47 protein-coding genes are annotated in these 52,250 nt (G+C 71.6%); 22 read left to right on the forward strand and 25 right to left on the reverse strand.

Annotation, left to right across the window (positions count from 1 at the left end):
- Positions 1–199: 199 nt before the first annotated feature.
- A complete protein-coding gene (locus tag AB0G04_RS41825; protein ID WP_360995536.1) occupies positions 200–1,099 on the reverse strand; it encodes an ATP-binding cassette domain-containing protein in 900 nt (299 codons plus the stop codon).
- A 131-nt stretch (positions 1,100–1,230) separates the two neighbouring features.
- On the opposite strand from AB0G04_RS41825, the gene AB0G04_RS41830 reads away from it, so the two are divergent.
- Positions 1,231–2,475 (forward strand): histidine kinase, encoded by a 1,245-nt coding sequence (locus AB0G04_RS41830; RefSeq protein WP_360995538.1) that lies wholly within the window; start codon positions 1,231–1,233, stop codon positions 2,473–2,475.
- Positions 2,472–3,125: a response regulator transcription factor gene (locus AB0G04_RS41835; RefSeq protein ID WP_360995541.1), complete on the forward strand. Its 654-nt coding sequence runs from the start codon at positions 2,472–2,474 to the stop codon at positions 3,123–3,125. The genes AB0G04_RS41830 and AB0G04_RS41835 overlap by 4 nt, the downstream gene beginning before the upstream one ends.
- 214 nt (positions 3,126–3,339) lie before the next feature.
- Here the strand turns inward: AB0G04_RS41835 and AB0G04_RS41840 are convergent, their stop codons facing one another.
- Together AB0G04_RS41840 and AB0G04_RS41845 are read right to left on the reverse strand one after the other, a co-directional pair.
- Positions 3,340–4,368, reverse strand: a complete 1,029-nt coding sequence (locus AB0G04_RS41840) for a S66 peptidase family protein (protein WP_360995543.1) — start codon at positions 4,366–4,368, stop codon at positions 3,340–3,342.
- 104 nt (positions 4,369–4,472) lie between these two features.
- On the reverse strand, positions 4,473–4,739 hold the full coding sequence (locus tag AB0G04_RS41845; protein ID WP_360995546.1) for a hypothetical protein: 267 nt from the start codon (positions 4,737–4,739) through the stop codon (positions 4,473–4,475).
- 179 nt (positions 4,740–4,918) lie between these two features.
- Between AB0G04_RS41845 and AB0G04_RS41850 the strand changes: the two genes are divergently transcribed.
- Positions 4,919–7,255, forward strand: a complete 2,337-nt coding sequence (locus tag AB0G04_RS41850; RefSeq protein ID WP_360995548.1) for an amino acid permease — start codon at positions 4,919–4,921, stop codon at positions 7,253–7,255.
- A gap of 538 nt (positions 7,256–7,793) precedes the next feature.
- Here the strand turns inward: AB0G04_RS41850 and AB0G04_RS41855 are convergent.
- Together AB0G04_RS41855 and AB0G04_RS41860 are read right to left on the reverse strand one after the other, a co-directional pair.
- Complete coding sequence (locus AB0G04_RS41855; protein ID WP_360995551.1) at positions 7,794–8,810, reverse strand: TerC family protein; 1,017 nt, start codon at positions 8,808–8,810, stop codon at positions 7,794–7,796.
- 47 nt (positions 8,811–8,857) lie between these two features.
- Positions 8,858–9,625: a class III extradiol ring-cleavage dioxygenase gene (locus tag AB0G04_RS41860; protein WP_360995553.1), complete on the reverse strand. Its 768-nt coding sequence runs from the start codon at positions 9,623–9,625 to the stop codon at positions 8,858–8,860.
- 252 nt (positions 9,626–9,877) lie between these two features.
- Between AB0G04_RS41860 and iolB the strand changes: the two genes are divergently transcribed.
- The 3 genes from iolB to AB0G04_RS41875 are packed head-to-tail and all read left to right on the forward strand — an operon-like array spanning position 9,878 to position 13,573.
- Positions 9,878–10,768, forward strand: coding sequence for a 5-deoxy-glucuronate isomerase (gene iolB, locus AB0G04_RS41865; protein WP_360995555.1), 891 nt, complete (start codon positions 9,878–9,880; stop codon positions 10,766–10,768).
- Between the two features lie 19 nt (positions 10,769–10,787).
- Entirely contained in the window at positions 10,788–12,671 is a 1,884-nt protein-coding gene (iolD, locus tag AB0G04_RS41870) for a 3D-(3,5/4)-trihydroxycyclohexane-1,2-dione acylhydrolase (decyclizing) (RefSeq protein WP_360995558.1), read from the forward strand.
- Positions 12,672–12,697: 26 nt separating this feature from the next.
- Positions 12,698–13,573: a serine hydrolase domain-containing protein gene (locus tag AB0G04_RS41875; protein ID WP_360995561.1), complete on the forward strand. Its 876-nt coding sequence runs from the start codon at positions 12,698–12,700 to the stop codon at positions 13,571–13,573.
- Here AB0G04_RS41875 and AB0G04_RS41880 read toward each other — a convergent pair.
- Positions 13,570–15,546, reverse strand: coding sequence for a LysM peptidoglycan-binding domain-containing protein (locus tag AB0G04_RS41880; protein ID WP_360995563.1), 1,977 nt, complete (start codon positions 15,544–15,546; stop codon positions 13,570–13,572). The genes AB0G04_RS41875 and AB0G04_RS41880 overlap by 4 nt on opposite strands.
- Before the next feature lie 207 nt (positions 15,547–15,753).
- On the opposite strand from AB0G04_RS41880, the gene AB0G04_RS41885 reads away from it, so the two are divergent.
- Positions 15,754–16,275, forward strand: coding sequence for a GNAT family N-acetyltransferase (locus AB0G04_RS41885; RefSeq protein WP_360995565.1), 522 nt, complete (start codon positions 15,754–15,756; stop codon positions 16,273–16,275).
- 36 nt (positions 16,276–16,311) lie between these two features.
- Here the strand turns inward: AB0G04_RS41885 and AB0G04_RS41890 are convergent, their stop codons facing one another.
- The 4 genes from AB0G04_RS41890 to AB0G04_RS41905 form a co-directional block, all read right to left on the reverse strand.
- Positions 16,312–17,013 carry a TIGR03089 family protein gene (locus AB0G04_RS41890; protein WP_360995568.1) on the reverse strand — a complete coding sequence of 234 codons (702 nt, stop codon included), beginning with the start codon at positions 17,011–17,013 and terminating at the stop codon, positions 16,312–16,314.
- A 52-nt stretch (positions 17,014–17,065) separates the two neighbouring features.
- Positions 17,066–17,347: a peptidoglycan-binding domain-containing protein gene (locus tag AB0G04_RS41895; RefSeq protein ID WP_360995571.1), complete on the reverse strand. Its 282-nt coding sequence runs from the start codon at positions 17,345–17,347 to the stop codon at positions 17,066–17,068.
- A 214-nt stretch (positions 17,348–17,561) separates the two neighbouring features.
- A complete protein-coding gene (locus tag AB0G04_RS41900) occupies positions 17,562–17,813 on the reverse strand; it encodes a DUF732 domain-containing protein (RefSeq protein ID WP_360995574.1) in 252 nt (83 codons plus the stop codon).
- Between the two features lie 197 nt (positions 17,814–18,010).
- Complete coding sequence (locus AB0G04_RS41905; protein WP_360995576.1) at positions 18,011–18,481, reverse strand: hypothetical protein; 471 nt, start codon at positions 18,479–18,481, stop codon at positions 18,011–18,013.
- A gap of 135 nt (positions 18,482–18,616) precedes the next feature.
- Between AB0G04_RS41905 and AB0G04_RS41910 the strand changes: the two genes are divergently transcribed.
- Positions 18,617–19,477 (forward strand): trypsin-like peptidase domain-containing protein, encoded by an 861-nt coding sequence (locus AB0G04_RS41910; RefSeq protein ID WP_360995578.1) that lies wholly within the window; start codon positions 18,617–18,619, stop codon positions 19,475–19,477.
- Between the two features lie 170 nt (positions 19,478–19,647).
- Positions 19,648–19,998 (forward strand): hypothetical protein, encoded by a 351-nt coding sequence (locus tag AB0G04_RS41915; protein ID WP_360995580.1) that lies wholly within the window; start codon positions 19,648–19,650, stop codon positions 19,996–19,998.
- Positions 19,999–20,008: 10 nt separating this feature from the next.
- Here AB0G04_RS41915 and AB0G04_RS41920 read toward each other — a convergent pair whose 3' ends face one another.
- Entirely contained in the window at positions 20,009–20,284 is a 276-nt protein-coding gene (locus tag AB0G04_RS41920) for a hypothetical protein (RefSeq protein WP_360995582.1), read from the reverse strand.
- A 202-nt stretch (positions 20,285–20,486) separates the two neighbouring features.
- Complete coding sequence (locus tag AB0G04_RS41925) at positions 20,487–20,927, reverse strand: deaminase (RefSeq protein WP_360995584.1); 441 nt, start codon at positions 20,925–20,927, stop codon at positions 20,487–20,489.
- Between the two features lie 106 nt (positions 20,928–21,033).
- Between AB0G04_RS41925 and AB0G04_RS41930 the strand changes: the two genes are divergently transcribed.
- Positions 21,034–21,993, forward strand: a complete 960-nt coding sequence (locus AB0G04_RS41930) for a serine hydrolase domain-containing protein (RefSeq protein ID WP_360995587.1) — start codon at positions 21,034–21,036, stop codon at positions 21,991–21,993.
- On the opposite strand, the gene AB0G04_RS41935 is transcribed toward AB0G04_RS41930, so the two are convergent.
- A complete protein-coding gene (locus AB0G04_RS41935; RefSeq protein ID WP_360995590.1) occupies positions 21,982–22,482 on the reverse strand; it encodes a DUF1990 domain-containing protein in 501 nt (166 codons plus the stop codon). The two genes, AB0G04_RS41930 and AB0G04_RS41935, sit on opposite strands and share 12 nt — an antisense overlap.
- A gap of 171 nt (positions 22,483–22,653) precedes the next feature.
- Between AB0G04_RS41935 and AB0G04_RS41940 the strand changes: the two genes are divergently transcribed.
- Positions 22,654–24,351 carry a serine/threonine-protein kinase gene (locus AB0G04_RS41940; RefSeq protein ID WP_360995593.1) on the forward strand — a complete coding sequence of 566 codons (1,698 nt, stop codon included), beginning with the start codon at positions 22,654–22,656 and terminating at the stop codon, positions 24,349–24,351.
- 20 nt (positions 24,352–24,371) lie between these two features.
- Positions 24,372–24,866, forward strand: coding sequence for a DUF6529 family protein (locus AB0G04_RS41945; protein WP_360995594.1), 495 nt, complete (start codon positions 24,372–24,374; stop codon positions 24,864–24,866).
- Here the strand turns inward: AB0G04_RS41945 and AB0G04_RS41950 are convergent, their stop codons facing one another.
- Genes AB0G04_RS41950 through AB0G04_RS41960 form a run of 3 tightly spaced genes read right to left on the reverse strand, consistent with a single transcriptional unit; the run spans position 24,867 to position 27,190 of the window.
- Complete coding sequence (locus AB0G04_RS41950; RefSeq protein ID WP_360995596.1) at positions 24,867–25,652, reverse strand: cyclase family protein; 786 nt, start codon at positions 25,650–25,652, stop codon at positions 24,867–24,869.
- Between the two features lie 41 nt (positions 25,653–25,693).
- Positions 25,694–26,101, reverse strand: a complete 408-nt coding sequence (locus AB0G04_RS41955; RefSeq protein ID WP_360995599.1) for a hypothetical protein — start codon at positions 26,099–26,101, stop codon at positions 25,694–25,696.
- 48 nt (positions 26,102–26,149) lie between these two features.
- Entirely contained in the window at positions 26,150–27,190 is a 1,041-nt protein-coding gene (locus tag AB0G04_RS41960) for an alpha/beta fold hydrolase (RefSeq protein WP_360995601.1), read from the reverse strand.
- 139 nt (positions 27,191–27,329) lie between these two features.
- On the opposite strand from AB0G04_RS41960, the gene AB0G04_RS41965 reads away from it, so the two are divergent.
- Positions 27,330–27,605 (forward strand): DUF732 domain-containing protein, encoded by a 276-nt coding sequence (locus tag AB0G04_RS41965; RefSeq protein WP_360995604.1) that lies wholly within the window; start codon positions 27,330–27,332, stop codon positions 27,603–27,605.
- 64 nt (positions 27,606–27,669) lie between these two features.
- Positions 27,670–29,043: a hypothetical protein gene (locus AB0G04_RS41970; protein WP_360995606.1), complete on the forward strand. Its 1,374-nt coding sequence runs from the start codon at positions 27,670–27,672 to the stop codon at positions 29,041–29,043.
- A 33-nt stretch (positions 29,044–29,076) separates the two neighbouring features.
- Here the strand turns inward: AB0G04_RS41970 and AB0G04_RS41975 are convergent, their stop codons facing one another.
- Together AB0G04_RS41975 and AB0G04_RS41980 are read right to left on the reverse strand one after the other, a co-directional pair.
- Positions 29,077–29,691, reverse strand: a complete 615-nt coding sequence (locus AB0G04_RS41975; protein WP_360995608.1) for an FMN reductase — start codon at positions 29,689–29,691, stop codon at positions 29,077–29,079.
- Positions 29,688–30,791, reverse strand: coding sequence for an LLM class flavin-dependent oxidoreductase (locus tag AB0G04_RS41980; RefSeq protein WP_360995611.1), 1,104 nt, complete (start codon positions 30,789–30,791; stop codon positions 29,688–29,690). Before AB0G04_RS41980 ends, AB0G04_RS41975 begins: the two co-directional genes overlap by 4 nt.
- 478 nt (positions 30,792–31,269) lie before the next feature.
- Between AB0G04_RS41980 and AB0G04_RS41985 the strand changes: the two genes are divergently transcribed.
- The 6 genes from AB0G04_RS41985 to AB0G04_RS42010 all read left to right on the forward strand — a co-directional run bounded on the left by AB0G04_RS41985 (position 31,270) and on the right by AB0G04_RS42010 (position 37,423).
- Positions 31,270–31,587 carry a hypothetical protein gene (locus tag AB0G04_RS41985; RefSeq protein ID WP_360995614.1) on the forward strand — a complete coding sequence of 106 codons (318 nt, stop codon included), beginning with the start codon at positions 31,270–31,272 and terminating at the stop codon, positions 31,585–31,587.
- 554 nt (positions 31,588–32,141) lie between these two features.
- On the forward strand, positions 32,142–32,738 hold the full coding sequence (locus AB0G04_RS41990) for a GAF domain-containing protein (RefSeq protein ID WP_360995617.1): 597 nt from the start codon (positions 32,142–32,144) through the stop codon (positions 32,736–32,738).
- 68 nt (positions 32,739–32,806) lie between these two features.
- Positions 32,807–33,076: a hypothetical protein gene (locus AB0G04_RS41995; RefSeq protein ID WP_360995620.1), complete on the forward strand. Its 270-nt coding sequence runs from the start codon at positions 32,807–32,809 to the stop codon at positions 33,074–33,076.
- 647 nt (positions 33,077–33,723) lie between these two features.
- On the forward strand, positions 33,724–34,761 hold the full coding sequence (locus tag AB0G04_RS42000) for a hypothetical protein (protein ID WP_360995622.1): 1,038 nt from the start codon (positions 33,724–33,726) through the stop codon (positions 34,759–34,761).
- Between the two features lie 254 nt (positions 34,762–35,015).
- A complete protein-coding gene (locus AB0G04_RS42005) occupies positions 35,016–35,660 on the forward strand; it encodes a methyltransferase domain-containing protein (protein ID WP_360995625.1) in 645 nt (214 codons plus the stop codon).
- 290 nt (positions 35,661–35,950) lie between these two features.
- Complete coding sequence (locus tag AB0G04_RS42010; protein ID WP_360995648.1) at positions 35,951–37,423, forward strand: FAD-dependent oxidoreductase; 1,473 nt, start codon at positions 35,951–35,953, stop codon at positions 37,421–37,423.
- Here AB0G04_RS42010 and AB0G04_RS42015 read toward each other — a convergent pair.
- Genes AB0G04_RS42015 through AB0G04_RS42045 form a run of 7 tightly spaced genes read right to left on the reverse strand, consistent with a single transcriptional unit; the run spans position 37,377 to position 44,121 of the window.
- Positions 37,377–38,054, reverse strand: coding sequence for a TVP38/TMEM64 family protein (locus AB0G04_RS42015; RefSeq protein WP_360995627.1), 678 nt, complete (start codon positions 38,052–38,054; stop codon positions 37,377–37,379). The genes AB0G04_RS42010 and AB0G04_RS42015 overlap by 47 nt on opposite strands.
- Positions 38,051–39,127 carry an ABC transporter ATP-binding protein gene (locus AB0G04_RS42020; RefSeq protein WP_360995629.1) on the reverse strand — a complete coding sequence of 359 codons (1,077 nt, stop codon included), beginning with the start codon at positions 39,125–39,127 and terminating at the stop codon, positions 38,051–38,053. Before AB0G04_RS42020 ends, AB0G04_RS42015 begins: the two co-directional genes overlap by 4 nt.
- Positions 39,124–39,933, reverse strand: a complete 810-nt coding sequence (locus AB0G04_RS42025; RefSeq protein WP_360995631.1) for an ABC transporter permease subunit — start codon at positions 39,931–39,933, stop codon at positions 39,124–39,126. The genes AB0G04_RS42020 and AB0G04_RS42025 overlap by 4 nt, the downstream gene beginning before the upstream one ends.
- Positions 39,930–40,820, reverse strand: coding sequence for an ABC transporter permease subunit (locus AB0G04_RS42030; protein ID WP_360995634.1), 891 nt, complete (start codon positions 40,818–40,820; stop codon positions 39,930–39,932). The genes AB0G04_RS42025 and AB0G04_RS42030 overlap by 4 nt, the downstream gene beginning before the upstream one ends.
- Positions 40,817–42,067 carry an ABC transporter substrate-binding protein gene (locus AB0G04_RS42035; protein WP_360995636.1) on the reverse strand — a complete coding sequence of 417 codons (1,251 nt, stop codon included), beginning with the start codon at positions 42,065–42,067 and terminating at the stop codon, positions 40,817–40,819. The genes AB0G04_RS42030 and AB0G04_RS42035 overlap by 4 nt, the downstream gene beginning before the upstream one ends.
- Before the next feature lie 10 nt (positions 42,068–42,077).
- Positions 42,078–42,701 carry a CDP-alcohol phosphatidyltransferase family protein gene (locus AB0G04_RS42040; protein ID WP_360995639.1) on the reverse strand — a complete coding sequence of 208 codons (624 nt, stop codon included), beginning with the start codon at positions 42,699–42,701 and terminating at the stop codon, positions 42,078–42,080.
- A complete protein-coding gene (locus AB0G04_RS42045; protein WP_360995641.1) occupies positions 42,694–44,121 on the reverse strand; it encodes a hypothetical protein in 1,428 nt (475 codons plus the stop codon). The genes AB0G04_RS42040 and AB0G04_RS42045 overlap by 8 nt, the downstream gene beginning before the upstream one ends.
- Before the next feature lie 737 nt (positions 44,122–44,858).
- Here AB0G04_RS42045 and AB0G04_RS42050 point away from each other — a divergent pair.
- Both AB0G04_RS42050 and AB0G04_RS42055 read left to right on the forward strand, forming a co-directional pair.
- Positions 44,859–46,205 (forward strand): serine hydrolase domain-containing protein, encoded by a 1,347-nt coding sequence (locus tag AB0G04_RS42050; protein ID WP_360995644.1) that lies wholly within the window; start codon positions 44,859–44,861, stop codon positions 46,203–46,205.
- A 93-nt stretch (positions 46,206–46,298) separates the two neighbouring features.
- The coding region (locus AB0G04_RS42055) for an amino acid adenylation domain-containing protein (protein WP_360995646.1) at positions 46,299–52,250 on the forward strand (5,952 nt) is incomplete at its 3' end.

Consider the following 52,250-nt stretch of genomic DNA (forward strand, 5'->3'; position numbering starts at 1 on the left):
CTGGTTCTGTCGGGTCTGCGGCCGGGGGGGGGCCGCGGTCCCGGGCTGGGCCGTGGGTGGGGTCGCGCGGGGGGCGTTCAGCGGTATCCCCCCTCGGAGTCGTTCGGCGGCAGGGCACCCCCCGGGCCCCCGGCGGGCACAAGCGCCCTGGTCATGGCGGTCCGCACCGCAGCCTCAGCGGCCGGACCGGGGATCGCGCTCATCGGGCCGCGGCTTCCGGTGCGGCACTCGCGGTCAGGCGCAGGAACATCTCCTCGAGGCCGCCGGCACCCGCCGGCCGCAACTCCAGGAGCACGACGCCGGCCGCCGCGGCCGCCTGCCCGACCGTCTCCGGATCCGACGGCACCAGGACGCTCCCGTCGGCCGACCGCGTGCCGGTCAGGCCCATCCGCTGCAGGAGGGCGTCGAGCGCCGCGGGGTCGGTGGTCCGCACCATCGTGCCGGCGGCGCCGAGCAGTGCCTCCTTGTCGCCCTGCGTCAGAATCCGCCCGTTGCCGATCACCACGAGCCGGTCGGCGACGACCTCGACCTCCCGGAGCAGGTGCGAGGAGAGCAGGACCGTGCCGCCGCGGTCGGCGAACCCCCGCAGCAGGCCGCGCATCCAGTGGATGCCCTCCGGGTCCAGCCCGTTGGCCGGCTCGTCGAGGATCAGCACCGCGGGGTCACCGATCATCGCGTACGCCAGGCCCAGCCGCTGCCGCATGCCGAGCGAGTACGCCCGCACCCGCCGTTTCGCCGCCGTGCTGTCCAGCCCCACCCGGGCCAGCCGGTCGGGCACCCGGCCGGTGTCCAGCCCCATGGTGATCGCGGCGAGGGCCAGTACCTCCCGCCCGGTCCGCCCGGCATGCTGTGCCGACGCGTCGAGCAGCACTCCCACGTGCCGCCCCGGATTGCCGAGCCGCCGGTACGGCACGCCGCTCACGGTGGCGCGGCCGGAGGTCGGCGGGGTGAGACCGCAGATCATCCGCAACGTGGTGGACTTACCGGCGCCGTTGGGCCCGAGGAAGCCGGTCACCGTACCCGGCTCACAGGTGAACGACACGCCATCGACGGCGCGCTGGGCTCCGTACGCCTTGGTGAGGTTCTCGACCGTAATCATGCACTCAGCGTGAGTGAGAAGTGATGGCCGCCGCGTCGGCCGGGAGTCGATGCCGGCAAACCTTGGTCTATGCCGGAGTAGCGACTTTGGTCGGTATCGGGCGGTGGCCGCCCGCCCGTAAAGTCGATCCCGTGGAAGCGTCGTTGCCGGAGTACCGCTGGTTGTGGCCGTCCGCGCTGGCCGCGGACCCGGCCGGGCCGCTGACCGCGCGCCGCTCGACGCGCGACTGGGTGGTCGACGCGATCTGCTTCCTGCTCGGCATGGGCTGCGTCGTCCTGGTCACCGCGGAGTCGCTCGACGCGGCCTCGCCGACGACTGAGGCCTGGGGCCAGGCCCCGCACTGGTTGATCATCCTCGACGCGGTGGCCAGCGCGGTCGCGGCCGTCGCGCTCTGGTGGCGGCGCCGCTTCCTGGCGGTGCTCGCGCTCTATCTGTTGCTGCTGGCGACGTTCTCCATGGCCAGCGGTGTGACCCTGCTGATCGTCGTGTTCACCGTCGCTGTGCACCGGAGATTCACCGTGCTGGCGGGCTATGTGATCGTCGTCATCGCCGCCAATGCCGTCTTCCCTGCCGCGCGCCCGGAGTCCGGCATGACCTATTGGGAGGCGTTCGGCTGGGGTTCGGCGGTGACGGTGATCGCGGCCCTGTGGGGGATGCTCGTGCGCGGTCGCCGCCAGCTGATCGTCACCTGGCGTGACCGGGCCGAACGGGCCGAGTCCGAGCAGCGGCTGCGCATCGCCCAGGCCCGCGTCCTGGAACGGACCCGGATCGCCCGGGAGATGCACGACGTCCTCGCCCACCGCATCTCGCTGCTCAGCCTGCACGCCGGCGCGCTCGAGTTCCGGCCAGGGGCGCCACCGGAGGAGATCGCCGGGGCCGCGGCGGTCGTGCGATCCAGTGCGCACCAGGCGCTGCAGGACCTGCGGGCGGTGATCGGAGTGCTGCGCACCGGGCAACCGGAGGACGAGCAGACACCGGAGCGACCACAGCCGACGCTGAGTGCGCTGCCCGCGCTGGCCGACGAGTCCCGCTCGGCCGGCATCAAGGTCCGGCTGGAGATCAGCCCGGAACCCGAGACGGTACCGGCCACCACCGGGCGTGCGGCGTACCGGATCATCCAGGAAGGTCTGACGAATGCGCGCAAGCATGCGCCCGGAGCCGCCGTGCGGGTCGCGGTCGGCGGAGCGGCCGGTGACGGCTTGACCATCGAGGTCCGTAACCCGATGCCGGTCTCCATGCCGGCCAGGCCGATCCCCGGCACCGGCATGGGGCTGATCGGCCTCGCGGAGCGCGCCCTGCTGGCCGGAGGACACCTCGAGCACGGCCGGACCGGTGACGAGTTCGTCGTCAGCGCGTGGCTGCCATGGCCGGCATGAGCCCGGTACGGGTGCTCATCGTCGATGACGACGCACTGGTCCGAGCCGGACTTTCCATGATCCTCTCCGGGGACGACGAGGTGAGCGTCGTCGGCCAGGCAACGGACGGATCAGAGGTGCCGGAGGCGGTCTCGAGGCTCCAGCCCGACGTCGTGCTCATGGACATCCGGATGCCCGGCGTCGACGGCCTCGCCGCCACCGAGGCGCTGCGACGCCGGCCCGGTGCGCCCGAGGTGCTGGTACTCACCACCTTCGACGCCGACGAGTTCGTGCTGCGTGCGTTACGGGCCGGAGCCAGCGGTTTCCTGCTCAAGGACACGCCGCCCGGTCAGATCCGGGACGCCGTGCTGCGCGTCGCCCATGGTGAGGCGACCCTGTCGCCCAGCATCACCCGCCAGTTGATCGCCCACGTCGCGGCGGGTGCCCCGCCCGAGCGGGGCCATGCCGGGCAGCTGCTCGACAGGTTGAGCGTCCGCGAGCGGGAGGTGGCACTCGCCATTGCGCAGGGCCGCTCCAACGCGGAGATCTCCGGTCAGTTGCACATGTCGGTCGCGACGGTGAAAGCCCACGTCTCCCGGGTGCTAACCAAGCTCGACCTCAACAACCGGGTGCAGGTGGCGCTGCTCGTCCACGACGCCGGACTGGCCTGAGCCGGCTGTCGCACAGCCGCGGGCCGGTGCCGGCGATGGCAGCGGTGGTGTGCAGCTACGGGTTGGTGCCGGGGACGGCAGCGGTGGTGTCCAGCTGCGGGCCGGTGCCGGTGCCGGCCGGGGCCAGGTCGCGCGGCGACGGCCGGGCCCGCCGTCGTGTGCGGTGACGCAGGGCGGGCCCGGGTGCGCGCCGGCGGACGAGGGGAGGGGACGGTCAGCTCAGGGTCTGGGTGAGCTCGTTGCGGTCCCCGGTGACGACGACCCGGCCGTGGGCGCCGTTGACGATGGGCAGGTACGGCGCCACGTGCCCGCACTCGACGTCGGCAATGATCGGCACACCCAGACCACCGAGCGCGTCCAGCACCGCGTCCCGCTGGCTGAAGTCGCCCGTCGCGGGTGCGGCGGTGCGGCCCACCAGCACCGCGTTGGCGTGGTCGAAGAAGCCGTTGAGCCGCATGCCGTGCAGATTGCGGCAGATCGTCGCCGCGTCGTCGCCGGCCGCCTCGACGTAGACCAGCAGCCCGTCCGGGGCGTGCCGGCGGGCGAAGTCCGACACGTCGGCGTACCGGGTCCCGGCCAGGTTGCACAGGGTCTCGATGCAGCCGCCGATCAGCCGGCCCTCGACCTCGACGTCGCCGGGACCGTCCAGCCTGCTCCAGCGGCCCTCGGCGTCCAGGACGAACTCGTCGACCCCGGGGTTCGTCCGGTAGTCGGCCCAGCCCTTGTCCCGGTAACGGCCCGGGGACACCTGGGTGAAGGTCTCACCCGGCGGCAGGGCGACCATGTCGAGCCAGGAAAGAAGACCCGCCGGCGGCCGGTACGGGGTGTCCATCAGGTTGTTGCCATGCACCGTCGCCACCCCGGTGAGCAGCGAGAACGGTGTAATGACCGTCGACATGTCGGAGTAGCCGACGAGCCAGGTCGGCTCGGCCGCGCCCAGGGCGTCCCAGTCGAGCAGCGGCAGCAGGTCGATCGCCGTCTCGCCGCCCCACGGCGGCACGACCGCCTTGATCGCCGGATCGGCCAGCATCGAGGACAGCTCGGCCGCACGTTCGGCGGCGGGCGCGCTCACATGCCGGGTGCCGTCCATGCAGTCGCCGACGACAACCTCGTAACCGCGTTCGCGTACGACATCGATCGCGACCTTCAGCCGTTCCTGCATGCTGCCGTCGACCCCGCTCGACGGTGAGGTGACGCCGACGCGGTCACCGGGGCGCAGCGGGGCCGGATACCTGATGGTCATACCGGGATCCTGGCACGGCCGCTTCGCCGCGATCCGGACCGGGGCCGCCGTGGACCGAACCGGCACCGCCGCTCGGCCAGGGCTGTGCTGTCGACCAGGCTGCGCTATTCGAACAGGGAGTGGTCGCGGCCGCCCTCGGCCCGGGCGCGAGCCCGGCGACGCAGCTGGATCACCACAGCGTCGACGGCCGCGGCGACGGCCCACGCCGCGAGCAGCCAGCCGGGTACGGTCCAGCCCGACCGGAACAGCAGCACGGACAGGATCGTGCACACCACCAGGCCGAACAGCGCGAGGACGAGGCGCAGGTTCAGCGGGCTGTAGGGCTCCTCGACGGTGCCGCGACGGCCGCGGGGTTGCGGTGCGAGTGGCATCCCGGCAATCTACCCGGCCCTCCGGCGGCGAAACGGCGGGCGTCGTAATCGCTAGATCAATTGCTGGCTCCGGCTCGATCTCCATTCATGATCGACATTTTCCTATATCGTCAACGCGCTGTGAGGGCCATGATGGAGGCCGGTCATCGATTCATCGTCGATTCGACACGGGAGGCGCCATGTCCCAACCGGAAAGGAAGCTCGGCACGTGGCCGATCTTCATCATCGCGGTCTCCGCGATGACCCCGCTCACCGTAGTCGCCGGAGCCCTGCCGCTCGGCTACGGCCAGGTGGAAGAAAAGGGCATTCCGGTGGCGTACATGCTGGTCGCCGCCGTTCTCGGGATCTTCGCGGTCGGGCTGGCCGCGATGGCCAGGCACGTCCCGAACAGCGGCGCCTTCTACGCGTACGCATCGATCGGTATCTCTCGTCCCGTCGGTGTGGGCACCGCCTTCGTGGCACTGCTGGCCTACAACGCGATGCAGATCGGTCTCTACGGCGCATTCGGGGTGGCCACGCACAACGCTTTGGCGATCTTCGGTGTCGAGATCTCGTGGATCATCTGCGCGTTGATCGGATGGGCCGTGATCGCGATTCTCGGCCGCCTCGACATTGATCTCAACGCGCGTATTCTGACCGTCCTGGTCTGCGCCGAGTTGCTCATCGTCCTGATCTTCGACGCCGTCATGATCGGTAATCCGGCCGGCGGAACTGTCACCTTCGCCACCCTCAATCCCGCGCTGATCGCCACCGCCGGTGGTGTGTCGTTGCTGGTCGCCGCGATCGCCGGCATGGTCGGTTTCGAGGCGCCGCTCGTCTACGCTGCCGAGGCCCGCGACCCGCGCCGGACGATCGCCCGCGCCATCGGTTACACACTGCTGGTCGCGGCGGTGCTCTACGGCGGTACGGCGTGGGCCATGTCGGTCGTCGCCGGGCCCGACAACATCGTCGCGGTCGCCGGGGAGCACCTCTCCGACCTGTTCTTCTTCCTGCCCGAGCCCTATCTGCCGAAGGTCGTCCTCGACATCGGTCAGATCTTCTTCGCCACCAGCCTGTTCGCCGCGATGCTCGCCTTCCACCACACCGTCGCCCGCTACGCGCTGACCGTGGCCCGCGAAGGCGTACTCCCCGCCGGGCTGGCCCGGACCCGCGGCGGCGTCCCGGTTGCGGCATCCGTCGCCCAGTCCGCGCTGGCCGCGGTCGTGCTGGTGATCTTCGCGATCGGGGTGTGGAACCCGACGACCGACCTCTTCTTCTTCGGCACCGTCTCGGGCGGCCTGGGCGTGCTGGTCCTGATGACCATCGCGGCCGTCGCGGTGATCCGGTTCTTCCGCCGCGGCCCGCTCGGCGAGACCCGATGGCGGCGTGCGATCGCACCCTGGATCTCGGCCGTCTTCCTCTCGCTGGTGCTGCTGGTCACGATCGCCTTCTTCGGCGAGCTCCTCGACACCGACAACCCCGCGAAGATCTGGTCGCCGATCCTGGCTTTCCTGCTGGCTCTGGTGGCCGGCATCGTCTGGGGTCGCAAACTGCGCCGCGAACGCCCCGACGTCTTCGCCGTCATCGGCACCGGCCGTCCGCCGCTGGCTCCCGGCGAGGCGCCCCCGCCGGTGGTCACCGACGGCGCGGCAGTCCCCGGCCCGCCGAGCCTGAAAGTACCCGGAAGCCCGTCCGCCCCGATCGAGACAGACAGTGCCCCGCCCGCATCGAGCATCCCGTCGAAGCCGGTCGGGGATGACGACGGTCTCTCGGAGCCGGACCGATCCGGGACCCGGTCTCATCCGGACCGGCCCGGGACCCCGTCGGAACCGGGCGGGGAGAGCGATACCGGGTCCACGCCGGTCGCACCGACCGGCGATGTCGCACCGACGAGTGGTGTCGCATCAAAAGGTGGTGTCGCACCGGCCGGCGGTGTCGGACCGACCACCGGCATCGGCACGACCACAGGCATTGCCGCCGACGGCTCCACCGCGGCGGCGGCCGGGAACGACGCGGCCATAGGGGCAGCCGGGAACCAAGCGGCCGCAGCGGCAGCCGGGAACGACGCGGCCACGGCGGCAGCCGGGAACGACGCGGCCACCGCGGCCACCGGCGCCGGCGAGGCGTCGGATGTTGCTTCCGGCACAACCGGCGACGCGGGTACGTCTGAAGCGGCGCCCAACGCTGCTCCGGCACCCAGGCAACGCACCCCCACCAGGCGGGGCACCGGCCGCCCGGCCGCTGATCCACCAGTTCCGGGAGCCACCGGAGACCAGGCCGCTGGTCCATCGGCTCAGGGACCCATGGGAAACCAGTCGGCCAATGGCGCCGCCGAGACCACACTCAGGCCGGGAGCACCCGCGGGTGGTCCGGCGGGGGAGAGGCCGCCCACGGCGGAACCGGCGGCGACCGACCCGACTGCGGAAAGCACCCCGGCAGCGCGCGCACGGACCAGCCGTCGCCCGGCGCCGCGCCCACGCAGCCCGCAACCGACGGATACCAGCGCCACCGCCGACCCTGAGAAGTCAGAGGGCTGAGGGGGCGCTCGGCCGCGGACATCCGGTGGCTGAGGGGTGCGTCGAGTGGACGTCTGACGGTTGAACGGGTTGCCGCGTCGGGATCGTCGGCGTGGATTGGCTGCGCCGTGCAGGGATTGTGTGGGAGGTGGAGGGGCCCTGCCGCGCTGGGATTGTCCGGGGTTGAAGAGGCCTGTCGCGCCGGAATCGTCTGAGGTTGGGAAGGGCGTCGACCCGGAAACGTCCGACGGCTGAAGTCATCGCCGCGCCGGGAGTCTGCGCTGAAGCGGGGTGCTCGGCCGCGGATCTGCCCTCGCCGGGAGCCGTCATCCGCGTTGCCGACCAAGGCCAGGGGGCGACCCGTTGCCGGGAGCCGCTGCCGATGCGCCGTCGTCGGCACGGGGCGACTCCGGCTGGGCGTCCGGGCCTGCTTGCGCGGCGGCGATGATCGGCCTGCTTGCACGACGGCGCTGATGGGCCTGGTTGCGCGGCGGGCGGCGTACCCGCGCGGCAGGGTTGAGCAGGGCGGGGGCCGCCTGCGGCGACCCCCGCGTGGTGGTCAGTTCCCGGTGCGCTGCTGATCGTTGGAGGAAGCGGAGGAGGCCCGGAGGCTGCCCGCGTGTGCCTTCAGCGACGGGTCGCGCGACGACTTGATCAGGCTGGCGACCGTGGTGATGATCAGGATGCCGATGATCACCGCGAGGGAGACCGGCGTGGCGACCTCGGGGACCGACTCGCTGATGTCCTTGTGGGCCCAGTGCAGCACCAGTTTGACGCCGATGAACGCGAGGATCAGCGACAGACCCGTGGAGAGGTAGACGAGGCGGTCGAGCAGTCCCTTGACCAGGAAGAACAGGGCGCGCAGGCCGAGCAGGGCGAAGGCGTTGGCGACGAACACGATGTACGCCGACTCGGTCACGCCGAAGACCGCGGGGATGGAATCGAGGGCGAACAGCAGGTCGGTGCCGCCGATGGCGAGCAGCACCAGGAACAGTGGGGTGACCATGCGTTTGCCGTCGATTCGCGTGATCATCTTGCCCTCGACATAGTCCTCGGTCACGGGCAGGAACCGGCGGCCGGCCTTGACGAGCGCGTTCTCGCCGACGTCGGGATCCTCGTCGCGATGCCGGAAGAGCTGCACCGCGGTGTAGAGCAGGATCAGGCCGAAGACGAGGAACATGAAGGAGAAGGCGCTGAGCAGGGCGGCGCCGAGCACGATGAAGATCACCCGGAGGATCAGCGCGATGATGATGCCGAAGGTGAGGACCTCCTGCTGATATCGCTCGGGCACCGCGAACGTGGTCATGATGATGACGAAGACGAACAGGTTGTCGACGGACAGGCTCTTCTCGACGATGTACCCGGCGAAGTACTCGGTTCCGAAGCCCCAGCCGTACACACTCCCGAAGACGACGCCGAACGCGATCGCGACGGCGATGTAGAAGATCGACCAACCGGCGGCTTCGCGGAAGCCGACTACGTGTGGACGGAGCACCCCGAGAGTCAAATCGAGGGCGAGCAGGGCGACGATGACACCGACGGTGACGATCCACCCGAGCGCGGAGACCTCAAGCATGCCTCACAGGATCTCCAAGAAATCTGCAAACATCCTGAGAAGTGGCCTTATACAACCTGGAAAGAGCGCTTGGCGAGGCCCATCCAGAAGCCGTCGATCGGCTGTGCGGGCGCCTGACTCGGGTCCTGTGATGCACCGAGAGTGAGGAACATCGGGGCGAAGTGCTCGATGGTCGGATGCGCGTACGGCATGCCGGGAGCGCGCCCACGGAAGTCGGCGAGTTCGTCGACGGCACCGCGGGCCAGTGTCTCGGCGGTCCAGGCGTCGAACTCGCGCGACCAGCCGGGAGCGCTCGCCTCGGGGCGCCAGTCGCGCAGGAACGGCAGGCCGTGGGTGGTGAACCCGGAGCCGATGATGAGCACGTCCTCCTCACGCAGCGGGGCCAGCCGGCGGCCCAGGTCGAGCAGTGCGTCGGGCTCGAGGGTGGGAAGTGACATCTGCAGGACGGGGATGTCGGCGTCCGGGTACATGACGGTGAGCGGCACATACGCCCCGTGATCAAGGCCTCGCGTGGTGCGGGCCACGGTCTGGTGGTCCGGCATCAGGGCGGCGACCCGGTCGGCCAGGCCGGGAGCGCCGGGCGCGGTGTATCGGACCTCGTAGTACCGCTGGGCGAACCCGCCGAAGTCGTAGACCAGCGGCACCGGCGAGGTGGCGCCGAGCATCAGCGGCGCGGATTCCCAGTGGGCCGACGCGACAAGGATCGCTTTCGGTCGCGGCAGGGCGGCGGCAAGCTCCTGCAGTTGCGCCACCCAGGTGGGGTCGTCGACCAGGGGAGGTGCTCCGTGGCTGAGGAAGAGGGCGGGCATCGACATGGCTGCCTCCGTTGAAGCTTCAAGTATTTCTGCCTCGAGCGTACGCCGATTTAGTTGTAGCCGCAACTAAACCCGGTATTGACGCGGACGTGGCCGCGTAATTACATCGGAACCAGGCCCGGACCCAGCGTCGCCGGTCCATTACCGCTGGGTGACCAAGGTGAAGGGACCGCGCATGACCCCTCGAGGCGGCGATGCGCTCCGTCAGCGTTGCCGGAGCGATCGCCGCCTCGCGGCAGGGCTGGAGCCCTGATGGCGAACGCCCGGGTAAACCCTCTGGTTCCCCGGGGCAGTTCGGCCGAACGGCCCTTCGACGTCGTGGTCACCCCGGAGAACGCCGGCTGGGACTACAGCGGCCTGCGGGTCGTTCATCTGCCCGTCGGCGGACGGGTCCGGTTCCCCACCGGGTGTGACGAGATGCTGGTCGTGCCGCTGGTCGGCGGCTGCGACGTGGCCTGCGACGACGAGCGGCTCACCCTGACCGGCCGTCGCTCGGTCTTCTCCCGGGTCACCGACTTCGCGTACCTGCCACGCGGAACCCAGGTGACCCTGCGGGCCCCGAACGGGGGACGGTTCGCGCTGCCCACCGCCCGTGCCGCCCGGACCCTGCCGTTCCGTTACGGCGCCGCCGAGGACGTCCCGGTCGAGCTGTGCGGTGCCGGCCAGGCCAGCCGCCAGGTCAACAACCTGTGCACCCCCGACTCGTTCGAGACCGACCGGCTGATCGCCTGTGAGGTGCTCACCCCGGGCGGCAACTGGTCGTCGTACCCGCCGCACAAGCACGACGAGCAGGCCGACGGCGAATGCAGCCTCGAGGAGATCTGCTACTTCGAGGTGGCGGCGTCCCCGGCCGGTGGGCACGGCTGCGGCTACCAGCGCGTCTACGGGCACCCGGACCGCCCCATCGACGTCTGCGCCGAGGTGCGCAGCGGTGACGTCGTGCTCGTCCCGTACGGCTGGCACGGCCCCGCGATGGCCGCTCCCGGCTACGACCTGTACCACCTGACCGTGATGGCCGGCCCCGGGGAACGGCGCTGGCTGGTCCGCGACGACCCGGCGCACGGCTGGGTGCGGGGACGCTGGGCCGCCGAACGGGTCGACTCCCGGCTGCCCCTTACCTCAGTGCGCGAAAAGAGGCGGTAGTGCGCGGGAGGTGGCAAGGGTGAAGCAGCGTCTCACCGTCGGTCAGGCCGTAGTGCGTTTCCTGGCCTGCCAGTGGACCGAACGCGACGGTGTCGAGCAGCGGGCGGTCGCCGGGTTCCTAGGGGTCATGGGGCACGGCAATGTGGCCGGAATCGGTCAGGCGCTGCTGCAGGCTCAGCGCACCGGATCGCCCGACATGCCGTTCCGGGTGGCCCGCAACGAGCAGGGAATGGTGCACACGGCCGTCGGGTACGCCCGGATGCGCAACCGCCTGTCGGCGATGGCCTGCACCGCCTCCATCGGTCCCGGATCGACGAACATGCTCACCGGGGCGGCCCTGGCCACGGTCAGCCGGCTCCCGGTCCTGCTGCTGCCGTCGGACGGCTTCGCGTCCCGGCTCAGCAGCCCGGCCCTGCAGGAACTCGAGGATCCGCGAGCCGGCGACGTCTCGGTCAACGACGCGTTCCGGCCGCTCTCCCGGTTCTTCGACCGCATCCAGCGGGCCGAGCAGTTGCCGTCCGCACTGCTCGGGGCGATGCGGGTGCTGACGGATCCGGCGGAGACGGGTGCGGTCACGCTCTGCTTACCCCAGGATCTGCAGGCCGAGGCGTACGACTACCCGGACGAGCTGTTCGCGAAGCGGGTCTGGCACGTGCCCCGGCAGGTGCCAGACCCGCTCGCGGTGGAACGGGCGGCCGCGGTGATCCGCGGTGCGCACCGGCCGCTGATCATCGCCGGTGGGGGAGTGATCTACTCGGAGGCGTCGGCCGCCCTGGACCGGTTCGCCCGCGAGACCGGCATCCCGGTCGCCGACACCCAGGCCGGCAAGGGCGCGCTCGACTGGGATCATCCGAACTCCGTCGGCGGGGTGGGCGCGACCGGCAACCCGGTGGCGAACCGGCTGGCCCGCAACGCCGACGTGGTGATCGGTGTCGGCACCCGCTACACCGACTTCACGACCGCGTCGCACACCGCCTTCCAACGGCCGGACGTCCGATTCGTGAACCTCAACGTGACCGGGTTCGATGCCGGGAAGCTGTCCGCGTCGCCGCTGGTCGGTGACGCCCGCGCGGGCTTGAACGCGCTGCTCCCGGCCCTGCACGGGCGCCGTTTCGCCACCGACTTCTCGGACGACGTGGCGGCGTGGAGGGTGGCGGTCGAACACGCGTATGGTGGCCGGGGCACGCCCGGCGAACTCCCCACCCAGGCCGAGGTGATCGGGGTGGTGAACGAGGCCTGCGGGGCCCGTGACGTGGTGGTGCAATCGGCCGGCAGCCTGCCCGGCGACCTGCAGCGGCTGTGGCGGGCCCGCGACCCGAAGCAGTACCACGTGGAGCACGGCTACTCGTGCCCCGGTTTCGAGATCGCCGGCGCTCTCGGTATCAAACTGGCCGAACCCGGCCGGGAGGTGTTCGCGCTGATCGGCGACGGCTCGTACCTGACCATGGCGCAGGAGATCGTTACCGCGATCGCGGAGGATCTGAAGCTGATCGTCGTCCTGCTGCAGAACCACGGGCCGGCGTCGATCAGCGCGCTGTCCGAACAGGTGGGTTCGCAGCGGTTCGGCGCCGGCCACCGGTACCGCAACCAGCGCAGCGGCGACTACGACGGTGCGCGTCTGACGGTCGACCTGGCCGCCAACGCCGAGAGCCTGGGCGCCGCGGTGGTCCGCTGCCGCGGCATCGCCGACCTGGTCGAAGGACTGAAACAAGCGCGCGAGTCCGACCGGCTCACCGTGCTGCACATCGAAACCGACCCGGAGCCGTCGGCACCCGCGCCGGAGTCCTGGTGGGAAGTGCCGGTCGCCGAGGTCGCCACCCTGCACAGCACCCGCAGCGCCCGCGCCGAACACCTCGCCGGCAAACGCGACCAGCGCCACCACCTGCGACCGGGCGGGGTGTGAGACGAAGGCGGTGGCATGATCGACGGATGTCAGTGACCGCCGCATGCCGCCGGATCAGCGCGGAGATCGCGCGTGACCCCCGCTATGCGCACACCAGCCACCTACGGGTGCAGGCCGAGGGTTCCGTGGTGTTCGACGAGCACTACCGCGGACCGGCGACGGCCAACGTGTTCTCGGTGTCCAAGACGGTGCTCGCCACCGTCGCCGGCATCGCTGCCCGGCAGGGACTGCTGCCCGATCTGGACACGCCGGTGCTGCCCGGGCAGACGTGGCGGCATCTGCTGACCATGACGCGCGGTGCGGTGACCGAGTCCCCATGGGACACCGACACGGTCGTTGCCGGGCCGGACGGCAGCGCCGCGACGTTCGCCCGGGCCCCGCGTGTGCAGGAGCCGGGCACCACCTTCCGGTACGACGACGGGGCGTACCAGCTGCTCTCCGCCGCGCTCACCGGGGTACTCGGCATGCCGGTCGCCCGTTACGCCGCCGAGCACCTGTTCGCGCCGCTCGGGATCGAGGACGCGGTCTGGTGGCACGATCACGACGGACTCACCTACGGGTTCGCGCATCTGTTCCTGTCCGCCGATTCGCTCGGGCGGCTCGGGGAGCAGTGGCGTACCGGCACCCTGATGGACCCGGCGTTCCGGGCGGAGATGATGCGCGCACACACGCCGGGCGGGCCGCCGGAGGGCCTCGGCTACGGCTACGGGATCTGGGTGGCCGACGGGTACGTGATGGCCGGCGGCTGGGCCGGGCAGCACGTGCTCGTGCTGCCCGGGGCCGTCGTCGTCACCACCGGCGATCCCCGGTTCTCGCTCGGCCCGCCGGCGGGCGACGAACTGCCGGCGGACTGGATGCCCGCCCTCGGGCTGATCCGGGAACATCTGCTGCCGGTGCTCTAGCGGAGAGGCAGGACCAGGACCTGGCTCGGGAAGACGCGGTCCGGGTCGGAGATGACGTCCCGGTTCAGTGTGAAGATCTCCCGCCACCGGTTCTTGTCGCCGAGCTGCTCGCGGGCGATCTTCGACAGCGAGTCGCCCGGCCGGACCGTGTAGAGCCGCGGGATCGGCCCGGCCGGCGTGGCCGGCGGCAGGAACAACACCTGACCGGGGAAGATCCGGCTCGGGTTCGGGACAGTGGCCCGGTTCAGCACGAAGATCTCCGGCCAGCGGGCCTCGTCACCGAGTCTCTCCCGGGCGATCCTGGACAGGGTGTCGCCGCGCTGCACCGTGTACGTGCGCGGCCGCTCGCCGCCCGGCAGGACCTCGGCCAGGCGCAGCAGGTCGGCCAGCTCGTACGTGCCCGGCTTCGCCGCCGGCAGGGTCGGCTTCCAGCCCGGCTGCTTGAGGATCGAGTCCTCGCTGCGGCGGACCAGCCCGACCAGCACCTCGGCGACGATCGTGCTGCCGACCGGCCCCAGGTGCGCGCCGTCGTGCAGCGCCTTCGCCTCGGCCAGGACGTAGTACCAGAGCGGGGTACGGGTCAGGAACTCGCTCTCGTCGAGTGCGGCGCGCTGGGCGTCCGACCCGGCGGCCTGCCGGATCTGGTCCTTGCTGAGCACCCGTACCCCCAGCAGGTCGGCCACCGCCTGGCCGGTGGGCAGCCGCAGGCGGTAACCGCGGAGCAGGTTGCGCACCGCCAGCCGGCCGGCGTCGTCGGGCAGCGGCGTGCCCGTCTCGTCCCGGAGGCGGAACAGTGCCCCGCCGTTCAGCGACGCGAGATTCGTGTCGATCTTGCGGGTCTTCATCACGGCGTCGCCCGGGCCGACGATGTTCTCGCACTCGATGATCCAGTTCTCCGGCAGGCCGTCGGCCGGCTCCAGTCCCAGGTCCTCGCCGAGCTGGCCGCTCAGCGCGGTGAACACGAACAGCAGATCCAGGCTGCCCGGCGGCCGGGTGTTCACCCGGAAGTTCGAGTTGAAGTTGTAGAGGCTGCGCACCATCGAATGCCCGAACCGGTAGGCGGCCACCGCGAACTCGATCGGCATGAAGAACGGTTCGGCGTACGGGTTGAACCACCTGTTCCCGTTGACCACCACGTCGTCGACGATCTCCGGCTCGGCGATCCGCTTCAGGAAGTCGTGCACCACGATGTGCTGGTAGTGCTGGCGCAGGGTGCGCCGCGCCTCGCGGAACGGCAGACCCTGGTCGATCAGCGCGTTGTGTGCCTTCAAAAACGCCACATGCAGCTGCGAGATGATGGTGTTCTCGTCGTTGCGGGGGTCGCCGATCAGCGCCGCCCGGTCATGTCTGATGTCCGTGCTCCGCGGTTCGCGGGGCAGGTCGTTGTCGTCGCTCTTGCCCTTCGGGCGGGCCAGCGGCGGCGGGTTCGGGTTCGGCGGGTTCGTCAGCGTGATGTCGTGGACCCGGCCGAGCCTCATCCGGTCCTCGTCGGCCGGATCGCGCGGCGCCGGTGCCCCGTACACGCTGTCCAGGTCCAGAGTGGCCGAACGCTGATTGCGCAGTACCTTACGGATCTGGTCCAGCGGTAGCGGTGCCATGGCCGGGTCGAGCAGGACCTTCATGGTGCCGGAGCCGAGATCCTGCTTCTCGTTGTCGATCTCGAGCGTGATGTCGTGATCGATGAACTGGCCGAGATAGGTGTAGGCGGCCGGGATCGGGCTGTTGTCGTCGCGGTTCTCGTCGTCGGTCATGGCGCCGAGCCGTTTCAATTTCGCCGGGGTGTCCGGTAACCGTGGGAGCAGATTCGCCTCATCGTCCTGCAGGGTGGGGAAGAGCAGGTCGAAGGGGTGGGTGGCAACGGGCGGGGCCAGGGCGAACGCCAACGGTGACCGGGCGGCGAACTCGGCGAGTTCCCGTTTCGCCCGGTCGATGTCTTCGTCGGTGATCGGGCGGCCGTGTCCGAGACGAGGCATGGTGAATTCCCTTCGCTTTTCTGCGGCACTTTTCTCGCGCATTTCCGATCGATGGACGCGCGGAACCGACCGGCTGTCTGAGTTGCATCGGTCGGTGTCTCTCAGCGTCAACCTAGGCAGTGGGCGTCCACAGCGAAGCCAGGTTGGTGACAGATGGCGGCGCTGGTGTTGGCAAATGGCGCCAACCGGCGGTGCAGAATCGTCGGGGTGTGGATCAGGGACGCGCGGCTCGGCGAGCTGCCACGGTTGCGGGAGATCGAGCGGGCCGCCGGGGAGCCGTTCCGGGAGATCGGCATGCCGGAGATCGCGGACGACGAGCCACCCTCGATCGAGGCCCTGACCGGCTACGTCCGCGCCGGCCGGGCCTGGGTTGCGGTGGCCGCTCCCGATGACCCGCCGGTCGCCTATCTCCTTGCCGGGCTCGTGGACGGCGACGTCCACATCGAGCAGGTCTCAGTGAATCCGCAGTTCGCGCACCGGGGGATCGGGCGAGAGCTGATCGAGTACGCGGGCGCCCATGCGCGCAAGGCCGGGGCGGCGGCGCTGACCCTCACCACGTTCGCCGAGGTGCCGTGGAACGCGCCGTACTACCGGCGCTGCGGCTTCGTCGTGCTCGGCGACGACGTGATCACTCCGGGACTCCGGGCGATCCGCGACCATGAGGCGGCCATCGGCCTGGACCGCTGGCCGCGGGTGTGTATGCGGCGGGCACTCGGCTCGGCGGAGTGAACCGGCGCCGTCCCGCTTGCCGGAGGAGGGGCAGGGTCACAGCAACCGGGTGATCCCCTCGGCGGCCATCCGCTCATCGAGACGGGACCGGTCCAGATTGGCGCAGAGCACGATCGACGCCCCGGCGGTCAGCGGCGCCATCAGCCAGATCAGCGGCTCCTCGCAGGCCGCGGTGTCGACCAGGAGCCGATCGCCGGGTTCGAGCCCACGGACCGTCGCCACCTCGGCCGCCGCTGCGCCGTACTCGCCGAAAGTCGTGCCGTCGACCGTCGCCGCCGCACCGACCTCGACCCCGTCCGGTGGCGGCGGAGCGCCCAGATGGGCGCGCGCCGAAGACCCGAAATCCCGATAACCCGGCGGTACGTCCGAAGTGGCCCCGCCCGTGGTCAGGTCGAGGACGAACTGGTGCGGGGCCGTCGGTACGTCCTCCAGCCAGCTGCCGACTCGCCGCCGTTCCACGAACGTCACGTCCAGCGCCGGGCCGGTGTCCGGCGACAACCCGGCCGCACCCCAGCCCCGGAACGACACCTCGATCCCGGCCGCCCACGACCCGAGCAGCACCACCGCCGTCTGCCAGTGCGGTGGCAGCAGTACACCGGCCCGGCTCCCGCGCCGCAGACCGCACTCCAGGGTCAGCAGCTGCGCCGTCGCGGCCACCCAGTCACCGAGCTCGGCGGCGGTCAGGCCGGTCCGTTCCCCGGTGGCGTCGTCATGGAAAGTGATCAATTGATCGCTCATCGCAACCTACCCTAGCGGGGCCGGCCGCATTGTCATGTTGGCCCCATCGCGGTCAGGCCGCCCGGAAGCGGTGGAGCTCGCGTGCCTCGGTGGCGTACCGCGCCAGCAGATGAACGGTCCGCGGGCCGGCCTCACCGTCGGCGGGCAGGCCGGTGCGGTCCTGGAAGTAGCGGACCGCTTCGGCCAGTTCCGCGTCGTCGGCGCCGACCCGGACACCGAGTTCGGCGAACAGTGCCCGCAGTTCCTCCGGGTCGGCCGGCGGAACCGGATCCGACCAGCCGATCATCCCGCCGACGGCGTTGCCGACCAGGCTGAGCATTCCACGTGCGGACATCGTGACCTCCCGATTTGTCATGGGTGAACCAAGCATCTCGGCAGGAGCCGTAACGTACATCTGCCCACCGTCTGGCGACCCTGTGCGCGACTGCGACTTTCGGCCGATCCGGTCAGCGTCGTCACGCTGATAACGCTGGCCGGGTCGTCAGGGCGCTGGGGTGAGCGCCAAGCCGCTCATCCGATGGAGTCATATCATGACAAATCGGACTTATTCAGGTGCGGCAGAGGGCCGAACGAGCCAGGGCGATCAGTTTCCGCGCGTCGGAGTCCGGCAGCCCGTACTCGGCAAGCTCAGCGACCACCGAGCGCCGTGCCCTCCCGGCGGCAAGCGAATCACAGGCCTCCCCGCCCATCTCGGTGATCTCCTCGTTGCGCCGGTCCAACGCCACCTCCGGCAACGCGCCCCGCACCGCCGCGAGGAACCGCTCGTCCGACGGCGGGACGCCCGGGCCCGCATGCCTCACGGGTGATGTCCCCGGATCCGGAGACGCGATCGCCGGTTCATCGGCCGCCGCCGGTTCCGGGCCATGTGCCGGAACGGCCACCGCCCGGGTCACCGCGGGCGAGGCGGGCGCCACCCATTGCGGTACGGGCGGAGCGGTCGCGCATCCAGCCGTCACCGCGACGGCCGCCCCCGTCGTCAGCAGTGTCAGCCGGCGCCTCAACGGTCGCCCCGCAACGCCGCGGGACGCCCGGCCCGCAGAGCCACCGCCGGTTCGCTGATCGTCGGCCCGAACGGGCGCCGCTCCACGGCCGGTCGCAGCCTGCCGATCCGCGCACCCGGGCCCACGGCCGCGTGGGTTGCGCCGGGCCCGGGCATAGCTGCGCCCGGGCCCACGGCCGCCTGGGTTGCGCCGGGCCCGGACATAGCTGCGCCCGGCCCCACGGCCGCCCCGGCTGCGCCCGGCCCGGACCCGGCCGCGCCCGGTGCCATGGCCGCGTCGTCCGCTATCGATTCGCTGGTCAGCTCGGACCCGGGCGGGATCTCACCGGCCCGGACGGTCTCGGCGACGTCCGGTGCGTGCCATGCACCAGCGGTGATCAACCGGCGTGCACGGGACGGCCGGGACGGCAACAAATCGGGCTGCGGGGCCGACGCGAGATCCTGCGGGAACGGCTGGGGGAGAAACACCCGGCCGACCCTAGACGCCGGTACCGGCGGCGAGGGTTGCCGCGCCGGAACCACCCGGACGGGCTACCGCCGGGCACAGCGAAGTCACAGACGGCTCACCGCTGCGGAACAACCTCGGGGCGCAACCTCGATGGCATGACGGACCTGACGACGCGCCCTCCGCGCAACGACCGCAACCACGAGCCTCAGGACCCGTCCGGCCGGGACGAGGCCGCCCACAGCCTGCCGCCGGCGATGCCGAAGCCACGCGACCCGCGGTGGAAGCGGCGGATCGCCGGCGGCGCCGCCGTCCTGGTGCTCGTCACCGCCGGCAGCACCACCGGCGCGTTGCTCGCCGGGAACCACCTGACCGGCGAACCCGCGCCGGCCGCCGCCACGACGATCACCGAGGATGCGAACCTCGCGCCGATCGTGGCGAAGGTGCGGACCGGCATCGTCACCGTGCTCGTCGACGGTGCCCGCTCCTCGTCGCTGGGCTCCGGCGTGGTCCTCACCGCCGACGGCCTGATCCTCACCAACAACCATGTCGTCGAGGCGGACGGCACCGTCAGCGTGCGCCTGTCCGACGGCCGGACCGTACCGGCCCGGGTCACCGCCACCGACGCCCGCCACGACCTGGCACTGGTGCGGGCCACCGGGGTGTCCGGTCTCACGCCCGTCACGTTCGCCACCGGCGACAGCATCGCGGTCGGTGACACGGTCCTGGCATTCGGCGCCCCGCTGGGCCTGGAGGGCACCGTGACGTCCGGCATCGTCTCCGCACTCGATCGCAGTGTCGACACCGGCGGCGGGAAGCTGACCGGTCTGCTGCAGACCGACGCCGCCATCAACCAGGGCAACTCCGGCGGTGCGCTTGTCGACACCGCGGGGCGGGTCGTGGGCATCAATGTCGCGATCGCCACGACCGGCGACGGCGGCGGCAGCGTCGGCCTCGGCTTCGCCATCCCGGCCGGCACCGCGACGGCGGTGGTGAACCAGCTCCGAGCCCAGCTCTGACCCGCCGCCGGCCGCGACCGCGGAAACCCGCCCCGCCCGGCGGCGGGTTGATCGGCCTGTCGTCTTTCGGCCGTGAGCCTCGGACCCGGATCCTGCCGGCTCGCCGGCGTTCGGTCACCTGCCGGTCGGAGTCCGCTTCCATCCGCCCGTGCCGGCCCTATATTGCCGGGGTGGCTTCCTACATCCGGTGGTACTACGCCGAAGAAGACGTGTGGTGCTACGACGAACTGGACGAGCAACGCTGGTCGGTTCGCCATGTTGAGCAGCGCGAACACGACGGCATGTTCTTCGCGGCCGCATCACTCGCCGAAGCGATGCACGCCCGTGACACCGGCGGCGTCGATGCGGTCGCCGCGTATGAGCGCGCCTACGGAGTGAGCCCGGAACGGCCATTCGACGACTTCACCCCGGACGACGCCGTCGAGTACCGCTTCGGTCCGATCGCCGCGCACGATTTCGAGCGGATCTGGTTGAGGGCACGACAGGCCCGCAAGAGGAACGGCGGCCCGCTGCCGCGTTGACCGGCTCGGGTCAGAGGATCGCGCGGAACTCCGGCCAGTGTCCCCAGAACCGCTCGACCTCCTCGATCACCGTCTGCATCCCCGCGGCGATCGACGGCGGGACCGGGGTGCCGTCGTCCCAGGTGGGCGTGGACGGCAGGTAGTAGAGGCCGCCCCGTACCCCCGGCTCGACGCCGAGGGTCAGCACATGCCCGTCCACCTCGAACTGCGTCGCGAAACGCCGGCTGCGCAGGATCGCACCGGTGTGGTGCCGCGCCTCCCGGGGCTGCAGCTCCTGGACCGTCATGATCTCCTCCTCAGAGTTCCCGGAACGTGATCCCAGTGACACTGAGTACGCTTCCGGGCGGTGTGACGTTCAACGCCTGGGGGTGACGTGCCGCCTCAGCCCGAAAGTGGCCCTGGGGCCGGTGAGGGTTCGCACCGGTCGCCGCGAGAGCCACGGGACATCCCGGCAATGCGGTTGGCCGGCGGCGGAGCCCGTACGAAATCTAGAATTCCAGGTGTGAGTTGGCGGCCCGTGCCGCCGCGGCGAACTCGGGCAGCTCGACCACCTCGATGCCCGCCGCGATCAGCAGTGCCACGCCCTCGCAGGTGACGAATAGATCGGGTTCGCGCCAGGCGATGACGACCCGCGGGATGCCGGCGGCGATGATCAGCCCGGCGCAGGTGGCGTGCGGGCGGCTGGCGCGTTTGGTGCAGGGTTCGAGCGTGCTGTACATGGTGGCGGTGCGCAGCCGGGAGCGGTCGCCGACGCGGGTCAGGGCCGACTCCTCGGCGTGCACCTGCGGGTCGGAGTCGCGGGACCAGCCGCTGGCGAGCTCGGTGCCGTCGCCGTCGACGATGACCGCGCCGACCGAGAAGGCGGAGGTGGACGCCGGGCATCGGGTCGCCAGCTCGATCGCGCGGCGCATCCACCGATGGTCGTCCATGTTGCTCCCCGTCGTGCCGACCCGGGCGGGCCCCGGTTCCGTTCAGCACCCTACCGTTCAGGGTTCCGCGAGCCTGTTGTTGTTCCCGCTTCCCAGAATGGACGTCATGAGTGACCTTGACGAGCTGACCCGCCAGGCCGTCCAGAAACTGGAACAGCGCCGGCGAGGGGTGGTGGTCGCCGCGCTGGCCGGGGACGCGACCGAGATCCAGTCGTCGGGCGGGCTGACCGACGGCTCCCGGCTGGAGATCGGCTCGGTGACCAAGGTGTTCACCTCGCTGGTGCTGGCCCGGCTGGCCGGACGTGGTGAGGTGCGGCTCGACCAGCCGCTGAACGACTTCCTGCCGGCGCCGGCCGGGATCACGTTGCGGCACCTGGCCACGCACACGTCGGGCCTGCCGCGACTGCCGAAGGGCATGCTGCTGCGAGCACTGCTGCGGCGGGACGTCAGTGACCCCTACGTGGACTGCACCGCCGATTTCCTGATCGCGAACCTGGCCCGGATCCGGCCGGCCACGCCGGGGAAGCGGTTCCGCTACTCGAATCTGGGTGCGGGCCTGCTGGGGCTGGCGCTGTCCCGGCACGCCGGTCTCGACTACGCCGGCCTGGTGGCCCGGGAGGTCACCACGCCGCTCGGCCTGACCAGCACCGGGATCGGTGGCCCCGTCGTGCAGGGGCACCGCGCCGACGGCCGCCCGGCCGGGCCGTGGGACCTCGCCGATCTGGCCGGTGCCGGTGGTCTGCGGTCCACGGCGACGGATCTGGTGCGGTTCGTCCGCGCCCACTACGAGGAGTCGGTGATCACCCCGGCGGTCGAACTGGAACTGTCCGTCGAGTTCCGCCGGAACCCGTTCCAGACCGTCCGGCTCGGCTGGATGGCCCAGCGGCTGCATCCCAGCCAGGGCGGCCACCTGCAGATCCTGCACAACGGGCAGACCGGCGGCTACTACTCGTTCGCGGCGTTCGACCCGGAGAAGCGGGTGGGTGTGGTGATGCTCACCGACACCGCCCGGGCCGGTGACGAGGTGGGCGTGGATCTGCTGAAGGGTCTGCAGTCACGGGCCTGACAGGCGCCGCATCGACCGGACGTAACGGTTCGTCGCGATTTCCTGGGCCAGTACGGTCAGCGGCCCGCCGAGCCGGGCGAGTCCGCTGGCCGGGCGGGAGAACGCCGCGATCCGGAACCGGACCCGCCCGCCGCCGGTGAGATGCACGACGAACGCCTCCTCCCCGGACTCGGGGTGCCCCGCCAGCGTGCCGTAGGCGAAGCCCTGCCGGTCGGGCTGGTCGATCCGGTAGACGACCCGGCACGGCGCCGTGATCCGGAACGGTCCCGCCCCGATCCGGAGCCGCACCCGTACACCGGGTGCGGCCGGCCCCTGCGCGTCGACGGCGAGACCGGCCCCGCGATGCATCCGCCAGTCCAGCAGCGCGGCGGCGGCCCGTTCGAAAGTGTCCCGCCCGGCGCCGATCTCCACGTCGCGCAGCACGTGCCGGTAACCGTCCGGCATCCGGGCATCGCGGGTCGCGCCGACCTGCGGGTACGTGAGCAGCACGGATCCAGGCTAATGGGTGATCGCCATTGACTCGCGTCATAGAGAAAGATTGCGACGGAGGGAGCGTCCGAGAACAATGCAATTCGCGAGCGGAACAGTGAACCGAAGAAAGATCGACATGGTTATGACAGTCGGTGGCACGTAGCTGATCTATGGGCAAGGGGTACGGGGATGGCCGCTCACGAACCGCTCGGCAGGGAGTACCTGCTGCACGAGGAGATCGGCCGCGGTGCGATGGCGGTCGTGCGGCGCGCGACGAGCCGGCACGGCGGCCCGCAACTGGCCGCCAAACTGCTGCGCCCGGAACTGGCCGGCGACCGCCGGGTCCGGGAACTGTTCCTCCGCGAGGAGGCGGCGCTGCGTGCCCTGAGTCATCCGGCCATCGTCGGACTACGGGACCTGATCGTCGAGGGCGGCACCCTGGCCCTGGTGATGGAGTTCGTGGACGGTCCGAACCTGCGCCGGTACCTGTCCATGCGCGGCGGCCGGCTCACCCCGCAGGAGGTCGTGGCCATCGCCGCGCAGACCGCCACCGCGCTGGCCGTCGCCCATGATCGCGGTGTCGTCCACCTCGACCTGAAACCGGAGAACCTGCTGGTCCGGCGCGGTTCGGTGCCGCCGGACATCCGGATCACCGACTTCGGCGTGGCGGTGCTGCTGAACGACGCGCACCAGTCGGTGGCCGGTGGCACGCCCGGCTACACGGCACCGGAGATCTTCCAAGGTGGCCCACCGACCCCGGCTGCCGACGTCTGGTCGCTCGGTGTGCTGCTGCTGGAACTGACCACCGGCCGGGCCACCGGCGACCCGTCGGCGCTGCCCGGTCCGCTCGGCCCGGTCGCCCGCGACTGCCTGGCCGCCGATCCGCGGCGCCGGCCGCCGGCCCGCCGGGTCGCCGCCTACCTGCAGCAGTTCGCCGGGGCGGCCCGGGGCGTCACGCCGACCGTGCTGCCGCCGATCTCGGGCCAGCCGGCCGACGTGGAACCGGCGACGCTGGCGCTGGGCTTCCCGCCGCCGCAACTGCCGCAGCCGACGTTCCCCCTGCCGGCCCCGCCGCAGCCGCCGCGGGCCGCGTTCATCGGACCGCGGGACACCATCGGCAGCTGGGCCGGGCAGATGCCGGCCACCACCGGGCACCACGAGCCGGAGCCGCCCCGCCGGCGCTGGCGCCGGGCTCCGCTGGTCACGCTCGGTGCGGCCGCCCTGGTCGCCGCGGTGGCCGTCGGGCTCAACGTGACGGCGCGGGCCGACGACCGCACCAGGCAGCTGGCCACCCAGGTCAGCGTTCCGCCGCGGGTGTCGCCGGTGGAGGAGGGCGGCCTGATCCAGACGCTGCCGCCCACCAGCGGCGTGGCCCTGCCGCCGCTGAACACGCCGGCGGCCGAGCGGCTGCGGGTCACGATGGCGGGCAAGGTCGACGACGGTGCCGGCACGCTGGCGATCTCCATCCGGGACGGTCAGGCGATCGCGTACGTCTGCGACGGTGACCGCCTCGAGGCCTGGCTCAAGGGCACGGCGAAGAACGGTCTGCTCAACCTGTCCGGCAAGAACAACAGCAAGATCACCGGACTGTTCGACGCCCGCCGCGCGGCCGGTGAGATCACCGTGGAGGGCAAACCGCACCGCTTCGAGATCGGCGTGGTCCGCAAGCCGTCCGGCCTGTACCGGCTGAGCAGTCAGGTGCGCGGGGCCCGGGTCAACGGTTCGTGGATCGTGCTGCCCGACGGCCGGCAGGTCGGCGTGCTGCTGCGCGGCGAGCAGCCCGGCCCGGCGCCGGTTCTGGACGTCACCGGGCGTACCACCACGGTCGACGGGGAGACGGTGACCGGCGCGACCACCATCGACGTGGACACCGGGGAGGGATTCTGAGGCCCCGCGCCTGGCTGCCCGTGGTCGCCGGCGTGGGTGTCGCGGTCGGGCTCGGCGTCTACGGGCGTCTGCACGACCCGGCCGGCGTCTCCGACGTGGAGACCTTCCTGCGCCTGCAGAACCTGAAGGTGTGGCTGGCCACGGTGGTCGCGGCGTTCCTGGGCGTGCAGGCAGTCTCGGCGCTGGTCATCTACGGCGTGCTGCCGGGGCCGTCATGGATCGCGGCGGTGCACCGCTGGGGCGGCCGGCTCGCGGTGCTCACCTCGATGCCGGTGGCGGTGCACTGCCTCTACACGTTCGGTCTGCGTTCCGACACTCCGCGGGTTCTGGCCCACTCGCTGTTCGGCTGCCTGCTGTACGGCGCGTTCGTCACCAAGATGCTGCTGCTCAGCCGGCCGGGGGAAAGCCGGGGCTGGGGTCTGCCGGTGGCCGGGGGCCTGGTGCTGACGGCGGTCGCCGGCCTGTGGCTGACCTCGGCGCTGTGGTTCTTCACCACGATCGGGACGGGCCTGTAGTCACCAGATGGCGAGCACCCGGGCCTGGCCGCCGGAGCCGCCCTCGTACGGGATCAGACCCACGAAGATCGTGGTCCCGGTGCGGGGCAACCGGTCGAGGCCGGCCAGGTTCTCCAGCCCGTACCGGTCGGCGCCGGTCAGCGCCAGGTGGGTGTCGAACGTCGCCGAGTCGCCCGGGTCGAGGCTGAGCGTGTCCACACCGAGGCTGCGGATCCGCCGGTGGCGCAGCAGCCACTCGCACGCGTCCGTGCCGAATCCGGGGAAGTGCAGCGTCCCGGCCGCGTCGGTGCCCCGATAGGCGTCGGCGTCACCGACCTTGGCGCCCCACCCCGAGTACATGAGGACCGCCGCGCCGTCCGGGATGCGACCGTGCCGTCGTTCGAAGGCGCGCAGGTCGTCGACGGTGACGACGGTGTCCGGATCCCGGGCGGCGCGTTGCGCGATGTCGACGACCACGGCCGGCAGCAGCAGCTCGGCGGGTCGCAGTTCGGTTGCCAGCCGTCCGCCGGCGGTGAAGTGGCCGGGCGCGTCGACATGTGTGCCGATGTGTTCGACGATCCGCCATTCCTGCATGTAGTAGCCGTCGTCCTCGACCGTGGTGAGGGTGCGGCGGACCGCCTCCTCACCCGGGCTGAACGCCGGGAAGCGGGTGGTCAGCGGGTAGGTGAGGTCGTGGATCCCGCGACCGCGGCCGGCGGCGGCGGGTTCGGCGGCCAGTGCGGTCGCGGCGAGAGCGGCGCCTCCGATGAGGGCGGCACGGCGCGTGACGTGCGGTTGGGTGCACATGCCTGACATCCTGCCCGCAAGCGCCTCCCCGGTGAACGCTTTCATCCGCCCGGCGTGACCCGGTCCAGCAGCAGCCAGGAGTCGGCCGGGAAGAAGCGCTGCGCGATCGCCCAGGTGAGCCGCGAGTAGTAAGGACGGGCCTCGGTGGCGTCGACGATGCGTGGCCGGCCGGCCCGGTGGTCGGTGCCCTTCCAGCGCAGCGTGCAGCCGTCGGCGGCGAGCACGTTGCGGACCCAGTTGGTGCCGGCGCCCCACGGCAGGTTGATGATGAAGCCGTCCTGGGTGGTGACGATCGCGACCGGCACGGTGAGCTGACGGCCGGATCTGCGGCCGCGGTGCCGGACGATCGCCCACGGCGGGAACCATCGGCGGCCGGCGAGCAGGGCAGTCGCGGGCGCGGTGGCGCGGGCCAGCCGCCACGAGGTGTTGGCGGGAGCGGTGGAGGTCATGTCCCGATCCTCCGCCGGCCACCGGCCGGATCGCGTCGCGGTGATCCGTCAGAGGTCGTGGCGGTTTTCCGTCATGGACAGTGCCAGCCGGACGGCGTCACTGCGGCCGCGGGCGCCGAGCTTGCGGTAGATCGCGGACAGGTGCCGTTCCACCGTGTGCACCGCGATCCCGAGCCGCCGCGCGATCTCGGTGTTCGAGTCCCCGGTGGTGAGCAGCCGCAGCACGTCCCGTTCCCGTGAGGTGAGGCTGGTGGCGTTGCGGCGCTCCACACGCCCGCCGGTCACGAACCCGGTGACCAGTCGCAGGTCGGCGTCCTGGTTCTCGATGAAGAGCGTCGGTGTCGACCCGGGCAGTTCGGCGAACCGGGCGTCCGGGAGTCCGTCGGCCAGCCGGCGCGACGCGTCCACCGGGATGCGCTGCTCCCCCTGCCGGTGCAGGACCAGCGCCGGTGCCCGGACGGCGGGCAGTTCCGCGGTGACGTCGATGTCACGGGCCGCCTCGATCCAGGCCTTGAACACCGGTGCCGTCGTGGCGGTCCGGAACGCCTCGGCGGTCCACCGGCCCGAGGCCGCCTCGTCCCAGCCGAGCCAGGCGGTCGCGGCCGCGTCGGCGAACAGCCCCCAGTCCTGGTCGATCAGCGACAGCAGAGCCTGCGTCTGGGCCGGCAGCATGGCCTCACGCAGCCGGGCGGTGCCGCCGAACAGCACCAGCCGGTCCACCCGGCCCGGCGACCGGGCCGCGAAAGCGATCGCTGTCGGCACCGCGTGGTAATAACCGAGCAGGGTGGCCCGGGGCAGCCCGGCGGCGTCCAGGACCGCGGTCAGGTCGCGCAGGTGGGCCTCCAGCCCGAGGTCGGCGAGGTCGACGCGCCGGTCGGATGTGCCGGTGCCGCGGCCGTCGTAGAGCACCACGGTCAGCTCGCGGGCCAGGCCCAGGTAGGCGGCCCGCAGCGCGGGAACGCGCCACTGCGCCACGATGTTGCTCAGCGACGGCATCCAGACCAGTGCCGGGCCACGGCCGAAGACCTGGTAACCGATCGACACACCGTCGACGGTCCGGGCAAAACGCACATCGGGCAGCCCCTCCACCGACCCAGTATTGCCCGAGGACGTAGCGTGCTGGATTCGGGCTGGAGCTGGGGGCAGCGTGTTGGCAGGACGTGTTCTGGTGGTCGCCGGGCTGCTGGTGGGTGCGCTGGCCGGGTGCAGCGACGACTCGGGGGAGTAGGTGGCGCCGCAGCCGGGCGCGTCGCCCACGCCGGGGCAGGAGGCGGCACCGCTGTCGAACGGACAGAAGGCGTTCCTGGAGCAGGTGACGGCAGCCGACGCGCAGGCCGGTGCGAACGAGAGCGCCCTCGACTTCGGCCGCGGCATCTGCCTCGACACCGAGCAGGGCATGACGGACGCCCAGGTCACCCGGAACGCGGCGGCCCGGTTCTCGGTGGACAACGCCACCGCCAGGACGATCGTGAAGGCGGCCCGCGCGCATCTCTGCGCGAAGTAGCCGTACGCCCAAAGGTTTCGATACCGGGACCTTGGCGTGATCCTCCGCTGACAGTGTGTCGACTGTGAACACTGTTCGGGGGAGGGCGTTCGCATGGCTCGCGCATCCGGTGACGGTTGTCGCGCTGGCATTGCTGATCGTCAACGATCATGTGCTGAAGGCGGCGTATCCGGGGTGGGTCACCGGGAAGCTCAGCGACGTCGCGGGGATGGTGCTCGCTCCGCCGCTGCTCGCGGCCCTGGCGGGCCTCATCGCGCCGCGATTGGCGTTCCGGCGGCTCGCGGTGGTTGCGATCGTCGCGGTGGGTGCCGGGTTCACCTTCGTCAAGCTCTGGTCGTACGGGGCGGAGCTGGCGTCCGCGACCTGGAGCCTGCTCACGCCGTCCCTGGTCCGTGCGGACCCCACAGACCTGCTCGCCCTGCCGTTCCTGGCCGTGGCACGGTGGACCGCCGACCGGCCGGCGTCCCGGCGCTGGCTACGGGCCCTGCGCCTGGCCGTGGTGCTGCCGGTGGCGCTGTTCGGGGTGGCGGCCACGAGTTCGGACGAGCCGCGCGAGTCGAGTCCGTCCGCGCGCGTCGTGACCGTGGGCGGGGACGGTGGCCTCTACCTCGGTGCCGTCGGCCCCGGCCGGAACTGGTCGGTGAGCCGTGACGGCGCCCGCACCTGGGTCGAGGCGGAGGAGCCGTCGGATGCGGAGCCGGTGCCCTGCACCGGGCGGGGACCGTCGGTCTGTTACCGGGTGGTGTCCGGCGAACTCGCCGTGCAGAGCGACCGGGGCGACGCCCGGTGGCCGGACAGCTGGCGGATCGACGAGCGGGACCGGCGTGGGCTGGAGAAGGTCTATCGCACCGGCGACCTGAGTTCGGTCTCCCTCTCCGTGGTGGACGTGCCGGGCGGTCACGTGGTGGTGGTCGCGAACGGCCGGGACGGGTTCGCGGTCCGGGACCGGCTCGGGGTGTGGACGCGGATCGGCTTCCCCGGCCTGCCGGCGAGTGTGGCACCGGCCACCCTGGCATCGCTGACGCCGCAGCCGGAGGAGGAGCCGGACTCGCCCGGGTTCGCGCTGGCGTTCCTGATCGGAGGGCTGGTGCTGACCGCCGTGCCGGTGTGGCGGCTGTGGCAGTCCGGAGCCGGTGTGTGGTGGTGGGCGCTGTTCCTGCCGCTGAACGCCGCCGCCGTGCTCACGGTGCTGCTGGATCCCACGGTCGCGGCCGGGGTGACGCTCGCCACGGGGCTGATCTGCCCGGCCGTCGCGATGGTCGGCGCGCGGGTCCGCGCGACCTCCGTGCTCGGCGCGTTTCTTCTGGTCGCCGCCGCTATGGCGGTGAGCTTCCTGCTCTGGCTCGGGATCAGTGACCGGGAGGTCGGCAGCATGGTGGTGCTGATGGCGCTCGGTGGAGCGGCTGTGACCCCCGCCGTAGCCAAAGTCATGACCTGAGGCTCGACCTGCATAGGGTGGGGATATGTCGGCTCAGAGGTTGTTGAGCATGTCCTCGAAGTCGGCGGGAAGCGCGAAGGGGTCGGTGACGGCCGCGGGTTCGCGGCGTTCGACTTCGCGGGCCAGTTCGGCGGCGGCGCGGTCGATGCGGGCACGCAGCGGGCCCTCCACCGAGTTGGCGCCCCAGTCGTCGCTGGCGGCGAATACCGACGTCGGGATGATCGCCGCCCGCAGGTAGGAGAAGAGCGGCCGCATGGCGTGTTCCAGGACCAGCGAGTGGCGGGCCGTCCCGGCGGTGGCGGCGAGCAGGACCGGCTTGCCGGTCAGGGCGTCGCGGTCGAGGACGTCGAAGAAGGACTTGAACAGGCCGCTGTAGCTGGCGGAGAACACCGGGGTCACGGTGATCAGCGCGTCGGCGGCGGTGACCGCCTCCTGGGCCTGCTTCAACGCCGTCGGCGGGAAGCCGGTCAGCATGTTGTCGGTGATCTCGTGGGCCAGGTCGCGAAGCTCGACGAACTGGACGTCGAGGGTGACGCCGAGCTGGGCGGCGGCGCGGCCCGCCGCCGCCGACAGCTGGTCGGCGAGCAGGCGGGTCGACGACGGCTGGCTCAGGCCCGCGCTGATGACGACGAGTTTGCGCTGCTTCATGCCTGGATCTCTTCCTTGGTGGCCTCGGCGAGCTTGGCGGCGAGCAGGGACGCGTGGGTGGGCGCGTCCGGCACGTGGGCCGGCTTGCGGGCGGCGAACTCCTTGCGCAGCACCGGCACGACCTCGGAGCCGAGCAGGTCGAGCTGCCCGAGGACGGTCTTGGTCGGCAGGCCGGCGTGGTCGAGCAGGAACAGCTGGCGCTGGTAGTCGCCGACGTAGTCACGGAAGCCGAGGGTCTTGTCGATGACCTGCTGCGGGCTGCCGACGGTCAGCGGCGTCTCGCGGGTGAAGTCCTCCAGCGACGGGCCGTGGCCGTACACCGGGGCGTTGTCGAAGTAGGGGCGGAACTCCTTCACCGCATCCTGGCTGTTCTTACGCATGAACACCTGACCGCCGAGACCGACGATGGCCTGGTCGGCGGAGCCGTGACCGTAGTGCTCGAACCGCTGCCGGTAGAGCTGGACCATCCGCTGGGTGTGCGACGCCGGCCAGAAGATGTGGTTGGCGAAGAAGCCGTCACCGTAGTAGGCGGCCTGCTCGGCGATCTCGGGACTGCGGATCGAGCCGTGCCAGACGAACGGCGGGATCTCGTCGAGCGGGCGCGGGGTGGAGGTGAAGCTCTGCAGCGGGGTGCGGAACTTGCCCTGCCAGTCGACGACGTGCTCACGCCACAGCTTGTGCAGCAGTGAGTAGTTCTCGATGGCGAGGGGGATGCCGGCGCGGATGTCCTTGCCGAACCACGGGTAGACGGGGCCGGTGTTGCCGCGGCCGAGCATCAGGTCGACGCGGCCGTCGGTGAGGTGCTGCAGCATCGCGAAGTCCTCGGCGATCTTCACCGGATCGTTCGTGGTGATCAGTGTGGTCGCGGTGGACAACTGCAGCGTCGACGTCTGTGCGGCGATGTAGGCCAGCGTGGTGGTCGGCGACGAGGAGAAGAACGGCTCGTTGTGGTGCTCGCCGAGCGCGAAGACGTCGAGGCCGACCTCTTCGGTGTGCTTGGCGATGGTGACGATGTCCTTGATGCGCTGCGCCTCGGTCGGGGTCCGGCCGGTGGTCGGGTCCGTCGTGATGTCGCTGACGCTGAAGATTCCGAACTGCATGACCCGCTCCTGGACTGTCCGGCCGGGGCTTTCCGACTTCCCCGGTACTGCCTCGCTCAACGCGTTTGACTGCGCAACTATTTCAGATTCAAACAAGTTGGGCTGCGGCGGGGGTCACATGAAGCTCTTGAAGGCTTAAGACCAAATGAAGGGGCAGCCGGTGCTGCCGTGTGGCCGACGACCGCTGAGCGAACGGGCGACTCCCCTTTGTTGTCACCGAACGCACACTTGCAATCGCTAAGCGTTATCACCCTTCACCCGGGAGTGCCCCAGACATGTCCTACGCTGCCTACCGACGTGCCACCCGTTTCGGCCTGCCCGCCGTCGTCGCTGCGGCCATCGCCCTCACCGGCACCGCGCCGGCTGTCGCAGCCGGGCCCACCACCAAGCTCACCGGCCTGGAGAAGGCCTGCACCGTCGCGCTGACACGGCGGCTCCGGTCGCGGATCTGGGGTCTGCGCGGTTCGTCGGTGAGACCGTGCTGGACAATGCGGTGGCGCGGACCGTACGGCTGCAGATGCGGCTGAGCGACGATCGTGCGGGAGTCAACAGCGGCTTGGTCTACGTTGCCACGGCCGGCGGCCCGACCGTGAACCTCGGCTCACCGAAGCTCGTGTCCGGTACCGCCAATGACGGTGTCTGGGAGTTCACCGGCACGGTGCCGGCCTTCGCGCCGGTCGGCGTGTGGAAGGTGACCCAGGTATTCGTCACCGACCGCGTGAACCGCAACATGCTGATCCAGAACCCGGCCGGCCCGCCCACCTTCGAGGTTCGCTGCCTGGCCGCCACCATCTGACCCTCCGAACGCCCAGGCCCCGCACCGCGTCGCCGGTGCGGGGCCTCGCCTGTTCTGCCAGCACCGAGGACTGCCCACGCTGCGGCTGGACGTCTCTCCCGCCGGGCCGCCCTGAACCACATCACCGCCCGCACCGCCCTGCGTCATCCCCGACGCCCACCACTCCGAACACGCCACCAACTCTCTGGTCACCCTCGACGGGGTCGCCAGCTACGCCGGCGTCCCTGTCACCGTCGCCGGCCAGATCGTCGGCGTCCACTCCATCCTCGGCACCGCCGCCCACCAGTTCACCCCCGAACTCACCACAGCAGCCAGCAGATCGCTGCGCTGCTGTACGAGTTCAGCGACCTCGCCTGACCGCTCGCCGCGCTCGCCGCAAGTTCCCGCTCGCAGGCGTGTGCGGCTCCTGAAACGGTGCTCCGGCAACAGATCCCGCTCGCGCAGGCGGACCTCGCCGGCCACCGTTTCTGCGCCCGGGCCGTTTTTTCCTACAGTCCCGGCGGGCCTGCGTGGACCCTGACGGCGGTCAGCGGAGGACCCGGGGTCGCGCAACCGTGCTGCTACCGGCTGACACCGGTGCGGTGCGCTGTGCGCGGATAGCGTCGGAGATCCTCGACGTGGAAGGCCTGATGGTGAACTCCCCCTGTTACGACCCCCCGATTGACGCGCTCGTCCGTCCGCAGCGGCTGGACGCGGTCGCTCAGCTCCTGACGGGTGTCGAGGGCACCCCGCCGGGGTTGCAGCGGTACATCGATGACGTCGCCGCCTTGCTGGGGGCGCCTTGCGCGGGGGTGTCACTGATCCTCAGCGATGTCGGAGTGCTGCTTGCCACGCACGGAGTGGGCGGCTGGCTCGCCGAGGCCGGCGGCATGCCCGTGCAGTGGGCGCCGTGCGCGACGGTGGTCCGCCATGACATGCCGTTGCTTATCACCGACACCCACGACGATCCCGCGCACACCGCCAACCCGCTGGTGATGATCACCGGGGTGCGCAGTTACGCCGGGGTGCCGTTGCATCTGGACGGGCAGGCCGTGGGCTCGTTGTGCGTGCTGGCCGCAGAGCCCGGCAGGTTCACGCACGCCGCCCTGGACACGCTGATCAGCTTGGCGCCGCGCGCCGTGGCGGTGCTGCGGGAGACCGTCGACGGCTGACCTGCCGCAGCCCCGTTCTCGCCACCGCTGCCCCGCTGACCGTGTACCGGAAAGGCTCGTCTCCCTCGATGACTACCGACATTGCCACTGACCTCACGTACGGGCTGGCCCGTCCCCGCGTGGCCGACCTGCGGGCCTGCATCCTCCACAGCCCCGGCGGCCCGCAGCTGTGGTCACAACTGTGCCAGGCCGCCGCCGTCCCCGCCGACACCGACGATCCCGCCGTCCTGGCGGCACTTGTCGCCGCCGCGCGGAAGGCGACCACCGGGACCGTACGGGTCGCCGTCGTCTCCCTGGGGGTTCGCCTTCGTGCCCACACCGCCCTGACAGCCGGGTAAGTCACGCCGGAGCTCCGGCCGGCCGCCACCGGATCAGTTCGGCACCTGATCGATACCCACCGCACGGCCGCGCACCGCGGCGAGGAACACGCTGAGGACTGCCGCGGCCAAGTCCTCGCCGGCGTGATTCATGTCGGCCCGCACCAGGGCTGATCATGGACTGCCTCCGAACCTGCATGCCTGGCCGGACAGCACCTTCCAGACCTGCATCAAGCAACAATCTCCGGCGCGAAGCCCCAGGTCGGCAGGGCCATTGAGGTGCTCGCGCGAGCGAAGGTGCTGCCTGCCGGCCGGCGCCGACGGTTGAGCAGTGCATGCCGGCTGCCGCGGTGATCGCCGGCAGCTGCCGAAAGCCGCGCCGCGCCGGCAGACTTGCACCGGGACGCGGCGCCGGATCGTCAGGCGTAGTTGGGCTGGTCTTTGGTCTGCGGCCGGAAGTCTTCGAGGGGATCTGTCGATCACGGCCGGTTTTCTGGCCGGCCGGGAAGGTCGACGAATCGGTCGTAAGGATTCTGTAAGCGCACGGGAACAGCGGCGACCGCCAGCTTTTCGTACGGTCGTATGGCACCGAATCACATTCATCATTGGCTATGTGAGGGGTTGTCGCCTCTATGCGGCGCTTACGTCGAGCCGTCCATGTCCTGACGATGTCGATCATCGCTGTCCCGTTGTCGCTGACCCCGCTCACGTCCGCCTCGGCGGCGGGGCCTGACTGTTTCCCGCTCACCGACCGGTGGCGGCCCACAGTCCTGGACATTCAACGCGCCGTGGCGAGTGACATCAACAACCGCGGTCAGATCTCCGGTACCGTCCTGACGCTGTACGGAGGGCCGGACCGGCCCTTCATCTGGCACGAGGGTCAGGTGACGGACCTTGAGACGCCGACCGGCGACGGTGGCAAGGCAGCCGCCATCGACGACGACGGCCGCGTCACCGGCGACATCTGGGCACCGCCGGGCGGTGGGCTCTTCAACGCGGCTCTCTGGCCGGCCGGCCCGGGCCTTCAGGATCTGGGCACGCTGGGTGGCAGCTCGGCGTTTCCGCGCTCCATCGATGCCGGCCACGTGGTCGGGACCATCGCCGGCGACCGTGACCAGGCGTTCCACTGGAAGGACGGCACGCTGACCCGGCTGCCCGCCACCGGCGACAGCAAGGCCGTCGCCGTCAACAGGTACGGCGTCATCGCCGGGACGCAGAACCTTCGCAAGGGCTCCTCCAGCCCTCGGGAGCGGCGCGAGCACGCCTTCGTGTACGCCAACGGCACAGTGACCGACCTCGGCACCCTCCGGGAGGGACTGTGGAGCGAGGCCAGAGCGATCAATGACCGCGGCCAGGTAGTGGGCCGGGCGCCGCTGGAAGCGCACGGGATCGCCTGGGACGGCTTCGTCTGGAGCCCCGAGACCGGCATGAAGATCATCGACGGCGGCGCAGGCGTAGCCGCGCCGGAGGACCTCAACAACAACGGCATGCTGGTCGGCAGCTACGCCTGCACGAACGTGTACGGCGATTACGGGCCCGCAGTCTGGCTCACCCCCGACAGCGCGCCGGTGCGCCTGCCGGTGCCCGACGGATTCACCAGCAGCAATGCGGTAGCCGTCAATGACGGCGGCGTCATCGTGGGCATCGCGGCAAAGTACAACGAGGACTACTCAGCCCGGGTCATCATCTGGCAGCCGGTCCGGTAACCCCCGCTGCTCGGCCGGCGGGCATTGCTGTCGTGATCCCCGCCGGTTGCCGACATCACCCGGCCGCTGACGAAGTCGAGTGCGAGTTCGATCGGTGACCACGATGAGCGCGGCGCACGTTTGCGGGCGACGACGTCCCGGCGGTCAGGTAGGCGGACTCGCGGTTCAGGCCCGTCGGTGCGGCTACCGTCGGCCGGTATGAGGGATGGTGGCAGGGGAATGCGTGTGCCGGTACAGCGTGTGGGGGCGGACTGGTGAGGTGGCAGCCGCGCCGCTACAGCGGCGGTGCCCGGTTCTACGACGTGCTGTCGCTGGAGCGGCCGGTCTACCGGCCGGGGCGGGTGGCGGGTATTGCCGCGCTGCGCCTGCGCCCGGGTGACCGGGTTCTGGATGTGGGCTGCGGTACCGGGCTCAATCTGCCCCTCTTGCGAGAGGCGGTGGGCGTGGGCGGGACTGTCGTCGGGCTCGATGCCAGCACGGCGATGCTGCGGCGCGCCGATGTCCGTATTCGCCGTGCCGGTTGGTCGAACGTCATGGTGCGCGAGGGCGACGCCGCGCACCTGACCGTGCCCGGCCCGGTCGATGCGGTGCTGTTCACCTATTCGCTGAGTGTCATCGGCGACTGGCGTGGGGCGTGGGCGCAGGCCATGGCGGCGCTACGTCCGGGCGGGCGGGTCGCCGTGGTCGACCTGGCCGTGCCGGTGGGCCGCTGGCGGTGGCTTGCGCCGGCGGCGCGGCTGGCCTGTTTCACCGGCGGGTCCGACCCGCGGCGGCACCCGTGGACACTCCTGGACGACGACAGCATGGTCGACGTGTCCCACCAGGTGCTGCGCAGCGGTCACATCCACGTGGTCGCCGGAACCCGCCGCGACACGGCGTACCGGCCGGGCCTGCAATGAGCGGTGCGGAGAGTCGATCAGGGGTCTTGCCGGGGCTTCGCGCCGGTGAGTCACCCGATCACCGGTTGGCCGTCACGCGTTCCGTATCCACGTTCAGCCGCAGATCGAGGTTCTGTTGCGAGTGGCGCACCGAGGACGCCGTCGTCGGCGCGGTCATGGACGACCGGGTACCGCGGCCCGCGCCGCACGCTGCCGCACCGGTCGCAGCTGCACCCACCTATTCGGCTGTGGAGAACCCGCTACGCCGCGTTTTCCGGCCGACTGATCACCGAGGACCTGCCGTGACTGACCTGGACACACACAGCACCTGGGCATCCGACGAACTGACCACGCCGGATGCGGCCGGCTGGGACCTGCTCGTGATCGGGGGCGGCACCGCAGGCCTGGTCGCGGCGAAGACCGCCGCCGGGTTCGGTGCCAGGGTCCTGATGGTCGAGCGGGAGCGCACCGGCGGCGACTGCCTGTGGACCGGCTGCGTACCCAGCAAGGCGCTGCTGCACGTCGCCCATACGGCGGCCGCCGCCCGCCGTGCCGCGAGTTTCGGAATCCACACCGGCGCGGTACGGGTGGACTTCGCGCAGGTGATGGCGCACGTGCGCGCCGCGATCGCCGCCATCGAACCGGTGGACTCTCCCGCGACCCTGCGCGACGCCGGTGTGCGGGTCACGCACGGCACGGCGCGGCTGCTGTCAGCGACCACGGCCGACGTCGGTGGCGTCACCGTCGCCTTCCGGCAGGCGCTGCTGGCCACCGGGTCCGCGCCGGTCGTGCCACCGATCGACGGACTCGCCCAGAGCAGCCCGCTCACCAGCGACACCATCTGGACGCTGGAGGCCTTGCCGGAGCGACTGCTGATCATCGGCGGTGGCAGCATCGGCTGCGAACTCGGGCAGGCGTTCGCGCGTCTCGGTGCGCGGGTGAGCATCGTGCAATCCCATCCGCGGCTGCTCATGCGGGAGGACCCGGACGCGGCGACGATCTTGACCGACGCCCTGGCCGCCGACGGCGTCTCGATCCACACCGGCACCACCGTGACCCGGATCCGGCCGGCGCCGGCCGGATGGGGCGCGGAACTCGCCGACGGTACCGAGATCGGCTTCGACCGGGTGCTGGTGGCCGCCGGCCGTCGGCCACGGACCACTGATCTCGGCCTGGACATGGCGGGCGTCGGCCTCGACGAGCGCGGCTACGTCCGGGTCGACGCGCTGCTGCGCACCAGCAACCGGCGGATCTTCGCGGCCGGTGACGTCACCGGGCATCCGCAGTTCACCCACACCGCCGGTGTGCACGGCAGCGTTGCCGCCGGCAACGCGATCCTCGGCCTGCGCCGCCGCGCGGACGTCTCCACCACCCCACGGGTCACCTACACGCAGCCGGAAGTGGCCGCGTTCGGGATCAGCGCGGCACAGGCCCCCAGCCGCGGCCTCACGGTGCGCACCGTGCCGCACGCCGACGTCGACCGGGCCGTCACCGACGGTGACACCGCCGGATTCACCCGTCTGATACTCGACGGCAGGACCCGGGTGGTCGGGGCGAGTATCGTCGGCCCCCGCGCGGGTGAGTCCCTCGCCGAGGTGGTCCTCGCCGCCCGGCAAGGGCTGCGGGCGTCCGCGGTCGCCGGAGCGACCCACGCGTACCCGACCTACGCCGACGGTGTGTGGAAGGCCGCGATCGAACAGGTTCAGCATCAGCTCCGTGCACCGGCAGCGCAACGGGTCATCGCGGCGCTGGCGGGACTACGCCGCCGGTGGACGTCGCGGTGAGCCGTCGGCGCCGGCCGGCGACCACTCCACCGGCGCTCACGACGAGCAACGTGGCGAGGGCGGCCCACAACGGCCAGGCGCCGGGCTGCCGGCTGTAGGCGCCGACCGTGACGGAGGCGGTGGTCGCCGGCAGGATCCCGACGAGCGTACCCACCAAGAAATCGCGGAGGCGGATCCTCGTGACGCCGGCCAGGTAGTTGACCGCGGTGAACGGCACCACCGGAATCAGCCGGAGGACGACGACCGCCCAGACGCCGTGGTCGGTCATCCGTGCTTCCAGGGCGTCGATGCGGCCGCCGGTGAGCCAGTGCAGCGTGTCGTGACCCAGGAACCGTCCGAGGAGGAACGCCGCCACCGCGCCGAGCATCGCCCCGATCACCACCACCGACAGGCCCGCGGGCAGACCGAACAGAGCTCCACCGGCCAGGGTGAACACCGTCTTCGGCAGCGGCAGCAACGACACCACCGCATACAGCAGAACGAACACCGCCGGCGCCCACCATCCCAGCGCGGCCGACTGCGACCGCAGTGACTCCAGATCGGGAACTCCGACGTACACCGCGACCGCGGTCAGCACCGCGAGCACGGCGAGCAGGCCGGTCAGCCGCAGCAACCGTGCCCGCCCGGTCATGCCCGCGCCGCCGCGAACACCGTGCAGGCATCGGGTGCCATGGACAGCCGAACCTTCCCGCCGACCGGTACCGGTGTGCCGACGGGGGTGTGTGCCGTCACCGTCCGGTCTCCGGACAGCTGCACCCGCACTGCCAGATGGGTGCCGGCGAACCGGGCGGACGCCACGGTGCCCGTCACCGTCAGCGGTGGGTCTTCTTCGCCCGGGTCGTCGCCGGGCCCGGCGAGGTGGAGCGCCTCCGGGCGTACGGTCAAGATCGCGGGGCCGTCCGGGAGCGCGCACGGGACCCGCAGCGCGCCGTCCGGTGAGCGCCAGATGCCGTGGCTCACCCGGCCGGGCAGTTCGTTGGTGACCCCGAAGAACCGGGCGGCGTCCAGCGACGGCGGATTGCTGTAGAACAGCGGGGGCGGGCCGTGCCCGGCGATGCGCCCGTCGAGCATGAGGACGATGTCATCGGCGACGTCCACGGCCTCGGCCTGGTCGTGGGTGACGAACAGGGTGGTGATCCTCGTGCGGGCCTGCAGCTGCCGGACCAGACCGCGCATCTCGGCGCGCAGACCGGCGTCCAGCTGGGAGAACGGTTCGTCGAGCAGTAGTACGCGGGGCTGCAGCACCAGCGCCCGGGCCAGCGCTACGCGCTGTTCCTGCCCGCCGGACAGCTGCCCGACACGGCGGTGGGCCAGGCCGGACAGCTGCATCTGCGCCAGGGCGGCGTCGACCCGGGCACGGATCTCGCGTCGTGGCAGGCGACGCATCCGCAGTCCGAACCCGACGTTGCCGGCCACGTCGAGGTGTGGAAACAGCAGCGGTTTCTGGAAAACCATCGCGACGGGACGCCGTTCGGCCGGCACCGTGGTCATGGCGGCGCCGTCGATGTGCACGTCGCCGCTGTCCGGCGCCTGCAGCCCGGCGATGAGCGCCAAGGTGGTGCTCTTGCCGCATCCGGACGGGCCCAGCAACGCCGTCATCGCTCCGGGGCGCAGACTCAGGTCGACGGTCTCGACGGCGGTCACCTCGCCGAAGCGGCGGCTGACCCGCCGCAACTCCACGGTGGCGCCGGTGCTGTCGTTCACAGCCGGCCCAGCCCGATGGTGGTCGGCGCGGCGGTGGACAGCAGCCGGGCGGACACGGCCACCAGTAGCAGCGGCAGACCGACGACCAGCAGGCCCAGGGCCGCCGCGGCGGTGGTGTCCGACGAACCGATCGCCGCGAACAGCAGCAGCGGCAGCGTGCGGACCTGCCCGCCGCCGATCAGCAGGGTCAGCACGTACTCGCTCCAGGAGATCAGGAAGGTAAACAGGGCAGCGGTGATCAACGCGGACCGCAGAAGCGGCACGGTCACGAACAGCAACGTACGGATCGGGCCGGCGCCGAGCATCCGGGCCTGCCGCTCGTAGTCGAGGTCCAGGTTGGCGAACGCGGCACCGAGCAGCACGGCCGCGTACGGCACGGTCGGCAGCAGGTGGACCAGGACGACCCCGGTGACGGTGTCGGACAGCCCGTACCGCACGAAGAAGACCTGGATGCCCAGGGTGACCGCCAGACCGGGCACGATCACCGGCGCGAGCAGCAGGAAACGCACCAGCGTGCGGCCACGGAAACGGTACACGCCGATCGCGCGGCCGGCCGGCAACCCGATGCAGCAGGCCAGCACCGCCACCGTCACCGCGATCACCGCCGACGTGGTCAGGCCCTGCACCACCTGAGACCCTGGATCGGTCAGCAGACGCAGGCCACGGTCGCTCCACTGCTGCGGCACCAGCCCGGGGTAACGCCACTGCCCGCTGATCGACCACACCAGCAGCGGCACCAGCGGCAGCACCGCCATCGCGGCCGCGACCGACAGAACGCCGCGCCGCACAGTGCCGCGGCCGGTCACAGGGCTCTCCGCGACAGCCGCCGCACCAGGGCCAGGTAGCCGGCGACCAGCAGGACCGACAGCGTGGTGATGAGCACGGCGACGGCCATCGCCTGCGGGCGCAGGGCCAGATCGGTGTCGCGGTAGTACTGGTAGGCGACCACCGGCAGGGTCGCCGGATAAGGCCGGCCCAGCAGGTACGGCACCTCGTAGGAGCCGAACGCGAACGCGAACACCAGCAACGAACCGGCGGCCACCGGCGGCGCGATCAGCGGCAGCGTGACCGATACCAGCCGCCGGACCGGCCCGGCACCGAGCGTCCGGGCGGCGTTCTCCAGCTGCTCGACGCCGCCGCTGAGGGCCGCAAGGGTAATCATGACCAGGAAGGGGGTCTCCTTCCACACGTACGCCATGATGATGCCCCACCCGAAGCCGTCCCCGGTCAGCGCCGGGAAGTCAGCCGGCCGGCTGGTCCAGCCGAAGGCGTGCCCGACGCGCGACAACAGACCGCCCTGAGCCAGCAACAGCAGCATGCACAGCGCCGCGACCACATGTGGAACAGCCAGGTTGCCCTGCAGCACGCTGCTCAGCCATCGCCGGGATCGGCCGGTACGCCGCAGCAGCAGTGCGACGGCCACGCCGAGTACGGTGGCGACGGCGGTGGACAGCAGCGCGACCCGCAGGCTCAGCAGCAGCGACGCCCGGACCGCCGGGTCCTGCCCGAGAGACCGGTAGGCGTCGAACGACAGCCGGCTGCCGGGCAGGAACGGCTGATGACCGAGGCTCTGCGCCACGGCCTGCCCGATCCCGGCGACGAAGAACACGCCGATCACCGTCAGCGCCGGGGCGAGCAGCAGCAGAATTCGCGCCCACCGCGGCAGCCGGCGGCCGAGGGCCGCACCGCTCACTTCTGCAGGACGGTGGCCGTCCAGTCCTTCTCCAGCCGGTTCACGTACCCGGCCGCCAGCTCGGGCTGCACGTTACGGGTCAACTCGGTCAGTGGCAGCACCGAGGCGGGCACCGGCACGGCGGCGAACCGTTGCTGGATCTCGGCGCTGGTCTTGCGCAGGTCGATGCCGGGGTAGACACCCGCAGCCTCGTACAGCGCCAACTGGGTCTCCGGCTCCTGCAGCACGTTGACCAGTACGAGGGCGGCCGCCTTGTGCGCCGCGTTGTCCGGGATCGCCACGAAGCTGCTGTTGGCGATGTTGCCGGCCGACGGCACCGCCTGGCGGGTCGACGACGGGTACAGACCCTTGGTCACCTGCGCGCCGACCGCCCCGGGCCCGTAGGTGAAGAAGGCGCTGATCTCGCCGTCGCTGTACAACTTCTCCACCGCCTGCTGCGACTGCGGATAGGTGGCGCCGCCGCGCCACAGCGACGGTTCGAGCTCGGCCAGCCGGGCCCACAACTTCTGTGCCGCCGGCTGGTACTTGGTGTCGTCGAAGGCGCCGGCGAGCGTCGCCGGCCCGCCGATCGTGTCGTACAGGATGGTGCGTACCGCCATGGAGCCGGTGAAGTCCGGTGGCGCCGGGTAGGTGAACCGGCCCGGGTTGCGTCTGGCCCAGTCGATCAGCGACGACACGGAGGCCACGTCCGCCGGTTCGAGTTCGGCGCTGTCGTAGACCAGGGCCGAGTTGGCTTGCTGCCAGACCCCTTCGCAGCCGGCGACGGGCACACCGAAGTCGTTGGCGACGGCGGGGTCGGTGAAGTCGACGTATTTCGCTGACGGAATCCTGGTGTCCCAGCCGCAGTACCAGAGGTCGGCCTGGACGCCGGTGGCGAAGTTCTCGCCGTTGACCCAGATCGCGTCGACCGAGCCGTCCGTCGTCAGGCCGGCCTGCTTCTCGCCGAGGACCTTGTTGATCGCGTCGGCGGTGTCGGTGATCTTCACCTGGTTGACGGTGACGCCCAGCGGGCGCAGCCGGTCGGCGAGGTGGCCGCTGACGAAGTTGTTCAGGGTGTCGTCGCCGCCGTACATGTACCAGTTCACGGTCTGTCCCTTGGCCTGGGCGAGAACAGCGTTCCAGTCGGCGGGGTCCACGGTGCCGGTGTCGCGGCTGGAGGCGGAGCTTCCGCAGGCGCTGACCGTGAGCGCGGCCAGGGCCAGCGCGGCCGTCAGCAGGCGGAGGGTTCGGGTGGGGCGCGGGGACACTGATACTCCTTTACCGAGGGGAACGCGACGGGGCCGGCCCGCGGAGGACGCGCACTCCGAGGATGACCCGTTGCACGGCGGTCACTGCGACCGCGGCGGTGAAAACCCAGGCGATCGGCGCCGCCCACTGTGGGAACACGCAGAACAGTACGTAGACGGCCACGGTCTCGGCGCCCTCGGCGAGGCCGCCGACGAAACGCAGCGACCGGGCGTCGCCGATGGTGCTGCCGCGACGCTCCAGCAAGGACGACAGGGCGAGAAAGGCGGTACCGGACAGGTAGTAGGCGCACAGCAGCGCCACACACGCGAGCCGGGCCTCCGGCCGGGCGACCGCGACGGCGACCACGAACCCGGCGTAGATGCTGAAGTCCGCGACGATGTCCAGGAACCCGCCGAGTTCGGTCGCACCCCGCACTCGGGCGACCGGTCCGTCCAGCCCGTCCAGCAGTCGGTTGAGCAGCCACAACACCAGCGCGAGCCACCATCGGCCGGTCGCGGCGGCCCCGCATGCGGCCACACCGGCCAGCCAGCCGGCGACGGTCACCGTCAGCGGTGACACGCCCGCGGCGGCGATCCGGGCCGCCGCCGCCTCCAGTGCCGGTGCGAACAGCCGGCGTGCCGCCGTGTCAAGCATCCGGGCCCAGCCGTACGCCGGTGGCCCGTGACACGGGTGTGAGTGGTAGCAGTTTGCGCAACGCCACATTCTCCGCCGGGTCCAGAACGCTGTGCTGCACGCACGCCGGGACCAGCTCACCGGTCTCCGGATGAGCCATGGCATAGAAACACGCCCGCAGCCGTTGCTGGGTCGCCGCCAGGCGCGGTTCGGTGCTGGTCTCGCCGCGTCGCATCGCCGCCCATGCCGGGGCGACGTCGGCGGCGTCCATGAACGAGTGCATCACGAACGTCACCGGCCGTACCCGATGGCGCAGCAGCGCACGCACCCCGGCCCGGCGCACCATCCGGGCCACCCAACCGGCGAAGGTCGCCACGACCGACGGGTGCCGCACCACGACCCGGGCGAGCTTGACGGCCAGGACCGGCACCGGTGTGCCCGAGAAGTTCACGCCGCCCAGGTACCGGAAGAACCGATCCCGGACCCGTAGATCGGCCGGCACCTCGTCGTCCAGCAGCGGCACGTAGCGCTCACCGAGGAAGAACCCGTACACGGTCCGGTTGCAGCGTTCGTCGCCGTGCGCCACCGCCCGGAACGGCAGCCGGGCCCCGGCGCCGCGTTCGATCTCCTGCCACACCCGGTCACCGGTGGTGTCGCCGTACTCGTCGTGCCAGCGCCGTTCATCGCCCACGAACGCGGCGGGCTGGAACGAGAACATCCCGAACCCGTAATCACGGCAGTCCCGGATCACCTGCGCGATCTGGTCGACGTTACGCGGTGTGACGGTCATGTTGTGCGCCAGGAAATGCCGGACCCCGTGCTCGCGGCGCAACCGGGCGAACATGCCGGTGAACCGTTTGCGGTACGGGTTCAGCGACGCCTCGTCGGCCGGTCGTTGGATCCCTCGCCGGCCGAACATCAGCATGTCGAAGTGCCCCGCGAACGACAACCGGCCGAACCGCCGGGCACCGTCCGGGCCCACCGCCAGCGCTGCGAGGTAGTCGTAGTCGAAGTCGCCGTGCGTCATGCTCATCGGCTCGCGCCCGTACTCCCGCATCACCGCGAGGGTGGCCGCGTGATCCTCGGCCGGCAGCAGCGTCACCTCACCGCCGATCAGCTGGGCGTGCGCCCGCGGCCCCCGCACCCGGCGCAGCAGGGCCATCTGCTCACGCACCTGTGCCCGGGTGTGCGCCCCGTCGATCGCCACCCGGTTCGCGTCCCGCGAGTGATAGCACGGCGTGCAGGCCAGATCGCAGCGGGGAAACACCCCGTGGGTGCCCTCACAGCCCACCGCGTGCCGGCCCAGGGTCTGCGCCGGCGTCCGCACCTGCTCGGGCAGCTGCCACCAGCGTTCCTGCAGCGCGGCCAGGGTCTGCGGGTGCACCGGGCGGGTCGCCAACTCCCACGCCCGCAGTCGGGCAACCGTCTTCGTCGGCACCATCAGCTCTCTTCCCACAGCCACCGCACTCGACTCGTGCCGGCGGCGAACGGATCTCACCACTCACCAGGGGAACCCGGTGAACGGCGTGAAGCCTTCCCGGCCCGGCCGATTCACGCGCCCACCTGACGACGAACCGTCGCTGTCTCAGCCGGGCACTGTTGTGTGTGCCCGCTCACCGACGCGCCATGCCCATCCTCCCGGTGTCGGCTCCGAACCTTTACCGGCACCCAGGAGGTTCGTCGCGCGCCGCCCAGCCCAGCCGAAACGCTGTTCATCCTCAAAGCCGGACACAGGGAGCGGCCAGGCGGAGATCAGATGCCACGGTGTGGCGATCCGCCGGAGATTCGTGCCGACGGCACCCCGCGGGAAGGTCGAGCGGCCGCGATCGAGTTCGCCGTCGACGGCCCGGCCGTCGTCGTCGTGGAGGAAGCCTTCCTGCCGGTGACGTGCGAGCGACGAGGTGGCCTTAACAGATCCACAACGGCTGTTGGGACACCGTGTGCGATCCGCTTCTGTCATTTATTGGCCTCCATTCGGAGGTGTTGCCGACCGTCGTTCGGAAAACAGGTTCGGCGGTCGTTAATCCACTGGGGAGGGTGAAGCCCCGGCGGCGGAGGAATGTTATCCCTGTGTCAATACGGCTCCCGAGGAAAGGATCACCGCGTGCTTTCGTGCAAGGTCCTCACGTATTTCCGTACTTGTCCCAGTTGCCCGGCCGGGAAGGACGGTGGGGTGGCATGACGATGACGGTTTCCGCCGCTCTCGACGAGGCGACACTGGCGGGTGTGCTGGAGGACTGCGCCCGACGGCATCGGGTACCCGGCGCCCAGCTGGCGGTCCATCAGGCCGGCCGGACCGTGGCCGTGGAGTACGGCGAGGCCGAGCACGGTTCCGGGCGGGCGGTCACGGCGGACACCGCGTTCCCGGTCGGGTCGATCACCAAGGCGGTCACCGCCACGGTCGTGCTGGCGCTTGCCGCCGACGGCGATCTGGGCCTGGACGATCCGGTGGCCTCCCACGTGCCGGGGCTGGCCGCGGAGACCTCCGGCATCACCGTCCGGCATCTGCTCAGCCACACCGGCGGGCTGCCGGCCGGCCCGGCCTCGGAGGAGGTCACCGGCCTGTCGCCGCAGCGCTACGTGCGGCACGCCGCGCGCCCGGAGACGCTGGTACTGAGGCCGGGCACCGGCTTCTCGTACTCCAATCTCGGTTATGTCCTGCTCGGTGAGGTGATCACCACGGTCACCGGGATGAGCTGGGCCGAAGCGGTCACCACGATGCTGTTGCGGCCGTTGGGCATCCCCGCCGACCTGGTCGGGGTCCCCGGGTTCGCCGGCTCCGGGCGGCCCTTCGCGGCCGGCCACTCCCGCCATCCGCGGACCGGCCGGATCCGGCCCGTGGAGCAGTGCCTGGCCGCCGCCGAGGTGGCGGCGGGCGGACTGGCCCTGAGCGCCGTCGACCTGGTGAAACTCGGCCTCCTGCACATCGGTGGGGGTGACCCGGCCGTCCTTCCGGCGGAGTACGCGGCCCAGATGCGGCGCGTGGTACCCGGTGCCGTGCCGTTCGGGCTCGCCCACGGCTGGGGTCTGGGGCTGGCCGTTTTCGGCACGGTCCCGCACGAGTGGTTCGGGCATGCCGGCAACGCGGACGGCACGGATTGTCACCTTCGGATCAGTCCCGCCGAGGGCCGGGTCGTCGCGCTGACCACCAACGTCGGCGCCGGGTCCGGGATGTGGCCGGAGGTGTCGGCCGAACTGCGCGATCGGGGTGTTCCGCTGGACGACGGCCTGCCGCACGGCGACGCCTGGCCGGTCACCGCGGCGGACTGCGTAGGCGTCTACCGCAACGGAGATCTCACCTACGAGATCACGTCCGGCGGCCCGTTCGGGCTGTGCTTCAGCGTCGACGGCGAACCCGCGGAGCCGCTGCTGCTCGGCGCCGACCGCACGTTCTATCTGTGCGACGAATCATCCGGCCGATGGACCGTTGGCGGACGCTTTGTGCGAGACCGGCGCCAGGGTCCGGTAAACGCTGTGCAAGTCGGTGGGCGCCTCGGAAGCCGTTGCGTCGAGGCATTTGCCTGAGCTGAAGCAACAATTTTAAGAATGTGAACCGGTGCCGCGGGGATTGCAAACGCCGGATTTGATAGTTGCCGTCTACGAAAGGTCTCGGCGGACGTGACTCAGCATCGTGCGGTCCCGATGTCCATCCCCCAGCAGAAGCACGTGCGGCGGGAGCCGGCCCGGTTCCCGCCGCCCCGCCCCGCCATCCGGCGGACCGAGGCCGAGGACTTCCGGCCCGCTCCGCTGCCGGGTCTCGTGCCCGGATCCGACGGGCCGGGCACGTGGGCCCGTCGGAGGTGCGCCCTGCCCGCCGAGGTGGCCGGGACGCTGCACCGGCTCGCCGTCGGCGACGAGGCAGGGGTGCGGGCGATCTGCGCGGCCGCCGTCCACCTCGTACTCACCCGGTATGCCGGCGACGACCCCGTCACCTTCATGACGACGGCATCCCTGGACCGCCCCGGCCTGCTGCCACTGCGTCCCGAGCCGGGCGCCACCACCGTCGCGGAACTGATCGACGCGTTCCGGGACGCCCACGCCGAGGCCGCGCGGCACGCCGCCGGCGACCCGGAGATGCAGCCGGAGATGGCCCGTGTCGTGGTCACCGGCCACGACCGGGTGGTCCCGGCCCCGCACACGGCGCTGATCGTGCACGAACCGGCGGACGGCTCCGGCGGGCAGCCGGTCCTGGAGTACCGGACCGACCGGCTCAGCGGCGACGCCGCCGGCCGGCTCGCCGGCCACCTCGGGCGCGCACTCACCGTCGCGGTCACCGACCCGCACCGGACGGCCGCCGACGTGGAGGTCATGACCGACGACGAGCGGCGCGACCTCCTGTCCGAGGCGCGTGGCCCGCAACGGCCGGTCACCGCGGCGGTCTGGCCCGAGCTGGTCGAGGCCCAGGCACGCCGCACCCCGGAACTACCGGCCGTGGTCTCCGGAAACGTCATGGTCGACTACCGGACGCTCGAGGAGCGAGCCAACCGGCTCGCCCGGCTGCTGGTGCACCGCGGCGCGGCACCCGAGACGGTGGTCGCCCTGGCGCTGCCCCGCTCGGTCGACCTGGTGGTGGCACAGCTCGCCGTGGGCAAGGCGGGTGCGGCGTTCCTGCCGGTCGACCCGGGATACCCCGCCCAGCGGATCGCCGTGATGCTCGACGACGCCCGGCCGGTGCTGACCGTGACGCGCTCCGACACCGCCCTGAGCTGGCCCGGAGCCCTGGTCCTGGACGACCCGGACGTCGTCGCGACGCTCGCGGCCACCCCCGGCACCCCGTTGGGCGACGCCGACCGCCGGGCACCGCTGTGCGCGCAGCATCCGGCCTACGTCATCTTCACCTCCGGGTCGACGGGCGTACCGAAAGGGGTGGTGATCCCGCACGCCGCCCTCGTCGGGTTCGTGGCCGCCGAGGCCGCTCACCTCGGGGCCGGCCCCGGCCACCGGGTGCTGCAGTTCTCCTCACCGAGCTTCGACGCCTCCATCCTGGAACTCGGCATGGCGCTGCCGGCCGGCGCCACCCTGGTCGTGCCGCCACCGGGATCGTCGCTGGGCGAGCCGCTCGCCGACGTCCTGGCCGCTCAGCGGATCACTCATGCGCTCATCCCGCCCGCCGCGCTCGCCACCGTGCCCGACCCGGCCGCCGTCCCGGAACTGACCACCCTCCTGGTCGGTGGCGAGGCCTGCGACGCCGGCCTGGTGCGCGGCTGGGCCACCGGCCGGCGGATGATCAACGCCTACGGGCCGACCGAGACGACCGTGGTCGCCACCTGGACCGGCGCACTCGCGCCTGGTGGCACCCCACCGATCGGGCGCCCGCTGCCTAACACCGCCACCTACGTGCTGGACGCCCGGCTGCGCCCGGTCCCGGCGCAGGTGCCCGGCGAACTGTACGTCGGCGGTGACGGGCTGGCCCGCGGCTACCTGCACCGGCCGGGACTGACCGCCCAGCGGTTCGTCGCCGACCCCTTCGGCGCGCCCGGAAGCCGGATGTACCGCACCGGCGACGTGGTGCGGCGGGCCGCCGACGGGCAGCTGGAATACCTCGGCCGTGCCGACGACCAGGTGAAGATCCGCGGCTTCCGGATCGAACCCGGCGAGGTCGCCGCCGTCCTGACCGGTCACGACCGGGTGGCGCGGGCGGCAGTCGTCGTCCGCGAGCCACGCCCCGGCGTCCGGCAGCTCGTCGCGTACGTCGTGCCGGCCCATCCCGACGGTGTCGACCCGGCCGCGCTGCGCGCCCACACCGCGGCCAGTCTGCCCGCGCACATGGTGCCGGCCGCGTTCGTCGCCGTCCCCGCGCTGCCCGTCGGACCGAACGGCAAACTCGATCACCGGGCGCTGCCCGCCCCGACCTTCGACACCACCGACGACCGGTACACCCCGCCGCGCACCGACACCGAGCACGCCGTCGCCGACGTCTGGGCCGACGTCCTCGGTGTCAGCCGGGCCGGCCGGGACGACGACTTCTTCGCGCTCGGCGGCGACTCGATCCTTGCCGTACGCATCCTCGCCCGCCTGCGGGCACTGTTCGGTGTCCGCCTCCCCGCCCGCGCGGCCTTCGACGCCCGTACCGTCGCGGCGCTGGCCGCCCAGGTCGACGCCGCCGTCGCCGGCACACCGGCCGTGGCCGGGCCGATCCCGCGGGCCGGCCTGACCGGGCCGCTCCCGCTGTCCACCTACCAGCGGCGGCTGTGGCTGCACGAGCAGGTCAACGGCGGTAAGAACGAATACGTCACCGGGGTGGGCCTGCGCCTGCGAGGTCCTCTCGACCGGCCCGCCGTGCACGCCGCGCTGGACACGCTCACCGCCCGGCACGGTTCCCTGCGCACCACGTTCACCACCGTCGGCGGGGAGGGCCGGCAGGTGGTCGCGGAGCATGGGGAGATCCCGCTGACCGTCACCGACCTGCGCGACGTCGCGGACAGCGAGCGGGCGGCCGCCCTCGACCGGCTGCTCGGCGCCGAGCTCGACCGGCCGTTCGACCTGTCCGGTGGACCGCTGACCCGGGCCACGCTGGTGGCACTGGCCGACGAGGACCACGTGCTGCTGCTTGCGCAGCACCACATCATCACCGACGGCTGGTCCGTGCGGGTGCTCTGCGAGGAGTTCGCCGCCCTGTACGACGCGGCGGTCCGCGGGGTTCCGGCGCCGCCCGCCGAACCGTCGCCTGAGTACGTCGACTTCGCCCGCTGGCAGCACGACCAGCTGAGCGATGGGCTGATCGACGCGCGGCTGGCGTACTGGCGCGACCACCTCGCCGGTGCCGAACCGCTGCATCTGCCCACCGACCGGCCGGCCGCGGGCACCCCGGACACCCGCGGCGCCGTCCACCGCCGCCCGCTCCCGCCCGCGCTGATGGACCGGGTGGCGAGGCTCGGCCGGCAGCAGGGCGCCACCGTCTACATGGTGCTGGTCGCGGCGGTGCAGGCACTGCTGTCGCGGTACACCGGCCAGCGCGACATCGTGCTCGGCACGGTCCGCTCCGGGCGCGACCATCCGGACCTCGATCGGGTCGTCGGCTTCTTCGTCGACACCCTCGTGCTGCGCGGCACGGTGGACCGGCGCGACGGCTTCGACACCCTTCTCGCCGCCGCCCGCGAGACGATCCTCGCCGCGTTCACCCACGACGTGCCGTTCGACCGGCTGGTGGAGAGCCTGCCCGGCCGCGACAGCCGTACCCCGCTGGTACGTGCCGTCGTGGTGTTGCAACACGATCTGGTGGGTTCCGGCCCGGCCGGTGGGCTACGGATCGTCGAGCATGATCTGCCCCGCCCGCACGCCCGTTTCGACCTGGTCCTCGAGTTCGTGCCGCGCGGCGACACGATGACGCTGGCGCTGGAGTACGACACCGCGCAGTTCAGCGCCGGCACGGTCGGCCGCCTCGCCGATCATCTGGAGCGCCTGCTCGACGCGGTCACCACCGACCCGGTGGCCGCCGTCGGCGCCGCCGACCTGCTCACCCCGGCCGAACGCACCGAGCTGCTGGTCACCCGCAACGACACCGGCCGGCCGGTCGAGCCGTGCACATTCGGCGAGCTGTTCACCCGGCAGGCGGGCCGTACCCCTGATGCCGTCGCTCTCGTCCGCGACCGGGACACCGTCGACTACACCTCGCTGCGGGACCGGGTGAACCGGCTGGCCCGGCTCCTGGTCGCGCGGGGCGCCGGGCCGGAACGGATCGTCGCCCTCATGCTGCCGCGCTCGGTCGACATCGTGGTCGCCCAGCTGGCCGTCGTGCAGGCCGGCGCGGCGTTCCTGCCGGTGGACCCGGCATACCCGCGCTCCCGGATCGACCTCATGCTGGGCGACGCCGCCCCGGCCCTGGTGCTGACGTACACCGGCCTCGCCGAGCGGCTTCCCGACGGCCTGCCGGTCCTGCCGCTCGACGACCCGGCGACCGCCGCCGCGCTGGGCGAGCTGCCCGGCACGGACCTCGACGACACCGACCGGGCCGCACCGCTGCGACCGGACCACCCCGCCTACGTCATCTACACCTCGGGCTCGACCGGCACCCCCAAGGGCGTCGTGATCTCCCACCGGGGTCTGGCCGGCTTCTCGGCGGCCGAGATCGACCACTTCCAGGTACGGCCCGGTGACCGCGTCCTCCAGTTCGCCTCACCCAGCTTCGACGCCTCCGTGCTGGAACTGTGCATGTCGCTGCCGGCCGGCGCCGCGCTGGTCGTACCACCCGAGGGGGCCCTGCTCGGCGACCGGCTGGCGCGGGTGCTGGGCGACGCCCGGGTCACCCACGCGCTGGTGCCGCCCGCCGCGCTGGCCACCGTGCCGGACGGCGTGGACCTGCCGCACTTCCGCTGCGTCATCGTGGGCGGCGACGCCTGCGGTGCCGAGCTCGTCGACCGCTGGGCGCCCGGCCGCCGCATGATCAACGCGTACGGCCCCACCGAATGCACCGTGGTCTCCACCTGGAGCGGCCCGCTCACCCCGGGCGGTATGCCACCGATCGGCACACCGATCCCCGGCATGCGTGTGTACGTGCTCGACCCCGGCCTGCGACCGGTGCCTGACGGCGTACCGGGGGAGCTGTACGTGTCCGGCAGCGGCGTCGCCCGTGGCTACCTGAACCGGCCGGGCCTGACCGCCCAGCGTTTCGTCGCCGATCCGTTCGGTGCCCCCGGCACCCGGATGTACCGCACCGGCGACCTGGTCCGCTGGCACGGGCGCCGGCTGGAGTTCCTCGGCCGCGCCGACGAGCAGGTCAAGGTCCGAGGTTTCCGGATCGAGCCGGGCGAGATCGCCGCTGTGCTGACCCGGTTGTCCGAGGTGGACAGGGCCGCGGTCGTGGCCCATGACGACCCGGCCGGCACCCGCCGCCTCGTCGGGTACGTGGTGCCCGCGCCCGGGCACACCGGCGACGCCGCGGTTCTGCGCCGCCGGCTCGCCGCCGAACTGCCCGACCACATGGTCCCGGCGGCGTTCGTGTTCCTGGACGCGCTGCCGGTGGACCCGAACGGCAAGCTGGATCGCCGGGCGCTGCCGGCGCCCGACCTGAGCGCCGCGGCGGCCGCCTACGTGGCCCCGCGCACCGCCGCCGAACAGACACTCGCGACGATCTGGGCCGACGTCCTCGGACTGCCCCGGGTCGGCGTGGACGACAACTTCTTCGAACTCGGCGGCGACTCCATCCTCAGCATCCAGGTGGTGTCGCGGGCCCGCGACGCCGGTCTGCGCCTGACCTCACGCGACCTGTTCGAGCATCAGAGCATCGCCGCCCTGTCCGCCGCCCTGACGCTGCACGAGGACACCGTCCCGGTCCCGGCGCGCCCGCCGGTCACCGGGTCTGCACCGCTCACCCCGATCCAGCACTGGCTGTTCGAGAAGAGGCCCGGCGACCCGGGCCGGTTCGACCAGTGCCTCGCCCTCGAACTGGCGCCGGACACCGAGGAGGCGCTCCTGCGCACCGCCCTGGACGCCGTGGTCGAGCACCACGACGCGTTGCGCACCCGCTTCCCGCGTACCGGCCCGCAGCATCGGCAGGACGCCGGGCCCCGCCCCGGGGCGCGCCCGCGTCGGGGCGCGCCCCCCCCCCCCCCCGGGCCGGGCGCCCCCCCA

It is taken from the genome of Actinoplanes sp. NPDC023801 (assembly GCF_040639655.1).
In the GTDB taxonomy this organism is placed as follows: Bacteria; Actinomycetota; Actinomycetes; order Mycobacteriales; family Micromonosporaceae; genus Actinoplanes.

What these genes read in the sequence shown, in the direction of transcription:
- AB0G04_RS41980 (WP_360995611.1), bottom strand. Translation starts at nt 30,791, where the DNA reads ATGCAGTTCGGAATCTTCAGCGTCAGCGACATCACGACGGACCCGACC.
- AB0G04_RS42045 (WP_360995641.1), bottom strand. Translation starts at nt 44,121, where the DNA reads ATGGTGCCGACGAAGACGGTTGCCCGACTGCGGGCGTGGGAGTTGGCG.
- AB0G04_RS41940 (WP_360995593.1), top strand. Translation starts at nt 22,654, where the DNA reads ATGGCCGCTCACGAACCGCTCGGCAGGGAGTACCTGCTGCACGAGGAG.
- AB0G04_RS42000 (WP_360995622.1), top strand. Translation starts at nt 33,724, where the DNA reads ATGTCGATCATCGCTGTCCCGTTGTCGCTGACCCCGCTCACGTCCGCC.
- AB0G04_RS41890 (WP_360995568.1), bottom strand. Translation starts at nt 17,013, where the DNA reads ATGAGCGATCAATTGATCACTTTCCATGACGACGCCACCGGGGAACGG.
- AB0G04_RS41895 (WP_360995571.1), bottom strand. Translation starts at nt 17,347, where the DNA reads ATGTCCGCACGTGGAATGCTCAGCCTGGTCGGCAACGCCGTCGGCGGG.
- AB0G04_RS41860 (WP_360995553.1), bottom strand. Translation starts at nt 9,625, where the DNA reads ATGTCGATGCCCGCCCTCTTCCTCAGCCACGGAGCACCTCCCCTGGTC.
- AB0G04_RS41925 (WP_360995584.1), bottom strand. Translation starts at nt 20,927, where the DNA reads ATGGACGACCATCGGTGGATGCGCCGCGCGATCGAGCTGGCGACCCGA.
- AB0G04_RS41850 (WP_360995548.1), top strand. Translation starts at nt 4,919, where the DNA reads ATGTCCCAACCGGAAAGGAAGCTCGGCACGTGGCCGATCTTCATCATC.
- AB0G04_RS41920 (WP_360995582.1), bottom strand. Translation starts at nt 20,284, where the DNA reads ATGACGGTCCAGGAGCTGCAGCCCCGGGAGGCGCGGCACCACACCGGT.
- AB0G04_RS41825 (WP_360995536.1), bottom strand. Translation starts at nt 1,099, where the DNA reads ATGATTACGGTCGAGAACCTCACCAAGGCGTACGGAGCCCAGCGCGCC.
- AB0G04_RS41835 (WP_360995541.1), top strand. Translation starts at nt 2,472, where the DNA reads ATGAGCCCGGTACGGGTGCTCATCGTCGATGACGACGCACTGGTCCGA.
- AB0G04_RS41955 (WP_360995599.1), bottom strand. Translation starts at nt 26,101, where the DNA reads ATGACCTCCACCGCTCCCGCCAACACCTCGTGGCGGCTGGCCCGCGCC.
- AB0G04_RS41880 (WP_360995563.1), bottom strand. Translation starts at nt 15,546, where the DNA reads ATGCCTCGTCTCGGACACGGCCGCCCGATCACCGACGAAGACATCGAC.
- AB0G04_RS42015 (WP_360995627.1), bottom strand. Translation starts at nt 38,054, where the DNA reads ATGACCGGGCGGGCACGGTTGCTGCGGCTGACCGGCCTGCTCGCCGTG.
- iolB (WP_360995555.1), top strand. Translation starts at nt 9,878, where the DNA reads ATGGCGAACGCCCGGGTAAACCCTCTGGTTCCCCGGGGCAGTTCGGCC.
- AB0G04_RS41855 (WP_360995551.1), bottom strand. Translation starts at nt 8,810, where the DNA reads ATGCTTGAGGTCTCCGCGCTCGGGTGGATCGTCACCGTCGGTGTCATC.
- AB0G04_RS41840 (WP_360995543.1), bottom strand. Translation starts at nt 4,368, where the DNA reads ATGACCATCAGGTATCCGGCCCCGCTGCGCCCCGGTGACCGCGTCGGC.
- AB0G04_RS41875 (WP_360995561.1), top strand. Translation starts at nt 12,698, where the DNA reads ATGTCAGTGACCGCCGCATGCCGCCGGATCAGCGCGGAGATCGCGCGT.
- AB0G04_RS41845 (WP_360995546.1), bottom strand. Translation starts at nt 4,739, where the DNA reads ATGCCACTCGCACCGCAACCCCGCGGCCGTCGCGGCACCGTCGAGGAG.
- AB0G04_RS41995 (WP_360995620.1), top strand. Translation starts at nt 32,807, where the DNA reads ATGACTACCGACATTGCCACTGACCTCACGTACGGGCTGGCCCGTCCC.
- AB0G04_RS41930 (WP_360995587.1), top strand. Translation starts at nt 21,034, where the DNA reads ATGAGTGACCTTGACGAGCTGACCCGCCAGGCCGTCCAGAAACTGGAA.
- AB0G04_RS41975 (WP_360995608.1), bottom strand. Translation starts at nt 29,691, where the DNA reads ATGAAGCAGCGCAAACTCGTCGTCATCAGCGCGGGCCTGAGCCAGCCG.
- AB0G04_RS42050 (WP_360995644.1), top strand. Translation starts at nt 44,859, where the DNA reads ATGACGATGACGGTTTCCGCCGCTCTCGACGAGGCGACACTGGCGGGT.
- AB0G04_RS41910 (WP_360995578.1), top strand. Translation starts at nt 18,617, where the DNA reads ATGACGGACCTGACGACGCGCCCTCCGCGCAACGACCGCAACCACGAG.
- AB0G04_RS42040 (WP_360995639.1), bottom strand. Translation starts at nt 42,701, where the DNA reads ATGCTTGACACGGCGGCACGCCGGCTGTTCGCACCGGCACTGGAGGCG.
- AB0G04_RS41950 (WP_360995596.1), bottom strand. Translation starts at nt 25,652, where the DNA reads ATGTGCACCCAACCGCACGTCACGCGCCGTGCCGCCCTCATCGGAGGC.